We start from the raw sequence: 56,263 nt of genomic DNA, 5'->3' as shown, positions 1-56,263 counted from the left end.
TCGGCGACCGCCTGCCGGAGATGTGGCTCGACCAGGACAAGATCGACCAGATTCTGGGTAATCTGGTGGAGAACGCGGTGCGCCACGGGCGTGGCACCGTGACGATCGAGATCGAATCCGTCGGATGGGGAGTGGCCGTGTCGGTGCGCGACGAGGGCGAGGGCATCGAGCCCGAGCTGGCTCCGCGCGTCTTCCGGCAGTTCTGGCGGGGCGGCAACAGCCGCAGGCGCGGCGGCACCGGGCTCGGCCTGTTCATCGTGAAGGGCCTGGTCGAGGCACACGGCGGCACGATCACCGTGCAGCGCGCGCCCGAGGGCGGCGCGGAGTTCCGATTTACCGTGCCCACCGGCACACCCGACTTCGCCACGGTCTGAAGCCCCGAGCGGCTCGACAGCCGTCGAAGTCGGTCCGGTGGGCGGGCCCCACTAGACTCATTTCCGCTCAAGCCCTGGATACGGAGCTCACTCTTGTCTGACTACGACCCCGTCGAGGTGACGCCGTTGCATGCCGACGAGCTGTCCCGCATGGAGGCCGACGCCCTCACGGCGATCAAGGCGGCCGACAGCCTCGACGCACTCAAGCAGGCCAGGCTGGCGCACGCGGGCGACCGCTCGCCCATCGCCCTGGCCAACCGCGAGATCGGCGCCCTGCCGCCGGCCGCCCGCGCCGAGGCCGGCAAGCGCGTCGGCGGCGCCCGCAGAGCGATCGGCGAGGCGCTGGCCGCCCGCCAGGCCGAGCTGGAGGCCGAGCGCGACGCCCGGGTGCTCGTCGAGGAGACCGTCGACGTCACCCTGCCCTGGGACCGGCGGCCGCGCGGCGCCCGTCACCCGCTGACCACGCTGCAGGAGCGCATCGCCGACGCGTTCGTCGCCATGGGCTACGAGGTCGCCGAGGGCCCCGAGCTCGAAGGCGAGTGGTTCAACTTCGACGCGCTCAACATCGCCCCCGACCACCCCGCCCGCTCCGAGCACGACACGTTCTTCGTGGACTCCACCGAGTCGGGCATGGTGCTGCGCACCCAGACCTCGCCGGTGCAGATCCGCGCGCTGCTCCAGCGCGAGCTGCCGGTCTACGTCATCTCGCCGGGCAAGACGTTCCGCACCGACGAGCTCGACGCCACCCACACCCCGGTCTTCCACCAGACCGAGGGGCTGGCCGTCGACGAGGGCCTGACCATGGCCCACCTCAAGGGCACGCTCGACAGGTTCGCCGAGGTCATGTTCGGCGAGGGCATCACCACCCGGTTCCGGCCGAACTACTTCCCCTTCACCGAGCCGTCCGCCGAGATGGACCTGAAGTGCTTCGTCTGCCGCGGCGCCTCGGCGATCCCCGGCAACCCGCCGTGCCGCACCTGCAAGTCCGAGGGCTGGATCGAGTGGGGCGGCTGCGGCATGGTCAACCCGCGGGTGCTCATCGCCTGCGGCGTCGACCCCTCGCGCTACTCCGGGTTCGCGTTCGGCATGGGGATCGAGCGCACGCTGATGTTCCGCCACAACGCCGAAGACATGCGAGACATGATCGAGGGGGACGTGCGCTTCACGCTCCCGTTCGGAATGGAGATCTGATGAAGGTCCCGCTCTCCTGGCTGCGGGAGTACGTCGATCTCCCGGTGGCCACCGCGCACGAGGTGGCCGACAGGCTCACCATGGCCGGGCTCAAGCTGGAATCCATCACCTCCTACGGCCACGACGTCAAGAACGTCGTCGTCGGCGAGGTGCTGGAGATCGAGGAGCTCACCGGCTTCAAGAAGCCGATCAGGCACTGCAAGGTCGAGGTGGGCGAGGCGACGCCGCGCGAGATCGTCTGCGGCGCCACGAACTTCGTCGCCGGCGACCGCGTCCCCGTCGTGCTGCCCGGCGGCGTGCTGCCGGGCGGGTTCGAGGTGGGGGCGCGCAAGACGTACGGGCGCATGTCCGAGGGCATGATCTGCTCCGAGCGCGAGCTGGGCCTCGGCGACGACCACAACGGCATCATGGTGCTGCCCGCCGGCACGCCCATCGGCACCGACGTGGTCGAGCTGCTCGGCCTGCGCGACGACGTGATCGAGCTGGAGATCACGCCCGACATCGGCTACGCGCTGTCCGTCCGCGGCGTGGCCCGCGAGGTGGCCACCGCGTTCGGCGTGGCCTTCCGCGACCCGGCCGACGTCGAGGTGCCCGCCGAGAGCGAGCCGTCCTGGCCGGCTTCCATCGGCGACCCGACGGCCTGCGACCGGTTCGTGCTGCGCGAGGTGCGCGGCTTCGACCCGACCGCCCAGAGCCCGCTGTGGATGCGGGTGCGGCTGAGCCGGTCCGGCATGCGCCCGGTGTCGCTGGCCGTCGACATCACCAACTACCTGATGCTGGAGCTGGGCCAGCCGCTGCACGCCTTCGACCGGTCGAAGCTGACCGGCGAGATCGTCGTGCGGCGGGCCCGGGAGGGCGAGCGGCTGGAGACGCTCGACCACGTCGTGCGCGAGCTCGACCCCGACGACATCCTCATCACCGACCAGTCGGGCCCGATCTCCATGGCGGGCACGATGGGCGGCCTGGAGACCGAGATCTCCGACGGCTCGACCGACATCGTCATCGAGGCCGCCCACTTCTCGGCCACCGGCATCTCGCGCGAGTCGCGCCGGCACGGGCTGGTCTCGGAGGCGTCCAAGCGGTTCGAGCGCGGCGTCGACCGCGAGCTGCCGCTGGTCGCCTCGTGGCGGGCGGTGCGCATGCTGGCCGAGCTGGGCGGCGCGACCGTGCAGCCCGGCGTGACGCACGCCGAGGTCGACGTCACGCCGGCGCGCATCGCGATCCCGGCCGGTCATCCGTCGGCCGTGGCGGGCGTCCCGTACTCCAAGGAGGTCGTCGTCGGCCGCCTGGAGCAGGTGGGCTGCCTGGTGACCGACGGCGACGACCCGGCCGTGCGCGAGGGCGGCGTCGACCCGACCGGCGTCGTGACCGGCGGCGAGCTGGCCGCCAGGCTGGCCGTCACCGGCCCCGACATGATCACGGTCACCCCGCCGTCGTGGCGGCCCGACCTCACCGACCCCAACGATCTGGCCGAAGAGGTCATCCGGCTCGAAGGCTACGACCGGCTGCCGTCGGTGCTGCCCAGCGCCCCGGCGGGCGCCGGGCTGACCGAGGGGCAGCGGCTGCGCCGGCGGGTCGGCCGGGCGCTGGCCGAGGGCGGCTACGTCGAGGTGCTCAGCTACCCGTTCATCGGGGCCGACGACTTCGACCGGCTGCAGCTGCCCGCCGACGACGCGCGACGCCGGGCCATGCGCCTGGCCAACCCGCTGTCGGAGGACGAGCCGCTGATGCGCACGACGCTGCTGCCCGGCCTGCTCAAGACGCTGGTCCGCAACGTCGGGCGCGGCTTCGGCGACGTGGCGCTGTTCGAGACGGGCGCGGTCTACCGGCCCCGGGAGAACGCCCCCGCCGCCGCTCCGGTGCTCGGCGTCTCGCGCCGTCCCACCGAGGAGGAGCTGGCCTCGATCGAGGCGGCGCTGCCCGACCAGCCGCTGCGGGTCGCGGTCGTGCTGGCCGGGGAGTTCGAGCGGTCCGGCTGGTGGGGCTCGGGCCGGCAGGCCTCGTGGGCCGACGCCGTGCAGGCCGCCCGGCTGGTCGCCGCCGAGTCGCGGGTCGAGCTGTCCATCAGCGCCGACCAGCACGAGCCCTGGCACCCGGGCCGGTGCGCCGCCCTCTACGTGGGCGACACGCTGGTGGGGCACGCCGGTGAGCTGCACCCGCGGGTCATCGAGGCGTACGGGCTGCCGCCGCGCACCGCCGCCATGGAGCTGGAGCTGTCGCGGCTGGAGTCGGGCATGCCCGGGCCGGTGCAGGCGCCGCCGGTGTCGCCGTACCCGGTGGCGACGCAGGACGTGGCGCTCGTCGTGCCCGACTTCACGCCGGTGGCCGACGTGGAGGCGGCGTTGCGCGACGGGGCCGGCGAGCTGCTGGAGTCGGTGCGGCTGTTCGACGTCTACGCGGGTGAGCAGGTGGGCGAGGGGAACAAGTCGCTCGCCTACACGATGCGGTTCCGGGCGGCGGGCCGTACGTTGACGGTCGAGGAGACGACGGCGGCCAGGGACGCGGCGGTGGCGATGGCGGCCGACCGCGTGGGCGCCCAGCTCCGCAGCGCCTGAGCCGATCACAGGGGGCCGGTACGGATCGCCGTACCGGCCCTTTCTACTTGCGGCGCCGGCCGAGGGCGGTGAGGTCGATGTCGATGTCGAACGGCACGGTCAGCTTGAGCCGGTGATGGTGGACACCGGTGCCGATGTAGGCACCGGTGGCGGGGTCGAGCTCGTAGACGTAGACCACCGGCAGCGCGCCGGCCTTCTCGATGCGCCAGAAATGGGGGATGCCCGCCTCGGCGTAGAGGGTGGGCTTGCGCTTCCTGTCGCGCACCTCGGAGGCGGGCGAGACCACCTCGGCGGCGAGGACGACATCCTTGGCCTGCTAGCAGGTCATCGTTTCGTCGGAAGGCGCTTGTGGCCCAAGGACGATCAGGTCGGGCTCGGGCCGCTGTTCGGGGGTCAGCTTCACGGCCATCGCCTGGCAGACCTGGAGGCGGTCGGGGGCGGCCTCGGCGAGCGCTCGGTGCATCCCGAAGATCATGTCGTGGTGGAAGCGTTGGCGGGGGCCCGCGAAGACCAGGCTTCCGTCGATCAGCTCGGTGTGCGGAGGCAGATCCGGAATGCGGTCGAGGTCCTCGGCGACAAAGCCCTGCGGCGGAGGGAAGGCCCAGTCGGGGAGGACCGCTTCGGCAGTCATCCTCCAACGCTAGTCACTGCACTCCGCTCACGCTCGGTGAACGAACGTACACGCGTGCAACTCGCGGGAGAATGTGGGGCATGAGGCAGTTGCTGGTGTTCGGCGAGCGTGGGGATGCCGAGGAGGTCGCCGAGACGCTGGGGGAGTGGTTCCCGGGGCTCGGCGTGCCCCGGGTGGTACGGGAGACGCTCGCCGGTGAGGACGACGCCGAGGACGCCCAGTGGCTCGTCGTCGTGGAGGGGCTCGACGAGCAGGCCCTCGGCCAGGTGGATGAGCTGGTGGAGCGGTACGACGGCTGGCGGGAGCCGGAGTAGGGCCCCGCGCCGGCCGGTGGGGTGGCCGGCCGGTCAGGCCGGGGTGGGCTGGTCGGACGACTGTTCGAGGCGGCGGGCGCGTTCGGCGATCGCGTGTTCGTCGGTTCTGGCGTCGTAGCGGCGGAACCCGGGCAGGGCGGCGGCCAGGCCGAGGACGGCGCCCACGCACAGCAGGCCGCCCGCGCCCAGCGAGAAGCGGGTGCCGCCGAAGTTGGCCATCAGGCTCGCGCGGGCGTTGCCCAGCATCGGGCCGCTGGCGTACGACAGCAGCTCGATGCCCGCCAGCCGCCCGCGCAGCTCCTGCGGGATGGTCTGGTTCCACATCGTGGTGCGGAAGATGCCGCTGATCATGTCGGCCGCGCCGGCCAGCGCGATGCACAGGAAGACCAGCCACACGCTCGGGGCCAGCGCGGTCAGCGTCATCGCCACCCCCCACAGCGCCGCCGCGACGATCACGCCGAGGCCCTGCCGCTGGACGCGGGCCGTCCAGCGGCCGGTCACCGAGGCGGCCAGCGCGCCCACGGCGGCGGCCGAGTACAGCAGGCCGAGCGACTCGGGCGAGCGCAGCTCGTCGGCCAGGAACGGGAACAGCGCGTTGGACATGGCGAACACCATGGCCGCGATGTCCACCAGGTACGTGCCCATGAGGTCGCCGCGGCCGGTGGCGTACCGCACGCCCTCGACCAGCGACCTGAGCGAGGCGGGCGCGGCGTCCTCGACGGGCGGCAGCGAGCTGATGCGCCACAGCAGCGCCAGGGACAGCACGAAGGTCGCCGTGTCGATGGCGTAGGCGACGTGCGTGCCGAGGTGCACCAGCAGCAGGCCGCCCAGCGCCGGGGCGACGATCGCGCCGACGTTCCAGCGCAGGCTGTTCAGCACCGCCGCCGCGGCCTGCTGGTCGTGCCGGACCACCTGCTGCATCACCGCCTCCAGGCTCGGACGCTGCAGGCAGGCGATGCCGGTGGACAGGGCGCCCATCACGTACAGGACCCAGACCTGCGGGTGGGGGAGCATCGCGTTGACCACGAGGGCGGCGGTGGTGACCAGCAGGCCCAGCTCGCTCAGCACGATGATCCGGCGGCGGTCGAGCGCGTCGGCGATCGCGCCGCCCCACAACCCGCACACCACCATCGGCACGAACTCCGCCAGGCTCATCAGCCCGACCGCGACGTAGGAACCGGTCAGTTCCTTCATCTGGTACGGCAACGCCACCATGGTGATCATCGTGCCGAACATGGTGACGACACCGGCGCCGAACAGCAGCCGGTAGTCGCGGGAGTCGCGCAGCGGGCTCAGGTCGGGGGAGAGCTGACGGAGCAGGCGCATGAGTGACACGAAGTCTGATTGTCGGACCACGTCCGCGATGAGGGCAAATCATTTAGGAACGGCGAAGGCCCCCGGGGGGACCGGGGGCCTTCGCGGGAGGGATGTCAGGCGGCGGGCACCTTGTCGAGGAAGCCGAGGACCTTGCGGATGCGGCCGTCCTCGGCCAGCTCGATCACGTCGAAGCCGACGGCCAGGGGCTCCTCGCCGGCGGGGCCGAGGTGCCAGGTGAAGCGGGCGATGTGGTGGTGGGCGTCGAACACCTCGCCCGGCGTGAACACCAGGCCCGGGAACATGCCCTGCGCGCCCTCGATCACGGCGGCGATCCCGGCGTGCCCGGCCACGTCGGCCATGGGGTCGGTGTAGGTCGCGTCCTCGGTCCACAGCTCGGCGACGGCCTTGGCGCGGGCGTCGGCGTCGGTCTCGTTCCAGGCGGCGACGTAGCGCTCGACGAGTTCGGTGGTCATGACGATCTCACTTTCTGCCAGGAGTTCTTTCGACGGTTCTCAGGAGAGGTGCTAGCGGCGGGTCCGGCGCAGGCCGGTGATCTGCAGCTCGGCGAACAGCCCCACGACCAGGGCCTGGGCGATGGCCCAGACGGCGCCGAGCGTGCTGAGTTCGAGCGCGCCGGTCACGACGGCGGCCACACTGCCCAGGGTCCAGGCGATGTTCAGGCCGATGACGGCCTTGACGGCCGCCGGGTTGATCGCGGGGCGGGAGGCCAGCAGGCCGACGGCGGCGCCGTACACGAGCAGGAAGATCCCGATCTCGCGCAGCAGGCCCGCGCCCGGGCCGAGCAGGTCGCTCGCCGGGCCGGCCAGGGCCAGGTAGACCAGCCCGTTGCCGCCGGTGACGACGGCGTCCGCGGCGAGTGCGAGGCGCAGGAACCTGGTCCGGTCGGCGGTGACGGTGAGGGCGGTCATCTTGGCTCCTTCAAGTGCTGGTTGCGACACTTGAACGATGTCAGCCGGGGCGTAGGGGCCGCGATTACGCACCAGGTAATGAAGTCCGCGAACCGCTCTCTGACCTGCGGGTTCTTCGGGGAAAAAGAACGGGGCGCCTCCTTGCGGAGGCGCCCCGGAGGGGTTTCAGGAGGGTGCGGGTCCCGGAAGCTGGGTCCGGAGAGGTACGGCGTCCCGGGAGGGGACGGTCAGGAGCCGAGGACCTCGCGGCGCAGGTGGGTCTTGAGGATCTTGCCGCCGGGGTTGCGGGGGAGCTCGCCCTCGCGGAACCACACGTGCGCCGGGATCTTGAACTTGGCGATCCGGTCCGCCAGGAACGAGCGCAGCTCCTCGGGCGTGACCGACCGGCCCGGCGCCGGCCGGATCACCGCGCCGACCTCCTCGCCCAGCTCGTCGTGCGGGACGCCGATCACCGCCACGTCGTCCACCGCCGGGTGCTCGAACAGGGCGGCCTCGACCTCGGCGCAGTAGACGTTCTCGCCGCCCCTGATCACCATGTCCTTGGCGCGGTCCACGATGTAGACGAAGCCCTCCTCGTCGATCCTGGCCAGGTCGCCGGTGTGCAGCCAGCCGTCCACGAACGTCTGCGCCGTGGCCTCGGGCTGGTTCCAGTAGCCCATGATCACGTTCGGGCCGCGTACGCACAGCTCGCCCACCTCGCCGGCGGGCAGCTCGGCGCCCATGGGGTCCACCACGCGCACGTCCACGACGGCCGAGGGCATGCCGATGCTGTCGGGCCTGGCGTGGTACTCGGCGCCGCCGTTGCCGATGGCCAGGGCGGTCGTCTCGGTCATGCCGTAGCCGTTGGAGGGGGCGCGGTCGGGCAGGTTCGTGGTGATGCGCTCCAGCAGCTTGGGCGGGGCGGGGGCGCCGCCGTAGCCGAGGGTGGTCAGCGACGACAGGTCGTACTTGCCGAAGTCGGGGTGCGACATGAGCTGCCAGGCGTTGGTCGGCACGCCGATCATCGTGGTGACGCGCTCGCGCTCGATCAGCCGCAGCGCCTGCTCGGGGTCCCACTTGTACATGAGCACCACGCCGCCGCCGGTGAACATCGAGGTGATCATGGCGGAGAAGCAGCCGGTGACGTGGAACAGCGGCACGGTCAGCAACGTCACCCGGCGCACGCTCGCCGCCGCGCCCGCGTCCTTGCCGGCCATGGTGACCGAGCGGACGAGGCCGTAGGCCACGGTCATGGGGGACTGGCCGAGGTTGCGGTGGCTGCCCAGCGCGCCCTTGGGCCGGCCGGTGGTGCCGGAGGTGTAGAAGATCGTCGCCGGATCCTCGGGGGACAGCTCGACGTCGGGCAGCCGCACGTCGGCGGTGACCTCGCCCAGCACGTCGTCGAACGACCGCGCGCCCTCGGGCGCCTCGCCCCTGGTCACGATCATCGGCACGCCCGTGGAGGCCAGCCTGACCGCCCGCTCGCCGTCGGCGATCAGCACCTTGGCCCCCGAGTCGCGCACGCCGTAGGCCAGCTCGGCCTCCGTCCACCAGGCGTTCAGCGGGACGGCGATGGCTCCGGCGGCCAGCGCGGCCGAGAACGAGACCACCCATTCCGGGTAGTTGCGCATGGCGATGGCGACGCGGTCGCCCTTGGTGACGCCGTACTCCTCGACCAGGCGGCCGGCCAGGGTGGCGGCGCGGCGGAAGTGCTCCTCGAACGTGATGTGCTCGTCCTCGTAGACCAGGAAGACCTGCTCGCCGTGGAACCTGCTGGTCTCCAGCAGGGCGCGGAAGTGTGCCGGCGCGTGCTTCCACGTGCGTACCCCGGTGTCGCCGATCTCCTCGGTCTCGAAAAGCTGGCCGGGGCCGGTGAGCTGGGCTTGGACCTGGGCGTGCGAAAGGGACATGCGCAGAACTCCCGCATCAGACGATTATTCCGGACTTTCACAGTACCGACCGGTAGGTACGTCGCGCTAGAGCAGCCAAAACCCCGGGGGCGGGCAGCCGTGAAAGTTTCATGTGAAAGCCGATATTTTTCGCTCGCCAACTGCTCTTTTGGGGGCTGGGTGGGATCGGCATTGATCGTTCTCTCGCATGTCAATACCGTCTGCGGTGCGATCCGCCGCGGATCGAAAGGTTTCGGAATCGAGTGCCTGCCTCCGGAGGTAGATGCCCGTGCTCTCGTCCCTGTCCGTCAGAGTCCTCGCCCTGCTGGGGATTCTCGCAGCCTTCCTCCTCCCCGCCACCTCCGCCGACGCCTCGGCGCCGCTGCGCACGCACGCGTCCGCCAAGGGCAAGTTCATCGGCACGGCGCTCGCCACCGGCCCGCTGTCCGGCGAGACGTCCTACCGCACCATCGCGGCGACCGAGTTCAGCCAGGTCACCGCCGAGAACGCGATGAAGTGGGACGCCACCGAGCCCAGCCAGGGCCAGTTCAACTACTCCGGCGCCGACGCGATCGTCGCCTTCGCCGCCCAGAACGACCAGCAGGTGCACGGCCACACCCTCGTCTGGCACAACCAGACGCCGGGCTGGGTGCAGGGCCTGAGCGCGACCGCGATGCGCGCGGCCATGCAGAACCACATCGCCAACGTCGTCGGCCACTTCGCCGACAACCCGGCCGTGGTCTCGTGGGACGTGGTCAACGAGGTCTTCGAGGACAACGGTAACCTGCGCACGTCGTTCTGGTACAACACGCTGGGCTCGGGCTACATCGCCGACGCCTTCCGCGCCGCCCGCGCCGCCGACCCCGACGCCAAGCTGTGCATCAACGACTACAACACCGAGGGCATCAACGCCAAGAGCACGGCGATCTACAACCTGGTCTCCTCGCTGCGCCAGCAGGGCGTGCCCATCGACTGCGTCGGCTTCCAGTCCCACCTGGCCATCCAGTACGGCTTCCCCAGCGACTTCCAGCAGAACCTGCAGCGCTTCGCCGCGCTCGGCGTCCAGGTCCGGATCACCGAGCTGGACGTGCGCATGCAGACCCCCAGGGACGCCACCAAGGACGCCACCCAGGCCACCTACTACCGCAACGTCGTCAACGCCTGCCTCGCGGTGACCGCCTGCCAGGGCGTGACGATCTGGGGCTTCACCGACAAGTACTCCTGGGTGCCCGACACCTTCCCCGGCCAGGGCGCCGCGCTGATCTACAACGAGAGCTACCAGCAGAAGCCGTCGTACACCGCCGTGCACGACGCCCTGGCCGGCGGCGCCTCCACCGACACCACCCCGCCCAGCACGCCGGGCGCCCCCACCGCGGGCAACGTCACCGCGAACTCGGCCACCCTCACCTGGGCCGCCTCCACCGACACCGGCGGCAGCGGCCTGGCCGGCTACAACGTCTACCGCGAGCAGGGCGGCACCGACACCCAGCTCGGCCAGTCCACCGGCAACAGCATCAACCTGACCGGCCTGACCGCGGCCACCCAGTACCAGGTCTACGTGCGGGCGCGCGACGGCGCGGGCAACCTGTCCGGCGAGTCCCCGGCGGTCACCTTCACCACCCTGACCGGGGGCGGCGGAGGCGACTGCACGGCAGCGGGCACCGTGCAGACCCAGTGGAGCGGCGGGTACGTCATCCAGCCCGTGACCGTCACCAACACCCGCACGTCCCCGATCAACGGCTGGACGGTCACCTTCACCCTGCCCGCAGGGCACACCCTGACCGGCTCCTGGAACGCCGCCGTCACCGTCAGCGGGCAGAACGTCACCGCCAGGAACGCCGGGTACAACGGCACGCTCGCGCCCGGCGCGAGCACCAGTTTCGGGTTCCAGGTCAGCAGGTCGGGCGGCGACACCGCGACGCCGTCCGCCTACACCTGCTCCTGACCCGCGCGACCCCCCGGGCGGACATGGCCGCCGCCCGGGGACCCGCACGCCGGCGCGGCGGGGCACGGGAGGGTGCCCGAACGGGGCCCTTGGTGGGGCCTGCGCGCGGTGGTACACAGTGCACATGGCAGAGATCATCCTGTTGCACTCCGCACAGGGCCTGCGACCGGGGGTAATGGGGGCCGCGGAGGCGCTTCGCGCGGGCGGGCACGTCGTGCGCACGCCCGACTACTACGACGGCGAGGTCTTCGACGACCTCGAATCCGGGCTGCGCAAACGGGACGCGATCGGCTTCGACGAGCTCGCGCGCCGCTGGCGGGAGATCGCCGCGCAGGTGCGCGGGCCGGTGGTGTTCGCCGGGTTCTCGCTGGGCGGGTTCGGGGCCCAGCTCCTGGCGGCCACGCACCCGCTGGCCCGGGGGCTGCTGCTCTACCACGGCTGTGCGGCCGTGGCCGAGGTGAGCGCGCAGGGGTGGCCGGTCTCGGTGCCGGTGCAGCTCCACTACGCGGAGGGCGACCCGTGGGTGGACGCCGGTGACGTCCGCAGTCTGCGGACGGAGTTGGGGCCGTTATTCGAGTGCTTCATTTATCCGGGAAATGTGCACTTGTTCGCCGATCCCGATCTTCCCGGATACTCGGAAGAGTCGGCGGCGCTTATGTGGAAACGTTCCCGCGACTTTATTGCGCGGATATAAGACGATTTCACGGATATTTCGTACTTGGGTCTATCAAAAGGGGCGATCTTTACTTTATGATCTCATCGGCCCATCAAGATCGACGGAAGGATCGCTCATGACGATCGAGATCAAGAAGGTCGAAGAAGTCGAGACCACCGGTAACAGCAACAGCTGCTGACCACTTCGGGCCTCCCGCGACGCGGCCCGACCCCGCGGGAGGCCCTCACTCGCCCGGGAGCCGCCTTCATGCCCAGGATTCAGGTGAATCCGGTCTTCCCCCTGTTCATCGACGACGCCCGCGGGCGCGTCCGGCTCGGCGACTTCCCCCCGACCGGCCAGATCCTCGACCCGGCGCCGCCGCCCCTGCGCCGCCTGCTGCGCCTGTGCGCCGAGACCCCCGTCGAGCAGTCCGACCTGTACGACCTCCTCGACGACCTCACCCCCGCCGAGATCGACTCGGCCGTCGAACAGCTGCGCGCGGCCCGCTTCCTGGTCACCGACGCCGAGCTCGGCACGCTCGCCGCCGACGCCCGGCTGTCCAGGTTCGCGCTGTTCATGGCCATGTTCCAGCCGGCCGACCGGGCCGTGGCCGCGCTCGGCGACCTCGCCGCCCGGCACGTGGCGGTGCTCGGCGCCGGCGCGATCGGCGGCCAGGTCGCCCTGCACCTCGCCACCTCCGGCGTCGGCCGCCTGACCCTGCTCGACGACGACCGCGTCGAGATCGGCAACCTGCACCGCCAGCACCTCTACACCGTCCGCGACCTCGGCGAGCCCAAGACGGCCGCGGCCGCCCGCAGGCTGCGCGAGCACTGCCCGGACGTCCGCGTCACCCGCGTCGAGCGGCGCATCACCGGCCCCTCCGACGTCGTCACCGACGCCGACCTCGTGGTCAACACCGTCGACACCCCGCAGCCGCACATCCGCCGCTGGGTCAACGAGGCCTGCGTGCGGGCCGGCACGCCGTTCGTCACCGGCGGCTTCAACCAGCACGTCGGCCTGCTCGGGCCGCTGGTCGTGCCCGGCAAGACCGGCTGCCTGGCCTGCCAGGAGGCCGCCCTGGCCGCGCGGTACGGCTCCACCGTCCTGCCCGCCAACGACAATCCCGGACGGGCCATCCCGTCGTTCGGGCCGCTGTGCGGGATCGTGTCGGGCATGCTCGCGTCCGAGGTGATCCGCTTCCTGACCGGCATCGGAGCTCCCGCCGTCGAGGGCCGCAGCCTCTGGCTCGACCTGCTCACGCTGACCACCACGGCCTACGACTTCGACCGCCGCGACGGCTGCGAGGTGTGCGGGTGAAGGCCGAGCCGCTGACGGACCTGTCGTTCCTCAGCGTGGTGGCCGACGGCCCCGACGACTACGTGATCGGCAACGGCGAGACGTTCGTCAACGTGCCCGGCGTGGCGGCGGCCGTGGTGGAGGCGCTCGACGGCACCAGGACGGCCGCCGAAGCCCGCGCCCTGGTCCTGGCCGAACGCGGCCTGGACGTGGACGTCGCCGAGTTCGTGACCGGGCTCGGCGCGGCCGGGCTGCTCGGGCCGCCGCGGCGTCCGCCCAACGTGTGGGACCGGATCAGGCCCGGCCACGTGGCCTGGCTGTTCTCCCGCCCGGCGCACACCGTGCTGGCCGCGCTGACCGTGTGCGCCCTGGCCGCGGCGGTCGCCAGGCCCGGCGTGCTGCCCTCGTTCTCCTCGCTGGTCTGGTCGGACAGCCTCACCTTCACCGTCGCCTTCGCCGTGGGCTCCTGGCTGCTGGTGCTGGTGCACGAGCTCGGTCACATCGCCGCGGCCCGGTCGCTCGGCGTGCGGGCCGAGCTGTCGCTCGGCACCCGCCTGCAGTTCCTCGTCGTGCAGACCAGGATCACCGGCATCTGGGGCGTGCCCAGGCGCGCCCGCTACCGCGCCCACCTGGCGGGCATGCGGGTGGACTGGTTCCTCGCCTGCGCCGGGACCTGCGTGCTGTACGCCGCCGACCTGCCCGTGGTGCGGCTGGTCGTCGTCATCTGCCTGTCGCAGATCGCCTGGCAGTTCCTGTTCTTCATGCGCACCGACGTCTACTACGCCATCGCCAACGCCGGCGGCAACAAGAACCTCATGGCCGACGCGCAGGCGTACCTGCGGGCGCGGCGCACCCGTACGGCGCCGCGCGGCGTGCGGGTGTACGCCTGGTTCCTCGTGGCAGGACGGGTGCTCGGGCTGGCCTTCTTCGCGCTCTACACGATCCCGGTGACGGTCGCCGTGTGCCGGCGGGCCGTCGAGGAGCTGCCGGGCTGGCAGCCGGTCGCCGCCCTGGCCGTCGTCGGCGCCGGCTGGGCGCTCTACCTCGCCGTACTCGCCCGCCGCCTGCTCGCCTCGGCCCGCCGCCCGTCCCCCTGAAGACCGGCGCAGGCCGCACAGCCCCGGCCTCCTGGGACGACCGGCGCAGGCCGGCGCGGTCCCGGCCGCCCCCTCCACGGCCGGGACCGTGGCGATCAGGCGCCCCCGCGGCTCCTGGCGACGACCTCCTCCGTGGTGAGCGGCGCCTTCGGGTGGTGCGTCAGGCACATGGGCACGCGTGCCTTGGCGAACCCGCCGCCCTCGCCGGCCACGTAGAACTCGCCCGCGCCCAGCCGGGAGATGTCCGGCACGTCGCCGCCGCCCTTGGACTGGGCCATCTCCCTGGCCGCGCTGATCTGGATCGGCGCGTTCAGCAGGCCGAAGAACTGCGTGGCGCAGTTGCCCGGGATCTGGTTGTGCAGCCCCTTGGGCGCCTGCGTGGCGAAGACCAGGCCCAGGCCGTACTTGCGGGCCTGGGAGGCGAGCAGCACCGTGCTGCGGGTGGAGACCGACGCGCCTCCCGCCGCGGGGGCGAACGTCTGCGCCTCGTCCATGACGAACAGCGCGCCCAGCGGACGGTCCTGGGCGGGGTGCCGCTTGAACCAGACGAACAGCTCCATCTGCAGCCGGCTGACGAAGCTCTGCCGCTGCTCCAGGCCCGGCAGCCCGGCCAGGCTGAGCACCGAGACGCGGGCCCGCCTGCCCGGCGGCGGCGTCACCAGCAGCCCGGGATCGACCGGCTCCCCGGCCCCGCCGAACAGCGGGTCGTTGTCCATGGCCGCGGTCAGCGACTGGGACAGGTCGGCCGCGATGCGCCGGGCGCTGGCCAGCTCGCTCACCCCGTCCGGCAGGTCGGCCAGGTACGCCGCGAACCCTCTCAGGCTGGTCGCGCCGCCGCCTCCGTAGGCGGCCAGCGCCCGCCTGAGCACGGCCTGCCCGCGCAGCGCCTTGTCGGTGTTGGCGTCCAGCCTGACCCGCGGCACGATGAACGCGACCGCGGCCTCGACCGCCTCGGCGAACTCGTCGGGGTCGCCGGCCAGGCTCGCCAGGTCGGGCAGCGGCTGGAAGCTCAGCGGCCGTCCGCCGGTCCGTCCCGGCGTCCAGACGGTCACGTCGGTGGCCGCCAGGTACTCCGCGGCGCGGCGGGCGTCGCCCTCGGCCCACGTGCGCGGCGGGTCGGGCCACGGCTCGCCCAGCCGGGCCAGGTCGTTGTTCGGGTCCAGCACGATCGATGAGACGCCGCGCAGGGCGCACTCCTCGACCAGCCGCCTGATCAGCACGGTCTTGCCCGAGCCGGAACCGGCGAAGATCGCGGTGTGCTTGCGCAGCGCCTCCAGCGCGATCCGCACCGGCTCGCCGTCCGAGACGCGCCGCCCGATCGTCAGGGAGTGCTCCTCGTCGCCGCCGCCCCGGCTCCTCGCCGCCACAGGGGCCTCGGGGGCCGGTACGGCCGGAACGCTCCACGCGTCGGCCAGTGCCTCGGTGAGGAAGCCGATCCCGGACGTCGGCCGCCGCGCGGCGAGCCAGGCGGCCAGCTCCGGCGGGTTCTCCGCGATCAGGGCCCGCAGCGCGGCGAGGACCTGCAGGTCCTGGCGGCTCATCCGCAGCGTCCTGCCGCCCGCCCGCTCGAACGCCGCGATCGCCTCCCGCGTCGCCGGCCCCGGTGACCAGGGGGTGTCGCGCAGCAGGAACAACCGCCGCTTGGGCACCTCCGCGTCCAGCCCGGCCGCCACGCACGCCTTGCGGAGGCGGTTCAGCGCCGCGTTGCCGTGCGTCGCGCTGATCGCGCGGAAGGCCCAGTGGACCTCGTCCTCCCTGCTCTCGTCGAGCGTGCGGCGCAGCCGGGCGTGCAGCGGGGGCTTGGCGCTCGGCGGCGGGTCCATGCCGAAGGCCCGGCCGGCCGCACCCTGCTCGGCGATCCACGCGTGCAGCCCGGCGGCCAGCAGCGCGGGCATCGCGGTGTCCTCACTGGCCTGGTCGATCACCGGAGCTTGCGCGGCGGCCAGCAGCTCGGCGAAGCGGCCGTCGAGCGCGGCGAGATCGCCGGGGACGGCGGGGTGGGCGTGCTCGGCAGGGCGCGCGGTCGGCTGCGCATGTGCCGCCGCCTCCGCCGCGAACCCGGTCAGCTCCCTGACCTCGCCGTCCAGCAGGCAGGCGCGGACGTGCCGGTCGATCCGGATGAGCAGATCCCGCGGAGTGATCCCGGGCGCCTGCTCGAACGCCTCCGGCCGGACCGGCCACGTCGGGTACGGCGGCTTGACGCCCGCCTCGCCGTACTGCACCTCGAAGCGCGTGGCGACCATGGTGCGGGCGGTGGCCGCGTCGGGGATGGTCTTGAGCGGCACCGCCTGGCGGAAGCGGTCGCGCACGGTGTCGACCGCGACCCGCTCGATGAGCGCCCACGTGGCGGGGATGCAGGTCACGACCGTCAACGTCCGGCGGGTGACCTCGCGCAGCGCCATCAGGCCGCCCGCGATGCGCTCGATCATGAGCTGCTCGGCCGGGTCGTGCTCGGCGCTGCCGGAGGTGGTGACCCGTGACTGGGCGACGAGCGGGTCGATCTGGTCCACCGCGACGATCGTCGGGCCGGTGAGCGCCATCAGCCGCGAAAGATCCCTGACGATCTCCTGCGGCGTGCGGCCGAGCTGCCGGATGCCCCAGCGGGCCCGCTCGCCCGGCTCGCCCTCGGGCGCCGACGACAGGTACGACTCCCCGAGGTCCTGCAGCCCCGGATCCTCGCCGGCCAGCAGGACCAGGGCGCGCGCGGCGTCCTGGCTGTCGCGGCCGACCTGGCCCCCGACGCGGCGGAACGCGGTGACGAAGGCGTCCAGCTCGTCCCTGGTGAGGCCGCGCTTGCCGGTGATCGAGCGGCGGGCCATGCGGGACAGCCCCGCCATGATGGCCAGCCGGTCCAGGAGCACGGTGAGCTGCGTCTGCCCGTCGTGGCGGGGCCGGGAGAGGCTGTCCAGCAGGGAGACCACGATGCTCTCCCAGAACCCCTTGGCGTCCAGCAGGCCGACCAGGACGAAGTAGCCGTCCTCGCGCTGGGCGCGTTCGCGCAGCCAGCCGAGCAGGTGGGTCTTTCCGGTGCCGCGCTGGCCCTGCACGACCACGCCGATGGGGCTGCTCTCGGGGCGGTGGGCGGCCTCGGCCAGCCCGTCGAGGAGGATCTTCGTCGACGCGCCGTGCAGGCCATCGACGTGGAAGGGAGAGCGGCGCCACACGTCGTCGGCGCCCTCGGTGTAGTTGAACGTCAGCGCGGCCAGGTCCGCGATGCCGCCGCCGCTCACAGCTCGCCGATCCACAGCAGATGCTTGTCCTGCCCGCCTATGATCACCGCCGCTTCGCGGTCCTCGGGCGTGAGCGTCTTCTGGTTCGACTCCGGGACCAGGTTCACGTCCGGGAGGCGTTCCATCACGACGAGCGCCTCGTCCACCTCCTGCTTCGGGACGGCGGGGAGCAGCCGCCGGAGCGGGGCCAGGCTCACCCACGAACCGGGCGCGGCGGCCAGCTCGGCGTACGCGGCCCGGATCTGCGACTCCAGACCGGCGGGGGGCACGTCCGGCTCCGGCTGGAAGATCTCCGACAGCCGCTGGTCGGTGCGCCGCATGAACCGGGGCAGCCATTCGAGCAGGGCCCGCGCGATGGCCCCAGACGAGCCGGTCTGCGGCGGGATCGCCCCGGCCCGCAGGTCCTCGGCCAGCCTGGCCCACCCGGAGTCGGTGAGCACGTGCACGAAGGCGCGTCCGCGTTTGGGCTGCCGGCTCTCGACCAGCTTCAGGTCGTTGAGCTTCAGTCGCCGCGGGCGGTCGATGATCAGCTTGTAGTGCTCCTTGAGCTCGCTGCTGGAGACCTCGCGGGCTTCGACGGCCAGCACCAGCAGGGCAGTGAACTCGGGCAGGGTCAGCCCTTTGTCCGGCATATCTCATCCTTCCGCTCTGCGGCGGTTCCGCAGAAACTGGCCGATCTGACGGACGACGGTGTCCATGTCAGTCATCACCTGAGCATCGGGAAAGCGCAGCACGGCGTAACCGTCGAGTTGGAGGAGAACGTCCCGCCGCCGGTCCGCGGCGAACTTGGCCGGAGCCCGGTGGTCGGGGCCGTCGATCTCCACGACGCAGCGCTCCCGCTCCCAGACCAGGTCCACCCGGATCGGGACGTCCAGCGGCCCCGGCCGGTACGTCTGGTTCCAGGCCCGGCCCTCGGCCCACGCCCGCGCGGACAGGGCGGCCTCCAGCGCCCGCTCGCTCGCGCTGCCCGGATGCGGCCTGCCCGCCACCGGCGGATACGCGACGGCGGGCGCCCGATCGGCGGTCGCGGGAAGCGGGACGGCTTCGCGAGCGTCAGGTACGGCTGCGGGAAGCGGGCCCGCGGGGAGCGGGTTCAGGGTGAGCGGGCCCGTGGGGGGCGGGTGCGCGGGGAGCGGGTTCAGGGTGAGCGGGCCCGTGAGGAGCGGGTGCGCGGGGAGCGGGGTGGCGATCGTCCGTACGCGGTCGTCGTGCAGGGGCGCGCCCGCCAGCCAGACGCCGGCCCCGCCCCGGTGCGCCAGCCACTCGCACCCGGCGACCAGCACTTCCAGCGCCGCCGCGCCCAGCCCGTCCGGCACCCGCACCAGGACCGCCAGCCGGGCCCGGCCGAAGCTGTCGGCCAGCACCCTGACCAGCCCCGCCGCCCGGACCTCCGGCGCCAGCCCGCTGGGCCCGCCGCTCAGCGCCCGCCGGGCCAGCTCGGCGAGGAACGGCCCGAAGTGGCCGGTCACCGAGGCCCTGCGCAGGGCCAGCGCCTGGACCGCGGCCACGTTCACCCCGGACGGCTCCCGCATGCCCTCGGCGCCCGGTAACCAGGCCGGGAACAGCGCGATGGCCGCCTTGTCCAGCTCACGCAGGACGGAGGCGGCCAGGCCGGCGACGGAACGTTCCTCGGCGGCGAAGTAGGTGACGACGGCCGGGGCGTCGTCCGGCAGGGGATCGAGGGCCAGTGCCAGGGCGTCGGGGTCGGCGTCGAGCCGTACCACCTGGCCGATCGGCAGCTCTGCCCACGACGGCACGGCTTCCCTGCCCTCACAAGATCGGAAACTTCGGCACCTGGGAGGGTAACCCCGTCCCTATCGGGCTGTCACCCAGACCGGGGACACGCCCTCCACGGACGGGACGTGGGCGCGGGTCAGCAGGGCCTGGGACACGCTCGCCTTCACCAGGGCCGCCGTCCGCACCACCGGGACGAGCGTGAGCGCGAACAGCAGGCCCACCGCCGTGTTGAACACCACGAACGGCACGGTCCCGGTGCCGAGGCCGAGCAGGGCGGGCAGGCCGCCGTCCACGCCGGGGATCGCGGCGATCGCCCAGCCGTAGATCGGGAAGGTCAGGCCGAGCACCGCGCCCGCCCACCACACCGCGCTCACGACGGCGGCGGCCAGCGAGACCGGGAAGGTGATGATCGCGTGCAGCAGGTCCAGCGCCGCCTGGCCGGAGACCAGCGGGTTCATCATGCGGCGGAAGGAACCCGCCCCCGCGGGGGTCTGCGCGTAGCGGGGGCGGGCGATCGGGTGGCCGAGCACTCCGGGGAGCGCGGCGCGCTCCAGGTCGGCGAAGTGGCGGGCCATGGCGGCGGTGGCGGCCAGGACGGGCAGCCCGGCGAACACGACCGCCGAGCCGAGACCGGCCGAGACGCCGGCGACGGTGAGGGTGAAGGAGGCGGCGGCCATGGGGAGGCCGAGCAGGGTGTAACGGGTGTCGGTGGCGACGCGGTGCCGGAGGGTTGTCATGGCCACGACGCTACGGGCCCGGCGGGGCAGCGATCGATCCTGGCGGCGGGCCCTTGCATGGTAGGGCAGGCCCTACCATGACCTCCGGCGGGCCCCTGGAAAACCGGTCCCCGCTACTGCGGCTGGTCCACCCGGATCACGGTCAGCTCCTGCGGGCGCACCGGCTCCCGGCAGTGCGCGCACACCGTGAGCGGCTCCAGGGGCTCGCCGCACGAGTGGCGCCACACGGTGGGCGGCTCGCCCTCGGTGACGTACCGGTCGCCCCAGTCCATGAGGGCGAGCAGGACCGTGTGCAGGGCCTGGCCCGCCTCGGTGAGGACGTACTCGTGGCGCGGCGGGTGCCGCTCGTACGGCACCCGCTCCAGCAGGCCCACCTCGACCAGCTTGCGCAGCCGGGCGGTGAGGATGTCGCGGCTGGCGCCGGTGTTGCGGGCGATCTGGTCGAAACGGCGCACCCCGAGCATGATCTCGCGCATCGCCAGCAGGCTCCACCGCTCGCCCACGACGGCCAGCGCGTTGGCGATCGAGCACTCTCTCGGGCGCGACAAGGCCCCTCCGCTCAGGTAGGTCCGGATTTCCAACTTACCATCAGGCGGCCCGTCCAGGGATGGCGGCGAGCAACTCGCGGGTGTAGTCGGCGCGCGGCGAGCCGAAGATCTCGGCCGCCGTGCCGCTCTCCACGATCCGGCCCGCCTGCATCACGTGCACCCGGTGCGAGATCATCCGGACGACGGCCAGGTCGTGGCTGATGAACAGGTAACTGAGCCCGAGGTCGCGCTGCAGGTCGGCGAGCAGCTCCAGGATCTGGGCCTGGACCAGCACGTCCAGCGCGGAGACGGCCTCGTCGAGCACGACCAGCTCGGGGGAGAGCGCCAGCGCCCGCGCGATGGCCACCCGCTGCCGCTGGCCGCCGGACAGCTCGTGCGGCAGCCGCCCGGCCACCGACGCCGGCAGCGACACCTTCTCCAGCAGCTCGGCGACGGTCCGCGCGCGCTCGGCCGGGGTGCCCACGCGGTGCACGCGCAGCGGCTCGGCGATCGACTTCTCCACCGTGTAGCGGGGGTCGAGCGAGGCGTACGGGTTCTGGAAGACCGGCTGCACCCGGCGGCGGAAGGCGAACAGCTCCCGGCGGCCGAGCGAGGTCAGGTCGGTGCCGTCGAACAGGATCCGGCCGGAGGTGATGCCGTCCAGGCCGAGCAGCAGGTTGGCGGTGGTCGACTTGCCCGAGCCGGACTCGCCCACGACCGAGACGGTACGGCCGCGCGGGATCGTGAAGGAGACCCCGTCCACCGCCGTGAACTCCCCGCCGCCGCCCCGCAGCGGGAACACCTTGCGCAGGTCCTCCACCACGACCAGGTCCTCGGCGCTCTCCTCCGGGCCGGGCTCGGCCACCCGCACCGACGACAGGCTCGGCACGGCCTTCAGCAGCCGCCGGGTGTACTCGTGCCGCGGGTCGGCCAGCAGCTCGGCCGCCGGGCCGGTCTCCACGATCTCGCCCCGGTACATGACGGCCACCACGTCGGCCCGCTCGGCGGCCAGCGCCAGGTCGTGCGTGATGAGGAAGACGGCCGTGCCCATCTCGGCGGTCAGCTGCCCGAGCTGGTCCAGGATGCGCCGCTGCACGGTCACGTCCAGGGCCGAGGTCGGCTCGTCGGCGATGAGCAGCTTGGGCCGGCACGCCAGGCCCATGGCGATGAGCGCCCGCTGCCGCATGCCGCCGGAGAACTCGTGCGGGTACTGCCCGGCCCGCCGCTCCGGCTCGGGGATGCCGACCATCTCCAGCAGCTCGGTCACGCGCCCGCGCGCCGCCCGGCCCGCGGCCAGGCCGTGCACCTCCAGGGCCTCGGCGATCTGGTCGCCGATGCGCATCAGCGGGTTGAGGTTGGACATCGGGTCCTGGGGCACCAGGCCGATGCCCGCCCCCCGGACGGCGGTCATCTCGCGCTCGCTCACCCCGGCCAGGTCGCGGCCGTCGAACAGCACCTGGCCGGTCGTGATGCGGCCGCCCGCGGGCAGCAGCCGGTTGACCGCGGCGGCCGTGGTGGACTTGCCCGAACCCGACTCGCCGACCACGGCCACGGTCTGTCCCGGCAGGATCTCCATCGAGACGTTCCTGACGACGGTGACGTCCTGCTTGCGGGTGCGGAAGGCGACGGAGAGGTCGCGGATCTCCAGGAGCGGGGTCATGCGGTCCTCGATCGGTGGGTGATGGCCTGCAGCAGGCCGGTCCAGAGGGCGTCGGTGGGCGTCGGCGCGGCCGTCGTCAGCAGGCGGTTGCTCGCCAGCGCGATCGCGACGTCCCGGCCGGGGACGAACCCGACGGCGCAGCCGACGTAGCCGGGGTGGCCGAGCACGGTGACGGTCTCCCCCCGCAGGTCGAGCCGGTAGGTGCGGAAGCCGAGCGCCTGGCCGGGGTCGGGGCCGGGGGTGAAGAACTCGCGGGCGACCTCGGGCCGCCACAGCCGGTCGTGCTCCTCGTAGCGGGACAGCGCGGCGGCGTACCGCAGCAGGTCCGGGACGGTGGAGAACAGCCCGGCGTGGCCCGCCACGCCGCCGAAGGCGTGGCAGGCGTTGCCGTCGGCGACCCGGCCCAGCACGGGCTCGCGCCGCCAGCCGGCGAAGTCCGTGCTGCGGAAGGGCACCGGGTACGGCTTGGAGGTGTCGAGCATGCGCATCTCGACCCGGTCGTCCAGGGCGCTCATGGCCACCTCGGGGCCCGCCGGCCGGGCGTACGTGGTGCCGGCCAGCCCGAGCGGGCCGGTGACCAGCTCGGCCACCGCCCGCTCCAGCGACGTGCCGGTGACGGTCTCGACCACCCGGCCGAGCAGGATGAAGCCCAGGTCGGAGTAGTGCCGTTCGCGGCCGGGCGCGTAGCGCGGTGCGGGCATCCGCGGGTCGAGGTACAGCGGCCACCACTCCCACAGCCCGGCCCGGTGCAGCAGCAGGTCCCGCACGGTCACCTGGTCGGGGCAGCCCTCCGGCAGGTACGCGGCCGCCCGCTCGTCCAGGTCCACCAGGCGGTCGGAGACCAGGCGGAGGAGGGCCGTGGTGGTGGCGACGACCTTGGTGACCGAGGCCAGGTCGTGGTACGTGCCGAGGGTCATGGGGGCCTCGCCGGCCAGCGCGCCGCCGTCCGTCCGGCGCACGGTGCGGTGGCCGGTGCACTCGGTCAGGTCGAACCACGGCGTCCGGGCCGCCCGGACCAGGCCCGCGGGCGGGCCTGGTTCGACGCTCGCCGGTCCCTCCGGCCGGCTCGAAGGTCCGGACGGCGCGGCGGGGGCCGGGGTCATCGGCGCAGCACCAGCGAGCGCGGCGGCGTGGGCAGCGGGGCGGGCAGGACGAGCGGGCCCGCGCCCGGCGTCAGCGTGCCGAGCACCCGGGCGGCCTTCGCGCCCGTGCCGCCGGGGACGGTGCCCGGCAGGCCGTGGGCGGTCAGCCAGCCGATGAGGGCGAAGGCGATGGCCTCCTTGTCGTCGGCCGGGGCGCCGAGCTCGTCCGACAGCGACACCCGCACGCCGGGCAGGGCGGCGCGCAGGCCGTCCATGATGACCGGGTTGCGGCAGCCGCCGCCGGAGACGACGAGCACGTCCACGCCGGCCGCGGCGACGTCGGCCGCCACCGTGCGGACCGTCAGCTCGGTCAGCGTCGCCACCAGGTCAGGCCCGGACGGCTCGCGGCCCGCCCTGGCGATCGCCGCCTCGACGTAGGCCAGGTGGAACAGCTCCTTGCCGGTGCTCTTCGGCGCGGCCAGCCGGTAGTACGGCTCGTCGAGCAGCACGTCGAGCAGGCGTTCGTCCACCCGGCCTGAGGCGGCGAGGCGGCCGTCCTCGTCGTAGCCGCGCGGGTTCAGGCCGCGGCCGGCCACCACGGCGTCGACGAGGGCGTTGGCCGGGCCGATGTCGTAGGCGCTCAGGACGCCGTCGCGCACGACGGTCATGTTGGCGATGCCGCCCAGGTTGAGCGCCGCCGCGCCACCCGCGCCACCCCTGCCTGCCGTGCCGCCCGTGCCACCCGTGCCTGCCGTGTCGCCCGTGCGCCCGTCCGTCAGCAGGCCGCCGAGCAGCAGGTCGTCCAGTACGGAGACCAGCGGGGCGCCGTGCCCGCCCGCGGTGATGTCGCGGATGCGCACGTCCGACAACACGGGCGCGCCGGTGCGCTCGGCGATCCAGGCGGGCTGGCCGATCTGCAGGGTGCCGCGCGCGTGTGCGCCCTCCACCCAGTGGAAGACCGTCTGGCCGTGGGAGACGATCAGGTCGGCCGGACCGGCCTGCTCGGCCGCGGCCGCGGCGGCCGCGGCGAAGCACTGGCCGATGAGCGTGTCGAGCACGCACACCTCGGCCAGCGTGACCGGCGCGGGCGGCAGCGCGGCCACCAGCCGGGCGCGCAGCTCGCCGGGGTAGGGGGTGCTCGCGGTGTGCAGCACGCGGCCGGTCAGCACGTCGCCGTCGAGGGCGAAGTCGACCAGGGCCACGTCGATGCCGTCGTGCGAGGTGCCGGAGATCATGCCGAGGATCTTCACGCCGGCTCTCCCAGCGCCACGCGCAGCCGTCCCTCGCTGCGGTCCAGCAGCGCCGCCGCCTCCTGCGGCCCGAGCCCGAGCCGGGCGCCGAGCACCGCCTGCTTGACGTTGAAACCGTGCTGGTCGAGCACTCGTTCCGCCTCCTCGCGGTCCACGCCGGCGATCGTGCGCACGATCCTGATCGCCCGTTCCCGTAGCTTGCCGTTGCTGGCCTTGACGTCGACCATCAGGCTCCCGTACGTCTTGCCGAGCCGGACCATGACGATGGTCGAGAACATGTTGAGCACGAGCTTCTGCGCCGTGCCCGCCTTGAGCCGGGTCGAGCCGCTGACCACCTCGGGCCCGACCAGCACCTCGATCGCGTGCTCGGCCGCCGCGCTGAGCGGGGTGCCCGGGTTGCAGGACAGCCCGACGGTCAGCGCGCCGCGCTCGCGGGCCCGCCGCACCGCGCCCAGCACGTACGGCGTGCGCCCGCTGGAGGCGATGCCCACCACCGTGTCCAGCGGCCCGACGCCGGCCGCGTCGATCGCCGCCGCGCCGGCCCCCGCGTCGTCCTCGGCGCCCTCGCACGGGTGCACGATCGCCCGCTCGCCGCCGGCGATGACGGCGAAGACCTGCTCGGGCGGGGTGCTGAAGGTGGGCGGGCACTCGGAGGCGTCCAGGACGCCGAGCCGGCCCGGCGTGCCCGCGCCCACGTAGACCAGCCGGCCGCCGGCCCGTACCAGCTCGGCGGCGGCCTCGATGGCCGGGGTGATCTGCGGCAGCGCCGCGGCGACCGCGGCGGGGACGGTGGCGTCGGCCGCGTTCATGGTCGCGGCGAGCTCGGCCACGCTCATGGTGTCGATGCCCGCGAAGCGCGGGTCGGCCGATTCCGTGGTCAGTTCTGAGAGGTTCACCGCTTGCCTCGGGTTCTGGGGTCGAGAGTGTCACGCAGGCCGTCGCCGAGCAGGTTCAGGCCCACCACCAGCAGCACGACGACCGCGCCCGGCGCGATCAGCGTCCAGGGGGCGACGAACACCAGGCTGCGCGCCTCGAAGATCATCGAGCCCAGCGAGGGGGCGGGCGGCGGCGTGCCCAGGCCGAGGAAGCTCAGCGACGCCTCGGTCAGCACCGCCCACGACAACGACAGCGCCACCTGGATGACGATGATCGAGGTGATGTTGGGCAGCACGTGCCTGAGCATGATCTGCCAGCGGCTCTGGCCGGTGGAGACCGCGGCCTTGACGTACTCGATCTCCCGGAGGGAGAGCACCGGGCCGCGCGTGACACGGATGAAGATGGGGACGTACACGATCGCGATGGCGACGGCGACCGTGAACCAGTTGCGGTCCAGCACCGAGGCCAGCGAGAGGGCGAGCAGCAGCGGCGGGAACGCGAACAGCACGTTCGTCACACCGCCGATGGCGCCGTCGGCGAAGCCGCGGTAGAAACCGGACACCAGGCCGCCCAGCGTGCCGACCACGGTGGCGAAGGCCACCGCGACCACCGCGATGAGCGCCGAGTTGCCGACCCCGGCCGCCACCCGGGAGAAGACGTCCCGGCCGAACTGGTCGGTGCCGAACAGGTGCGTCCCGGACGGCGACAGGAACCGCTCGGGCGGGTTCTGGGCGATCGGGTCGTAGGGGAGCAGCCCGGGGTACGACAGCGCCGCCACCAGGGCCAGCACCAGCAGCACGATCGTGCCCGCCAGCATGGCGGGGCTCCTGCGCAGCGCGGTCACGACGCCCTCACCCGCGGGTCGATGATCCGGTACAGCCCGTCGGTCAGCAGGTTGACCAGCACGAACGCCAGCGCGATGACCAGGACCGTGCTCTGCACGACCGCGTACTCCTTCTGCTGGATGCCGAGCAGCACCTGCCGGCCCACGCCGGGCACCGAGAAGATCTGCTCGACCACGACCGCGCCGCCGAGCAGGTAGCCGAACTGCAGCCCGGTCATCGTCACGATCGGCACCAGCGCGTTGCCCAGCACGTGCCGGACCTGCAGGCGGCGCGGCGGCACGCCCTTGGCGCGGGCGGTGCGCACGAAGTCCTCCGAGCGCACCTCCAGCACCGCCGTACGGGTGGTGCGCAGGATCGGCGCGGCGATGCCGAAGCCGAGCACGAGCGCGGGCAGGAACATCTGCTGCAGGTTGAGCAGCGGGTCCTCGGCGAGTGTGGCGAAGCCCTGGCCGTTGGGGTTGAAGCCGAACGACGCCGCGAAGATCGACAGCAGCGTGGTGGCCAGCAGGAACGCCGGGACCGACAACCCGGCCAGGCTCACGACCTGGCCGAAGGCGTCCCGCGGCGAGTTCGTCCTGGACGCCGACAACATGCCGAGCGGCACGCCCAGCAGCAGCGCCAGCACGATCGAGAACACCGCGAGCTCGAACGTCACCGGCAGCGAGTGCAGCGTCATCTCCAGCACGCCCTGCTGCGAGCGGGCCGAGTAGCCGAAGTTGCCGGTGAGCATGTTGCCCAGCCAGGAGAAGAACTGCGTGATCGGCGACTGGTCCAGCCCGTAGTACTGCTCCAGGGCCGCGCGCTGCGCCGGGGTGAGGGCAGCCGCCTCCGTGCCGAGCCCCGCGGTGATCTGGTCGCCGGGGATCGCCCGGAGCATGACGAAGACGAACACGGCCACCCCGAACAGGGTGCCGATCGTCGAGGCCACGCGCCGGACGGCCCGGCTGGCGAGGATCCGGCGCATCAGGCGACGGACGTCGTGCGCAGGTACTGCAGCGACCCGCTGACCATCGGTACGAACCCGGACACGTTGGAGGTGGTGCCGGTGTAGGTGTAGCTGGTGAACAGCCAGATCCAGGGCGCGTTGGCCTCCAGCTCGGCCGAGACCTTCTCGTAGATCGCCTTGCGGGCGGCCGGGTCGGTCGTGGCCTTGCCCTCGGCGAACAGCTTGTCCAGCTCCGGCGAGCTGTACCCGGCGACCTTGTTCAGGTTGCCCTTGCTGGTGAAGTAGCGGCCGTAGGAGCCGTCGGGGTCCGGGCGCCCGCCGTTGAGCGCGACGGCGGCGTCGAAGTCGGCCGCCACCCAGCGGTCCACGAACGCGCCGGACTCCAGCACCTCCAGGTCCAGGGTGATCTTCGCCTCGGCGAGCTGCGCCTTGAGGTTCTGGGCCTCGTTCACGGAGGTGGCGTACTCGCCCTGGGAGACGATGGCCTTGACCGTCACGCCGCCGGACTTGCCCGCCTTGCCGAGGTACTCGGCGGCCTTGGCCAGGTCGCGGCTCGGGCAGGGACGCTTGGCCGGGTCGGACTTGAAGGCCGGGGCGGTGATCGGCCCGGTCACCTCGCCCTCGCCGAGCGCGGCGGTGTCGAGCACCTGCTTGCGGTCGATCGCGCACTGGATCGCCAGGCGCACGTTGACGTCCTTGAGGTCGCCGCGCTGGGCGTTGAGCTGGAGGGCGTGGTAGCTGAGCTGCGGCGTCTTGGTGACGGTGATCGTGCCGCCCCCCTGCGCGGTCTGCGCGACCAGCGGGTCGTTGAAGACCGCCAGCTGCACGTTGCCCGACTGCATGGCCGAGACGATGGACGACTCGTCCGGGATCACCCGGAACTCGACGCTGCCCACCTTCGGCTTCTCGGCGCCCCAGTACTTGTCGTTCCTGGCCAGCGTCAGCGACTGGCTCGGGACGCGCTTGCCCAGCGTGAACGGGCCGGTGCCGTTGGGGGTGGCGTTGAGCTTCTCCTCGGTGTCGTCGGAGGAGAGCATCGCCATGTTGACGGTGGCCAGGTTCGCCGGGAGCGCGGCGTCGGGGCCGGTCAGCTCCAGCACCACCGTGCTCTCGTCGGGGGCCTCGACCGACTTCACCGACGCCAGCGACGCCCGCGCCACGGCCGCGGTCTTCTCGTCCATGATCTTCTCCAGGGACGCCTTGACGTCCTTGGAGTCGAAGGCGCTGCCGTCGGCGAAGGTCACGCCCTTGCGCAGGGTGAGGGTCAGCTTCTTGCCGTCCTCGGCGGCCTGCCACGACTCGGCCAGGCCCGGCACGACGTTCAGGTCCTTGTCGAACTCGGTGAGGGTGCCGTAGATGTTCTGCAACACGTTCACGGCTGTGAACTGGGTGGCCTTCCAGGGGAAGAGCGTGTCGGGGTCGGAGGTCACGCCGACGACCAGGGCGCCGCCGGACTTGCCCGTGGCGCCGGTGCTGGTCGCGGGCCCGGAAGACGATGAACAGGAGGTCAGGGCGATGGACAGCACTGCGGCGGCGCCGATCGCGGAGAGCGCGCCACGGGGCATGTGGTCTCCTCAGGGGCAGTAGGTCATAAAATTACGCAGACCCTACCACTGGTGTACTAAATTTCCTCAACACGGATGGATGACGAATGGTCGAGGACGACGGAAGCCTGCTGATCCGCATCCGTGCCGCCATGCCCGCATTACGGCCATCGGAGCGGCGCATCGCCGAGACGTTCACCGGTGACCCGGCCGCCGCCGCGAACCTGTCCATCGCCGAGCTGGCCGCCCGCTGCGCCACCTCGACGACCTCGGTCGTGCGCTTCTACCAGCGCATGGGATACGCCCACTTCAAGGACTTCCGGATCGACCTGACCAGGGCCGCCGCCCGGGAGGAGCTGACCACGTCGAGCCTGCCGGAGGTGTCGGGCGACATCGACCGCCACGACAGCCTGGAGGGCATCGTCTCCAAGGTCGCCACCAACGAGACGCTGTCCATCGCCGACACGGCCCGCTCCCTCGACATGCAGGCCCTGGGCCGGGCGGTCTCCCTGCTGCTGGCCGCGCGCCGGATCGACACCTTCGGCGTGGGCGCGAGCGCGCTGGTCGGCCTGGACCTGCAGCAGAAGCTCTCGCGCATCGGGCGTACCGCGATCAACTGGCACGACGCCCACTCGGCCTGGACGTCGGCGGCCACGCTCGACGCCGGCTGCGTGGCCGTCGCGGTCTCGCACACCGGCGCGACCGTGGACACGGTCGAGTTCCTGGCCATCGCCCGCCGGTCGGGCGCGGCCACGGTGGCGATCACCAACTTCCGCGACTCGCCGCTGGCCGCCACCGCCGACGTGACGCTGACGACGGCCGCCCGCGAGACCGAGTTCCGCTCCGGCGCGCTCGGCAGCCGCATCGCCCAGCTCATGGTCGTCGACTGCCTGTTCACCGGCGTGGCCGCGGCCAGTTACGACGAGTCGATGGCGGCCCTGCGCAACACGTACGCGGTCGTCCACGACCGGACGGTGTACAAGCGGGGGTGAACCGGCCTGACCAGCATGGAAGTGTTTCTTTGGCGGCACGTGAATCTAGTGACAAAAAGTGATGACACAACTACTTTAAGTTGACATTCTGGTGGCGAGGCATCGTCTACCAGGAGAGACACCACATGCAGCTGATCACCCGTGCCGACTGGCACGCCAAGAAGCCCACCACCAGTTACACCCGGCTGGCCGGCACCAGAGGCGTCAAGATCCACTACACCGGCGGGAAGGTGCCCTCCGACCTGCCGGACGCCGACAACCACGACAAGTGCGCCGACCTGGTCCGGGACATCCAGCGCATGCACATGTCCGGCGGGCGCGGCGAGACCTACATCGACCTCGGCTACAACATGGTGTGCTGCCCGCACCGGCGCACCTTCATGGGCCGCGGTCCGCACGTCCTGCCCGCCGCCAACGGCCCGGGGCTCAACTCCGGCCACTACGCCGTGCTCGCCCTGCTCGGCAACACCGGGTTCACCGAACCGAACGACGACCTGCTCAACGCCCTCGTCGACGCCATCGAGTACCTGCGCGAGCACGGCGACGCCGGCGACGAGGTCAAGGGCCACCGGGACGGCTACGACACCGACTGCCCCGGCGACCCGCTCTACCACTGGGTGCGAAGGGGCGCCGAACGCCCCTGAGACGGTTCGGGCAGGCGCTCGCCGCGGCCCGGCTCGCGGAGACGAAGCCCGGCATGGGTGACGGCTCCCCGCCCGGTGAGGCGGCGCACAGGGAGACGGCCGGGCCGACGCCGGAGGCCGCCATGGACGTCCATGGCGGCCTTCAGAGCTGGGTCAGGTCGCTACAGCGGCCCGATCGCGGGGAAGGTGGTCACCACTTCTCCCACTCGCCCGTCCTGAAGCACTTCATCGCCCAGTAGGCGAGCTTGGACGGCCCCGTCCAGCCCACGTAGGGCGCGTGTCCCTGCACGCAGCGCATCTTCTTGATCGTGACCGGCTCCCACTTGCCGTGCGAGCACGCCGGGACCAGCTTCTTGATGACCGGCTTGCCGCACAACCACCGGACGCTGGGGCGCGGGCCGGCGGCCTGCGTCCACGTGGCCGTGACGGCCTGCGCGGAGACCGGGACGGCGGAGACGGCGGCACTCGCCGCCGAAGTGGCCGAAGTGGCCGCCGTGGCCGCCGTGGCGGGCGTCCCGGCGGACAGCGCCAGCGCGAACGCCCCCGCCGCAGCCGCCGTCCCGAGCTTGGTGATCGTCCTCATGACGTCTTCCTCCCTTGTCGTGCCGGATGTCGTACGGGCACGGTAGGGCGGCGGACGTTGAGCTCCCGTTGAGGATCCGTGCAGGACCGGGCACCCAGGGATGGGCCGTCTCCAGGAGCCGGCGACCGGCGCGACGAGTGTGCAGGCGGCCGGCCACCCGGCGGCGCCGCGTCAGACCAGCCGGCCCACGTGGGCCAGCGCCTGCTTGAGCAGCACCCCCTGGCCGCCGGTCATCTCCTGCTGCACGGCCGGCGAGGACGCCTCCTCCGGGGTGAACCAGACCAGGTCCAGCGCGTCCTGCCGGGGCCGGCAGTCACCGGCCACGGGCACGATGTAGGCCAGCGACACCGCGTGCTGGCGCGGGTCGTGGTACGGCGTGACGCCCGGCGTCGGGAAGTACTCCGCGACGGTGAAAGGCTGCGGCGAGACGGGGATGCGCGGCAGGGCCACCGGCCCGAGGTCCTTCTCCAGGTGGCGCAGCAGCGCGTCGCGGATGCGCTCGTGGTGCAGCACCCGCCCCGAGACCAGCGCCCGGCTGACCGTGCCGTCCGCCGCGATCCGCAGCAGCAGGCCCACGCGGGTCACCACGCCGGTCTCGTCGACGCGTACCGGCACGGCGTCGATGTAGAGGATCGGCAACTGGCCGCGCACCGACTCGAGCTCTTCGGGGGCCAGCCATCCAGGCGCGGTTTCGGTCTTTTCGGTCATCTGTCGATCGTATGCCCCGCGCCGCCACTGAGGGCGTAAGCCCCACCGACCGATCCCCGGGCGGGGTCAGGCCCGCCTGGCCGGCCTGCCCCTGCCCGCCAGCCACGACGCCGTGCAGACGACCAGCACGATACCCATGAACGGCAGGTACTCGGCGACTCTTCTCATGACAGATCACGCTCCGCTCTCGACTTGGCGAGCCGCCGGCGTTGCGGCTCGACGGTGTACCGGGGGTCGCACGCCGAGGCCGTCCCGGCGTGGAAGATCCCGAACCGGGTGCACACCGACCCGGCCAGCAGGGCCGCCCCCGCGGCTGCCGCCGCGACCCTGCTGCGAGCGCCCAGCCCCTGACCGAGCAGGGCGCCCGCGACCGACAGCGCCTGACCCGCCCTGAGCAGACGGCTGCGCCGCAGCGGCTCGGCGGTCAGGCCCATCCGGCGTTCCATGCGGACGGCCGCCGCGCACTCCAGGGCCGCCCCCATCACCGCCGCCCGCCGGGCCGGGGCCGCCTGCGCGACCGGCGCGGCCAGCATGCCGAGCCCGCCCGCCGACGCGGCGGCCGAGCCCGCGAACAGGAACGGCATCTCCCTGAACCCGTCGTGCCAGGCCGGGACGGCGGTGTCGCAGATCAGCACGGCGGTGTAGGTGGCCAGCGCCGGCCCGGTCAGCCCGGCCCCCACCGTGGCCGCCCGGCCCAGCCGGGGGAACCGCCCGGTCACCCCGGTGAGCGCGGCCAGCCCGGCCTGCGGCCCGTACGCGGTCAGGATCCAGGTGCCGACGCTCATCGGCGAGGTCACCTTGAACACCCGCAACATGTTCAGGAAGCGCGACGGCTTGCCCAGGTCGTGGATCAGCGCGTACAGCGAGCCGCCGACCGCGCCCAGGGCGGCCAGCTTGGCGGCGCGGGCCAGCGCCGGGCGTCCGGTCAGCTCGGCGGCGGCGGCCAGCGTGGAGGAGGCGCCGGCCAGGCCGCCGAGGAACAGGTAACCGGCGATGTCGTGGTCGCTCCAGGGCGTGCCGTTCAGGACCGGCAGACCGTAGTAGGAGTCCGCCGCCGGCTCGGGCGGCCGCAGGGAGCGGCTGCCGCGGCCCGCCGAGCCGGGCGTGGCCTCGCGCTCGGTGCGCAGGCCGGGCGCGTCGTCCAGGCGCACGTCGGTCTGGTTGCTCATCGGCCCCTCCTCCAGGCCGCCGCGGCGGCCATCCCGGCCAGCAGGACCAGCGCCGCCGCGCCGGCGTGCCGCCACATCGACGGCAGGTCCGCGGTGGTCACCACGGGGTCCGGCGGCAGGCCGTACACCTGGGGCTCGTCCAGCAGCAGGAAGAAGGCGCCGGTGCCGCCCACGCCGTCGGCCGGGTCGTGGCCGTACAGGCGGGCCGAGGACACGCCCGCCGCGCGCACCTGCTCCAGACGGCGGTCGGCGCGCTCGCGCAGCTCGTCCAGCTCGCCGAACTGGATCGAGTCCGTCGGGCACGTCTTGGCACAGGCCGGCTCCTGGCCGACCTCCAGCCGGTCGTAGCACATCGTGCACTTGGCGGCCGTGCCGCTCGCCGCGCGCCGGCCGATCACCCCGAACGGGCAGGCGGGCACGCAGTAGCCGCAGCCGTTGCAGACGTCCTCCTGGACGACGACCGTGCCGTACTCGGTGCGGAACAGCGAACCGGTCGGGCAGACGTCCAGGCAGGCCGCGTGCGTGCAGTGCTTGCACACGTCGGAGGCCATCAGCCAGCGGAAGTCCAGGTCACGGGCGCCGGTCTCCTGATGGCCCAGCGGCTTGCGCTGCTCGACGAACGCCACGTGCCGCCAGGTGTCGGCGCCGAGCCCGACGGAGTTGTCGTAGGACATGCCGGTGAACAGCAGGCCGTCCTCCGGCACCTGGTTCCACTCCTTGCAGGCCACCTCGCACGCCTTGCACCCGATGCAGACGCTGGTGTCGGTGAAGAAGCCCATGCGCCTGGGCGGGTCGTCGTAGCCGGCGTCGAGCGGCGCCCGGTCGAGGTCGAAGGCCACGGCTCACACCTCCGTTCCGGTGTCCTCGGTCACGCCCGCCCGCCGCCGGTAGGCCAGCACCAGCTCAGGCAGGGCCGGGCCGCGCGGCCTGCGCCCGGGGCGGATGTCCGCCGACAGGGCCTTGACCTCCTGGATGTGGGAGTTGGGGTCGAGCGAGATGGCCGCCAGCTCGTTGGCCGCGTCGCCGGTGGCCAGGCCGTTGGGGCCGAAGTGGAAGGGCAGCCCGATCTGGTGCAGGACCTTGCCGTCCAGGTGCAGCGGCGCCATCCGGTCGGTGACCAGCACGCGGGCCTCGATGGCGCTGCGCGCGGTGACGACCGTGGCCCACTCGCCGTGCACGAGCCCGCGCTCGGCGGCCAGCTCGGGCGAGACCTCGCAGAACATCTCCGGCTGCAGCTCGGCCAGGTACGGCGTGTGCCGGCTCATGCCCCCCGCCGTGAAGTGCTCGGTCAGCCGGTACGTGGTCACCACGTACGGGTAGACCGACGCGCCCGGCTCGGCACCGCTCGGCTGGTAACGGTTGGCCTCGTGCCGGTAGAGCTTGCGGGCCGGGTTGCGCTGCCGCCCGTAGAGCGGGTTGGCGACCGGCGAGTCCTGGGGCTCGTAGTGGGTGGGCAGCGGGCCGTCCACCACGCCCGAGGGGGCGAACAGCCAGCCCTTGCCGTCGGCCTGCATGATGAACGGGTCGATGCCCGACAACGCCGCCGGTCCCTGCGCCCCCGGCTCGGGCCGGTAGGACGGCGGTTTGCCCTCCTCGAAGTCCGGCACGTCCAGGCCGGTCCAGCGGCCGGCGTCCGCGTCCCACCAGACGAGCTTCTTGCGCTCGCTCCACGGACGGCCGTCCGGCGCGGCCGAGGCCCGGTTGTAGAGCACCCGCCGGTTGTCCGGCCACGCCCACGCCCACTCGGCGGCCACCCAGTCCTGCTCGGCGGCCGGTTTGCGGCGGGCGGCCCGGTTGACGCCGCCGGCGTACACGCCGCAGTAGATCCAGCAGCCGCACACCGTCGAGCCGTCGTCCTTGAGCTGGCTGTAGCCGTCGAGCGGCCGGCCCTCGGCGTCCCAGCCGTTGATCTCGGCGAGCACCGCCTCGGCGACCGGCTCGGCCGTCTCGCCCTCCACGGGGTAGTCCCAGGTGAGGTCGAGCAGGGGCCGGTCCATCGGGTCGGCGGAGCCGGCCAGCTTCTGCCGGATCATGCGCCCGAGGTGGTACATGAACCACAGGTCGCTGCGCGCGTCGCCGGCCGGCTCGACGGCCCGGTGGTGCCACTGCAGCCAGCGGTTGGTGTTGGTGAAGCTGCCGCTCTTCTCGGTGTGGGCCGCAGCGGGGAAGAAGAACACCTCGGTGCCGATCCCGGACGTGGTCAGCTCGCCCGTCTCGATCTCGGGGCCGTCCTTCCACCAGGTGGCGCTCTCGATCAGGTTGAGGTCGCGCACCACCAGCCAGTCGAGCCGGGCCATGCCCAGGCGTTGCATCCGGGAGTTGGCCGAGCCCACGGCCGGGTTCTCGCCGAGCAGCAGGTAGCCCTTGCAGGTGCCGTCGAGCTGCGCCAGGACCGTGTCGTACGTGCTGTGCGAGCCGGTCAGGCGCGGCAGGTAGTCGAAGCGGAAGTCGTTGTCGGGCGTCGCGGCCGGCCCCCACCACGCCTTGAGCAGGCTCACCAGGTAGGCGGGCATGTTCGCCCAGAAGCCGCGGCAGGCGGCGTCGGCGCGCAGGAAGTCGCGCATCTTCTCGTGCTCGTGGGCGTGCGGCATCGGGATGTAGCCGGGCAGCAGGTTGAACAGCGTCGGGATGTCGCTGGAGCCCTGGATGCTGGCGTGCCCGCGCAGCGACTGGATGCCGCCGCCGGGGCGGCCGATGTTGCCCAGCAGGAGCTGAAGGATGCTGGCGGTGCGGATGAACTGGGCGCCGTCGCTGTGCTGCGTCCAGCCCACCGCGTAGACGAACTCGGCGGTCCGCTCCGGCCCCGAGTTCTCCGTCAGGTGGCGGCAGACCTGGGCGAACAGCTCCGGCGGCACCCCGCACACCTGCTGGACCATCTCCGGCGTGTAGCGGGCGAAGTGGCGGCGCAGCACCTGCAGCACGCAGCGCGGGTGCCGCAGCGTCTCGTCCCGCCGCGGCTCGCCGCCCAGCGGCACGCCGGTGCCGCCCTGCACCTCGGCGCGGCCGGCCGGGAGGCTGCCCGCCGGCCGGTCGTAGTCCTCGTCCCGCTCGCCGGAGGCCGCGACGGTGTGCATGCCCTCGTACTGCCAGGTGTCGTCCTCGTAGCAGCGGTTGTCGGCGTCGAAGCCGGAGAACAGGCCGTCGAGGTCCTCGGCGTCGCGGTAGTCCTCGCGCAGGATGGTCGCCGCGTTGGTGTAGTGCAGGACGTAGTCGCGGAAGAACAGCTCGTTCTCCAGCACGTGGTTGACGATCGCGCCGAGGAAGGCCACGTCCGAGCCCGCCCTGATCGGCACGTGCAGGTCGGCCAGCGCGCTGGTACGGGTGAACCGCGGGTCCACGTGGATGACCACCGCGCCGCGGGCCTTGGCCTCCATCACCCACTGGAACCCGACCGGATGCGCCTCGGCGAAGTTCGACCCCTGGATCAGCACGCAGTCGGAGTGCTGCAGGTCCTGCAGGAACGTCGTGGCCCCGCCGCGCCCGAACGACGTGCCGAGCCCCACCACGGTCGAGCTGTGGCACACCCGCGCCTGGTTCTCGATCTGCACCACGCCGAGCGCGGTGAGCAGCTTCTTGATGAGGTAGTTCTCCTCGTTGTCCAGCGTCGCGCCGCCCAGGCTGGCGATGCCCATCGTGCGGGCCACCCGGCGGCCCTTGTTCTCCCACTCCCAGGTCGCCCGGCGGGTGGCGATGATCCGGTCGGCCACCATGTCCATGGCGGTCTCCAGGTCGAGCTCCTGCCAGTCGGCGGCGTACGGCGGGCGGTACAGGACCTTGCTCAGCCGTCCTGAGCCGGTGGTGAGCTGGAGGCTGGAGGCGCCCTTCGGGCACAGCCGGCCCCGGCTGATCGGGGAGTCGGGGTCGCCCTCGATGTGCACCACCTTCTCGTCACGGACGTAGACGTTCTGGGCGCAGCCCACCGCGCAGTACGGGCACACCGACTTGACCACGCGGTCGGCGGCGGCCGTCCGGGCCGGGTGCGCGCCCGTGCGCGGCGACTTCACCGCGGCGGCCCGGCCGAGCTTGTCCTTGCCGGTGAGCTGCCGCAGCAGCGGCCAGGAGAACCCCATGCCGCTCACGCGTCCGTCCGGCGCATGCGCCGGTCGCTCCAGGCCCGCTCGCGCATCCAGGCGCGCACGTCGCCGCGCTCGACCGGCCCGACCTCGCGCGGGTTGACCAGCTGCTGGGTACGTCCGGCCAGCAGGCCGGGCCGCCCCCGCCGGCGTGCCACCGCGTCGCTCCCGTCGGCCGGCACGCCCGTCGCGATCAGGTACGCGCGCCCCGCGGGCACGCCCAGCAACCTGCCGATCTCGGCGTAGTCCAGCCCCTGCGACAGCAGCCGCAGCACCCGCTCCTTGCTCGGCATCGTTCCCCCCGGCGCCCGTGCCCCCCCGGTCCCGGTCCTCCCCTTCGCCGGCAGGAGGAAACCCGAAGTCCCACGTCAAAGGCGTATTTGGGGGACAGTTGGCGTCAGGCCAGGCGGGCGGCGGCCTCCGCCCAGGCGGCGGCGTCGCCGGACGGCTCGTACCGGCGCAGCTCCTGCGTGGCGGCCACCAGCGCGCGCATCCCGGCCAGGTCGGCGACCAGCCCGGCCGCCCGCGCCTGCACCAGGACGTTGCCGAGCGCGGTCGCCTCGGCCGGCCCGGCCACGACCGGCAGCCCGCAGGCGTCGGCGGTGAACCGGCACAGCAGCTCGTTGCGCGACCCGCCGCCCACCAGGTGCACGACCTCCACCTCGCGGCCGGACAGCTCCATGGCCTGCCGGATCGCGTTGCGGTGGCCGAGCGCCAGGCTCTCCAGCACGCAGCGCACGAAGCCCGCCGGCGTCGAGGGCGGCCGCTGCCCGGTGCGGCGGCATTCGGCGGCGATCCGCGCGGGCATGTCGCCCGGCGGCAGGAACACCGGCAGATCGGGGTCCACCACGGCGGCGAACGGACGTTCGCGCGCCGCCGCCGCCAGCAGGTCGTCCAGCGAGCAGCCGGGCCAGGCCCGCAGGCACTCCTGCAACAGCCACAGCCCCATGACGTTGCGCAGGTAGCGGACCGTGCCGTCGATCCCGGCCTCGTTGGTGAAGTTGGCCGCCCGGCCCGCCTCGGTGAGCACGGGGGCGGCCAGCTCCACCCCGGCCAGCGACCAGGTGCCGCACGAGACGTAGGCGAAGGCGGGCCCGGCGGCCGGCACCGCGGCCACGGCCGAGGCGGTGTCGTGCGAGGCCACCGCCCGCACCGGCGCCGAGAAGCCGATCTCCGCCGCGACGTCGCGGCGGACGCCGCCGATCGGCTCGCCGGGCTGCCGCAGCCGGGGGAAGATCCCCTCGGGCAGGCCCAGCCGGTCGATCAGCGGCACCGCCCAGGACCGGGTGCGCACGTCGAGCAGGCCGGTGGTCGAGGCGTTGGTCACCTCCGCGCCGATCTCGCCGGTCAGCCAGTAGCCGATCAGGTCGGGGACGAGCAACATCGTCGCGGCCCCGTCGAGCCGGTCGGCCAGAAGCTGGTAGATGGTGTTGAACGGGAGCACCTGCAGCCCGGACACCGCGTACAGCGCCTCGGCCCCGATCAGCTCGGCGACCTGCCCGGCCACCCCCCGCGTACGGTCGTCGCGGTAGTGCACCGGGTTGCCGAGCAGCGCGCCGCTCTCGTCGAGCAGGCCGTAGTCGACGGCCCACGAGTCGACCCCGATCGAGGTGACCGGCCCGGCCGCGCGCAGACCGGCCAGGATCTCGCGGTAGAGGCCCAGGACGTCCCAGTGCAGGCGGCCGGCCAGGCGGACCGGGCCGTTGGGGAAGCGGTGGACCACGGACGTGGCCAGCCCGTCCGACAGGTCGGCGACCAGCACCCGGCCGCTGGAGGCGCCCAGGTCCACGGCGGCGAATCGGCTCATTGGGTGGACTCCCTCGCGACCAGTTCGGGCTGGAACATGATGTGCTGGTGGGCGTGCTCGGCCGGGTTGTCGCACTCGTCCAGCAGCAGCTCGGTGGCGATGCGGCCGAGCTGGTACGTCGGCTGCCGCATCGAGCTGAGCGACACGGCCGAGGCGGCGGCGAACTCGATGTCGTCGTAGCCCATCAGCGCCACGTCGTCGGGCACCCGCACCCCGGCGCGCAGCAGGGCCCGCAGCACGCCCAGCGCGAGCAGGTCGTTGGCGCAGAACACGGCCTCGGGCAGGCCGCCCGCCATCAGGTCGGCGGCGGCCTGCTCGCCCGCGCGGGCGGTCATCGCGGCCGCCCCGACCACCCGCAGCGAGGCGGGGTCGAGCCCGGCCGCGGCCAGCGCCTCGGCTGCGCCCCGCCGCCGCTCGGCGCACTGCCGGATGGTCAGCGGGCCGGTCACGTACGCGAGGCCGTGCCCGCCCCTGGCCAGCAGATGCCGCACCGCGGCCCGGCCGCCGGCGACGTCGTCCACCGCGACCGCGCACTGGTCGGGCCGGTGGGCCGGATGGTCGACGAGCACGACGCTGATGCCGCGCTCGCGCAGCCGGTCCAGCCGGGCCGGGTCCTCGCCGGACGGGGTGATCAGCACGCCGCGCACCCGCTGCTCGGCCAGCACGCCCAGGTTGCGCTCCTCCTTGTCCGGGGAGCCGGCCGAGTTGCCGAGGATCACCGCGTAGCCCAGCTCGCTGGCGACGTCCTCGACCCCGGCGGCGACCTCGGTGAAGAACGGGTTGCCGATGTCGATGACGCTCAGGCCGATCGTCCTGCTGTGGCCGGCGCGCAGGGTGGAGGCCGAGCCGTGCCGGACGAAGCCGAGCTCCCGGATCGCGGCCTCCACCCGTTCGCGGGTCGCCGGGGCGACCTTCGCCGGTCTGTTCAGGACGTTGGAGACCGTCCCGGGGGAGACGCCGGCGCGGGCGGCGACGTCCTTGATGCTGACCATGGCCATGGCGCCACATTAAAACGTACCAACGGTGAGGTTGGCCAGTGCCGCCGATCTGACCGTGGAGACGCATTGACAGCGCCCCCGTGTGATCGTAGTTTCCTCCGCGATGGATTAAAACGTTTTGAAGAGGGGTGACCGTGCGACGACGGCCTGCTGGCCGGCTACCTGGAGACCGCCGGCTTCGCGGCCGCCAGGAAGGCGATGGAGGCCACCGAGGTCAACGCCCGCCGGCAGGCCGAGATGGCGCCCTTCTTCGAAGACCTCGACGGCCGCCCCGACGAGGGCATGCGGCCGCCGGACGAAGTGTTCCACCTGGACTGATCGGGAAGTCATGACCACTGACATCAAGGCCGCCCTGCGCGCGCTGCACATCGAGACGCCGTCGTGGGCGTACGGCAACAGCGGCACCCGGTTCAAGGTGTTCGCGCAGCGGGGCGTGCCGCGCGACCCGTACGAGAAACTGGCCGACGCCGCTCAGGTGCACGCCCACACCGGCGTCGCGCCCACGGTCGCCCTGCACATCCCCTGGGACAAGGTGGCCGACTACGCCCACCTGGCCGCCCACGCCCGCGAGCTCGGCGTCGGCATCGGCGCGATCAACTCCAACGTCTTCCAGGACGACGCCTACATGCTCGGCAGCGTCACCAACCCCGACCCGGTGGTGCGCCGCAAGGCGCTGGCGCACCTGCTGGAGTGCGTCGACATCATGGACGCCACCGGCTCGGACACCCTCAAGCTCTGGTTCTCCGACGGCACCAACTACCCCGGCCAGGACGACATCCGCGCCCGCCAGGACCGCCTGGCCGAGGCCCTGTCCGCGGTGTACGCCCGGCTCGGCGAGGGCCGGCGCTTCCTGCTGGAGTACAAGCTGTTCGAGCCCGCCTTCTACACCACCGACGTGCCCGACTGGGGCACCGCCTACGCCCACTGCCTCAGGCTCGGCCCCAAGGCGCAGGTCGTCGTGGACACCGGCCACCACGCGCCGGGCGTCAACATCGAGTTCATCGTGGCGTTCCTGCTGCGCGAGGGGAAGCTCGGCGGCTTCGACTTCAACTCCCGCTTCTACGCCGACGACGACCTCATGGTGGGCGCGGCCGACCCGTTCCAGCTCTTCCGCATCATGTACGAGGTCGTGCGCGGCGGCGGGCTGACGGCGGGCGTGGCCTTCATGCTCGACCAGTGCCACAACATCGAGCCCAAGATCCCCGGCCAGATCCGCTCGGTCATGAACGTCCAGGAGGCCACGGCCAAGGCGCTGCTCGTCGACCGGGACGCGCTGGCCGCCGCCCAGGCCGGGGGAGACGTGCTGGGCGCGAACGCCGTGCTGATGGACGCCTACAACACCGACGTGCGGCCGCTGCTCGCCGAACTGCGCGAGGAGACGGGCCTCGCGCCCGACCCGATGGCTGCGTACGCCAAGTCCGGATATTTCGAGAAAATCGCTGCCGAGCGCGTCGGCGGCACGCAGGCCGGCTGGGGGGCCTGACCACCATGGACGTCATCAACGAGCTCCTGGACCGCTCCCACCGCCTGGGCGCCGACCCGCGCAACACCAACTTCGCCGGCGGCAACACCTCCGCCAAGGGCCGCGCCGCCGACCCGGTCACCGGCCAGGACGTCGACCTGCTCTGGGTCAAGGGCTCCGGCGGCGACCTCGGCACGCTCAGGGAGGCGGGCCTGGCCGTCCTGCGCCTGGACCGCCTGCGCGCGCTGGCCGCCGTCTACCCCGGCGTCGAGCGCGAGGACGAGATGGTCGCCGCCTTCGACTACTGCCTGCACGGCAGGGGCGGCGCCGCCCCCTCGATCGACACCGCCATGCACGGCCTGGTCGAGGCCGCCCACGTGGACCACCTGCACCCCGACGCCGGCATCGCCCTGGCCACCGCGCGCGACGGCGAGGAGCTGACCCGGCGGGTCTTCGGCGACCGCGTGGTGTGGGTGCCGTGGCGGCGGCCCGGCTTCCAGCTCGGCCTGGACATCGCCGCCGTCAAGGAGGCCAACCCGCAGGCCGTCGGCTGCGTGCTCGGCGGCCACGGCATCACCGCCTGGGGCGCCACCTCGCAGGAGTGCGAGGCCCGCTCCCTGGAGATCATCCGCACCGCGGAGGAGTACCTGGCCGCCAACGGCCGCCCCGACCCGTTCGGGCCGGTGCTCCACGAGCCGCTGCCCGAGGACGAACGGCACGCGCGGGCCGCCGCGCTGTTCCCGGTCGTGCGCGGGCTGGCCTCCACCGACGCGCGGCAGGTCGGCCACTACACCGGCACCCCGGAGGTGCTGGACTTCCTCTCCCGCGCCGAGCACCCGCGCCTGGCCGCGCTCGGCACGTCCTGCCCCGACCACTTCCTGCGCACCAAGGTCGCCCCGCTGGTGCTGGACCTGCCGCCGGACGCGTCCCTGGACCAGGCGGTCGCCCGGCTGCGCGAGCTGCACGCCGCCTACCGCGCCGACTACACCGCCTACTACGAGCGCCACGCCACCCCGGACTCGCCGCCGATGCGCGGCGCGGACCCGGCGATCGTGCTGGTGCCCGGCGTCGGCATGTTCTCCTTCGGCAAGGACAAGCAGACCGCCCGCGTGGCCGGCGAGTTCTACGTCAACGCGATCAACGTCATGCGCGGCGCCGAGTCCGTCTCCGCCTACGCGCCCATCCCGGAGTCGGAGAAGTTCCGGATCGAGTACTGGGAGCTGGAGGAGGCCAAGCTGCGCCGGATGCCGAAGCCCAAGCCGCTGGCCGGGCGGGTGGCGCTGGTCACCGGGGCGGGCTCGGGCATCGGCGCGGCGACCGCGCGGCGGCTGGCCGCCGAGGGCGCGTGCGTGGTGCTCGCCGACCGCGACCGGGCCGCCGCGGGGAAGGTCGCCGCCGAGATCGGGGCCTCGGCCTACCGGGCGTCCGACGTCGCGGTTGCCGTGGAGGTGGACGTCACGTCCGAGGATCAGGTCGTGGCCGCCGTACGGGCCGTCGTGCTCGCCTTCGGCGGCGTGGACCTGGTGGTGAACAACGCCGGCCTGTCGTTGTCGCGCTCCCTGCTGGAGACCAGCCTGGACGACTGGGACCTGCAGCACGACGTGATGGCCCGCGGCTCGTTCCTGGTCTCCCGCGAATGCGCCCGGGTGCTGATCGATCAGGCGATGGGCGGGGACATCGTCTACATCTCCTCCAAGAACGCCGTCTTCGCCGGGCCGAACAACGTCGCCTACGGCGCGGCCAAGGCCGACCAGGCCCACCAGGTCCGCCTGCTGGCCGCCGAGCTGGGCGAGCACGGCGTCCGCGTCAACGGAGTGAACCCCGACGGCGTGGTGCGCGGCTCGGGCATCTTCGCCTCCGGCTGGGGCGCCAACCGCGCGGCGGTGTACGGCGTGGAGGAGGAGCGCCTGGGCGAGTTCTACGCCCGGCGCACCCTGCTCAAGCGCGAGGTCCTGCCCGAGCACGTGGCCGCCGCGGTCTACGCGCTCGCCGGCTCCGACCTGACCCACACCACGGGCCTGCACGTCCCGGTGGACGCGGGCGTCGCCGCCGCCTTCCTCAGGTGAGCCCGGGTGGCGGCCTCACGAGTAGGCCGCCACCACCCCCACGACCATCAGCAGCGCCCCGGCGGCGGTGACCACGCTTCCCGCCGCCACGGCCGCCCGCCTGGCCCGCCGCCCCGCCCCGGCCCAGTAGAGCAGCACGTAGGGCAGGAACCCGATCCCGCCCAGCCCCACCGCGGGCAGCGCCATCGCGGCCAGCACGCCCCTGGTCCCGGCCGGCGCCGCCCGGTCGCCCTCGGGCGTGAGCTGCGCCCGCGTCACGTCGCCCGCCGTGGAGTCGGGGGAGGCGTCCACCGGGACGGACGGGCCCCCGGAGTCGGGCGTGAACCGCCCCTTGCAGTCGTAACGCCCCTGGCCCAGGTCGGCGCAGGAGAGCACGGTCAGCGTCCCGGGCGTGCCGGTCCGCCCGGTGGCCAGCCGGAAGTCCTGGACCGACAGCACCGCCGGCAGCACGCAGATCCCCACCCACAGCAGCACGATGACGGCGCGCCCGAACGGCCCGGGACCGGGCCCGCGCGACGGGGTGACGAAGGTGAGATCGGGCAGGAAGTCGCTCATGCCCGCAGCATCCCGCCCGCCACTTGGGATTGGCCTGGAAAGGACTGGGACATGGACCTGTCACCGGCGCGGGCCGTCCCGGCTTGCATAATCATCCTCTTGAGTGCATCATCTTCACAAGCAAGGTCATGAGACAGGGTGCATAATTATGCAGGAGGGTCGGGATGAGAGCAGCGATCGCGGGAGCCAGCGGCTACGCCGGAGGTGAGCTGCTCCGCCTCCTGCTCGGCCATCCCGAGTTCGAGATCGGCGCGCTCACCGCGGCCTCCAACGCCGGCAGCCCGCTCGGCGCCCACCAGCCGCACCTGCCGCAGCTCGCCGACCGCGTCCTGGAGGAGACCACGCCGGGCGTGCTCGCCGGGCACGACGTGGTCTTCCTCGCGCTGCCGCACGGCCACTCCGCCGCCGTCGCCGCCGAGCTCGGCGAGGACACGATCGTGGTCGACTGCGGCGCCGACCACCGGCTCGCCGACCCCGCGGCCTGGCAGGAGTTCTACGGTGGCGACCACGCCGGCACCTGGCCCTACGGCCTGCCCGAGCTGCCCGGCCAGCGCGAGGTGCTGAAGGCGGCCCGGCGCGTCGCCGTCCCCGGCTGCTACCCGACCTCGGTGCTGCTGGCCCTGTGGCCCGCCTTCGCCGCGGGCCTGGCCGGCCCCGACGTCGTCGTGGTGGCCGCCAGCGGCACCAGCGGCGCGGGCAAGGCGGTCAAGGCCCACCTGCTGGGCAGCGAGGTCATCGGCTCGGTCAGCGCGTACGGCGTGGGCGGCGTCCACCGCCACACCCCCGAGATGGAGCAGGGGCTGTCCGCCGTCGCCGGCGCCCCCGTACGCGTCTCCTTCACCCCCACGCTGGCCCCCATGAGCCGCGGCATCCTGGCCACCTGCACCGCCCCCGCCGCCCCCGGCCTCACCCGCGAGTCGCTGCGCACCGCCTACGAGGTCGCGCTGAAGGCCGAGCCGTTCGTCCGGCTCCTGCCCGAGGGCGTCTGGCCGGCCACCTCCATGACCTACGGCGCCAACACCGCCGCCCTCCAGGTGACGCTCGACGAGCGCGCCGGCCGCGTGGTCGCCGTCATCGCCATCGACAACCTCACCAAGGGCACGGCCGGAGGCGCGGTCCAGAGCGTCAACCTCGCCCTCGGCCTGCCGGAAGAGCTCGGCCTTCCCCTGACAGGAGTTGCTCCATGAGTGTCACCGCCCCACTGGGCTTCCGGGCCGCGGGCATCGCCGCGGGCATCAAGTCCGGCGACGCCCGCGACCTGGCCCTCGTCGTCAACGACGGGCCCAGCCGCGCCGCCGCGGGCGTCTTCACCGCCAACCGCGTCAAGGCCGCCCCCGTGCTCTGGTCGCAGCAGGTCCTGGCGGGCGGGCGGCTGCGCGCGGTGGTGCTCAACTCCGGCGGCGCCAACGCCTGCACCGGCCCCGAGGGCTTCCAGGACACCCACGCCACCGCCGAGAAGGTCGCCGAGGTCATCGGCGACAGCGCCGGCGAGATCGCGGTCTGCTCCACCGGGCTGATCGGCGAGCGGCTGCCGATGGAGGCCCTGCTGACCGGCGTCCAGACCGCCGCGGGCCAGCTCTCCCGCGACGGCGGCCTGGCCGCGGCCGACGCCATCCGCACCACCGACACCGTCTCCAAGATCTCCTTCAAGCGGGCCGACGGCTACATGGTCGGCGGCATGGCCAAGGGCGCCGGCATGCTCGCCCCCGCCCTGGCCACCATGCTCTGCGTGATCACCACCGACGCCGACCTGACCAGCGAGGAGCTCGACACGGCGTTGCGCGCCGCCACGGCGACCACCTTCGACCGGCTCGACTCCGACGGCTGCATGTCCACCAACGACACCGTGCTGCTGCTGGCCAGCGGCGCCGCCGGGGTCCGGCCCGACCTGGCCGAGTTCGGGCAGAAGGTGCAGGAGGTCTGCGCCGACCTGGCCAGGCAGCTCCTCGTGGACGCCGAGGGCGCCTCCAAGGCGATCGCCGTCGAGGTCGTCGGCGCCGCCTCCGAGGGCGACGCCGTCGAGGTGGGCCGCACCGTCGCCCGCTCCAACCTGCTCAAGTGCGCCATCCACGGCGAGGACCCCAACTGGGGCCGCGTCCTGGCCGCCGTCGGCACGACGAAGGCCGCCTTCGAGCCCGACCGCGTCAACGTCGCCATCAACGGCATCTGGATCTGCCGCGACGGCTCCGTCGGCGACGACCGCTCAAAGGTCGACATGCGCCCCCGGGACGTCACGATCACCATCGACCTGTCGGCCGGCCGCCACAGCGCCACGATCCACACCACCGACCTGACCGCCGAGTACGTCCACGAGAACTCGGCGTACTCCTCGTGAGGGCCGTCACCGCGGCCACCAAGGCCGAGGCCCTGATCGAGGCCCTGCCCTGGCTCACCCGCTTCCACGGCGCGACCGTCGTCATCAAGTACGGCGGCAACGCCATGACCGACGAGTCCCTCAAGGAGGGCTTCGCCGAGGACGTCGTGTTCCTGCACCACGCCGGCCTGCGCCCGGTCGTCGTCCACGGCGGCGGCCCGCAGATCAGCAGCGCCCTCGACAGGCACGGCATCGAGTCCACCTTCACCGCCGGCCTGCGCGTCACCACGCCCGAGGCCATGCAGGTCGTCAGGATGGTCCTGGTCGGGCAGGTGGGCCGCGACATCGTCGGCCTGGTCAACCGGCACGGCCCGTTCGCCGTCGGCATGTCCGGCGAGGACGCCTGCCTGTTCACCGCCGAGCGCAAGCCCGCGCTGGTCGACGGCCTGCCGGTGGACATCGGCCAGGTCGGCGAGATCGTCAAGGTCGATCCCGGCGCGGTGCGCGCGCTGATCGACGACGGCCGCATCCCGGTCGTCTCCAGCGTCGCCGTCGGCGCCGACGGAGAGATCTACAACGTGAACGCGGACACCGCGGCCGCCGCGCTGGCCGTGGCGCTCGGCGCGCAGAAGCTGATCGTCCTCACCGACGTCGAGGGCCTGTACGCCAACTGGCCCGACGACACCGACGTGATCGACCAGCTCGACGCCGACGAGCTGGAGAAGCTGCTGCCCACGCTGTCCAGCGGCATGGTGCCCAAGATGGAGGCGTGCCTGACCGCCGTGCGCGGGGGAGTGCCCCAGGCGCACGTCCTCGACGGCCGCGTGCCCCACTCGATGCTGCTGGAAATCTTCACCAACGAAGGAATCGGAACCATGGTGATGCCCTCATGAGCCTCCACGAGCGGTTCGAGCAGGCGTTCATGCCCAACTACGGCGTCCCCCCGATCGCCCTGGCCCGCGGCGAGGGCACCCGCGTCTGGGACGTCGACGGCAAGGAGTATCTCGACTTCATCGGCGGCATCGCGGTCAGCTCGCTCGGCCACGCCCACCCCGCCCTGGTCCAGGCCGTCTCCACGCAGGTCGCCACGCTCGCCCACACCAGCAACCTGTTCCTGCACGAGCCCGAGGTGCTGCTCGCCGAGCGGCTGCTCGGCCTGCTCAACGCGCCCGCCCGGATCTTCTTCGCCAACTCCGGCACCGAGGCCAACGAGGCCGCCTACAAGCTCGCGCTCAAGTACGGCCGGCGCGAGGGCCGCTCCTACTTCGTGGCCGCCGAGAACGGCTTCCACGGCCGGACGATCGGCGCCCTGTCGCTGACCGGCAAGAAGGCCATCCGCGACCAGTTCGGCCCGTTCCCCGTCGACGTGCGCTTCGTCCCGTACGGCGACGCCGACGCGCTCAAGGAGGCGGTGACCGGCGACTGCATCGCGGTGTTCCTGGAGCCGACGCAGGGCGAGGCCGGCGTCGTCCCGCCGCCCGAGGGCTACTTCGAGGCCGCCCGCGAGATCTGCGACGCCACCGGCGCGCTGCTGGTGGCCGACGAGATCCAGTCGGCGATCGGCCGTACCGGCCACTGGTTCGCCCACCATGCCGACGGCGTCACCCCCGACATCCTGACCCTGGCCAAGGGCCTCGGCGGCGGCCTGCCGATCGGCGCGTGCGTCGGGTTCGGCGAGGTCGGCAGGCTGTTCGACAAGGGCGACCACGGCTCGACGTTCGGCGGCAACCCGGTCTCGTGCGCGGCGGCGCTGGCCGTGCTGGACAATCTCGACCTCGACCACGTCAAGTCGGTCGCCGCCGGGCTGCGCGGCGGCCTGGAGGCGGTCCGCCACCCGCTGCTGAAGGGCGTGCGCGGGCGCGGGCTGTGGCTGGCCGCGGTCCTCTCGGAGGAGCGGTCCGCGCGGGTGCAGCAGGCCGCCGCCGAGGCGGGCTTCCTGGTCAACGCCCTCCAGCCGGACGCCGTCCGCCTCGCGCCGCCGCTCGTGGTCACCCACGAGGAGGTGAACGCCTTCGTCGAGGCGTTCCCCGCGATCCTTGAGGAGGCGTCGGCGTGACCCGGCACCGCGCGGACTCGGCGCAGGTCAGACACTTCCTGAGGGATGACGACCTGACGCCGGAGGAGCAGGCGGAGGTGCTCGACCTGGCCGCCGCGATGAAGAAGGACCGGTTCGGCTACCGGCCGTTCGAGGGCCCGAAGACCGTCGCCGTCCTGTTCGACAAACCCTCGGCCCGCACCCGCGTCTCCTTCCACACCGGCATCGGCGAGCTCGGTGGCCTGCCACTCGTCGTGGACAACGTCGCGGTGCTGATGGGCAGGGGCGAGCCGACCGCCGACATCGCCCGCGTGCTCGACCGCCAGGTGGCCGCCATCGTGTGGCGCACCACCGGGCAGCACCTGGTGGAGGAGATGGCCGCCGCCTCGGCGGTGCCCGTCGTCAACGCCCTCACCGACGACTTCCACCCCTGCCAGATCCTCGCCGACCTGCAGACCGTCCGCGAGCGGCTGGGCGGCACGGCCGGGCTGACGCTGACCTACGTCGGCGACGGCGCCAACAACATGGCCCACTCCTACCTGCTCGGCGGCGCCACGGCCGGCATGCACGTACGGATCGCCGCCCCGGCCGGCTACCAGCCCGACGCGGTGATCCTCGGCCAGGCCGCCGCCGTCGCGGCCAGGACCGGCGGATCGGTGGTGGCGATGACCGACCCGGCCGCGGCCGTCCAGGGGGCGCACGTGATCGCCACCGACACGTGGGTGTCGATGGGGCAGAGCGGCGAGCAGGAGCGGGCGGCGGCGTTCGCGCCGTACCAGGTGAACGCGGGGCTGCTGGAGCACGCCGCGCCCGAGGCGATCGTCCTGCACTGCCTGCCCGCCTACCGCGGCAAGGAGATCACCGCCGACGTCCTCGACGGGCCGGCCAGCGTCGTGTGGGACCAGGCGGAGAACCGGCTGCACGCCCAGAAGGCCCTGCTCCACTGGCTGGTGACCCGGGGATGACCATCCCGATGACCAAGGCCGCGCGGCAGGCGAAGATCACCGACCTGCTGCAGCGCAAGGCGGTGCGCTCCCAGCCCGAGCTGGCCAAGCTGCTGGCCGAGAGCGGCGTCGAGGTCACCCAGGCCACCCTCTCCCGCGACCTGGACGAGCTCGGCGCGCTCAAGCTGCGCGCCGACGACGGCTCCCTGGTGTACGCGCTGCCCGGCGAGGGCGGCGACCGCATCCCGCTCACCAGGACGGGCGGCGGCGGCGAGACCCCGGCGGCGCGGCTGCACCGCATCGCCGAGGAGCTGCTGGTGGCCGCCGAGGCCTCGGCCAACCTGGTCATGGTCCGCACCCCGCCGGGCGCCGCGCAGTTCCTCGCCTCCGCCATCGACCACGCCGACTGGGAGTCGATCCTCGGCACGGTGGCGGGCGACGACACGATCCTCGTCATCAGCCGGGATCCGGCGGGCGGCCAGGCCGTCGCCGAGGCGCTGCTGCGCGTGGCGGACCGGCGTGGCTGAACCGGTCGCCGGGATCGCGGCCGCCCCTGACGCAAAGAAGGGCTGAGTTGCACTATGGTCGCGTGGGAAATGGAGGAGATGACGGTGAGTGATGGCAAGCCGATGCGGCTGTGGGGCGGGCGCTTCGAGAGCGGTCCGTCCGACGCGCTGGCCCGGCTGTCGGTGAGCGTGCACTTCGACTGGCGGCTGGTGCCGTACGACCTGGCGGCGTCCAGGGCGCACGCCCGCGTGCTGCACAGGGCGGGGCTGCTGAGCGACGAGGAGCTCGAGCGCATGATCGGCGCGCTCGACGACCTGGAGGCCGCCTGCAAGGCGGGCGAGTTCCGCCCGACCGTGGCCGACGAGGACGTGCACACCGCGCTGGAGCGCGGCCTGCTGGAGCGGCTCGGCTCGCTCGGCGGCAAGCTGCGCGCGGGCCGCAGCCGCAACGACCAGATCGCCACCGACCTGCGCCTCTACCTCCGCGACCACGTGCGCAGCATCGTCTCCCGCCTGGTCGAGCTGGAGACCGCGCTGATGGCCCAGGCCGAGCAGCACGCCGAGACCGCCGCGCCGGGCATGACGCACCTGCAGCACGCCCAGCCCGTCTCCTTCGGCCACCAGCTCCTGGCCCACGTCCACGCCTTCACCCGCGACATCGACCGCCTCACCGACTGGGACAAGCGCGCCGCGGTCTCCCCGCTCGGCTCCGGCGCCCTGGCGGGCTCCTCGCTGCCGCTCGACCCGCAGGCCGTGGCCGAGGAGCTCGGCTTCTCCGCCGCCGCGCCCAACTCGATGGACGCCGTCGCCGACCGCGACTTCGCCGCCGAGTTCCTGTTCGACGCGGCGATGATCGGCGTGCACCTGTCGCGGCTGGGCGAGGAGATCGTCCTGTGGGCCTCGCAGGAGTTCCGCTGGATCGAGATGGACGACGCCTACTCCACCGGCTCGTCGATCATGCCCCAGAAGAAGAACCCCGACGTCGCCGAGCTGGCCCGCGGCAAGTCCGGCCGCCTGATCGGCAACCTCATGTCGATGCTCACCACGCTCAAGGGCCTGCCGCTGACCTACAACCGCGACCTGCAGGAGGACAAGGAGCCGGTGTTCGACTCGGTCGACACGCTGCTGCTCGTCCTGCCCGCGATGGCCGGGCTGGTCGCGACCATGCGCGTCAACACCGCCCGCATGGAGGCCTCGGCCCCCGACGGCTTCGCCCTGGCCACCGACCTGGCCGAGCTGCTGGTGCGGCGCGGCGTGCCGTTCCGCGACGCGCACGAGGCCGTCGGCCACCTGGTGGTCTGGTGCCAGGTCAACGACAAGGACCTCGGCGACCTGACCGACGACGAGCTGGCCAAGGTCTCGCCGCACCTGACGCCCGACGTCCGCGACGTGCTCAACGTGCCCGGCGCGCTGGCGGCCCGCAAGGCCCACGGCGGCACCGCGCCCGACCGCGTACGCGACCAGCTCGTCGCCCTGCGCGAGGCGGTCGACGCGCAGGCGGCATGGGCCTCGGGCAACTGAGCGCCGCGCCGCTGCCGCGGAGTTTCTTCGACCGGCCCTCGCACGAGGTCGCGCCCGACCTGCTCGGCCGCGTCCTCGTGCACGGCCCGGTCGCCGTCCGCCTGACCGAGGTCGAGGCGTACGGCGGCCCCGGCGAGGACCCGGCGGCCCACACCTACCGCGGCAGGACACCCCGCAACGCCGTCATGTTCGGCCCGCCCGGCCACCTGTACGTGTACTTCACCTACGGCATGCACTTCTGCGCGAACCTCGTCTGCCTGCCCGAGGGTCACGGCTCGGCCGTGCTGGTCCGCGCCGGCGAGATCGTCGCCGGCCTGGACGACGCCCGCGCCCGCCGCACCCCGGCCGCCGGCCGGCGCGCACGGCTGCCGGACCGTGATCTCGCCCGCGGGCCCGCCCGGCTGGCCGTCGCGCTGGGCCTGCTGCGCGAGCACAACGGCCTCGACGCGATCTGGGAAGGCTCGCCCGCCGCCCTGCGCCCCCTCACCGGGAACCTCGGGAATCCCGGCGACCCGGGGCGTTCCGGCCACGGGCCGGAGCACGCGACCTGGCTCACCGGCCAGGGGCCGCAGCACGCCACCTGGCTCACCGGCCTGCCCCACGGGTCGGCCGCCGTGCTCGAAGGCCGCCCGGCCGACCCGGACACGATCCGGTCAGGCCCGCGCACCGGCGTCTCGACCGCCAAGGAGACCCCGTGGCGGTTCTGGATCGACGGCGACCCGACCGTCTCGCCGTACCGCGCTCACGTGCCGCGCCGGCGCAGCTCCGCGGCCACCTCCGTGGGGGAGACACCCAGCTCGTGAGCGCTGAAGACGTGCAGGTGGTCGCCGGTGTCGATCTCCAGCATCTCGCTGCGCAACCCGAACCGCCTGCGCACGTCCACCGTGACGTCCTCGATCGCCGCCCACGGCACGTGCCGCCGGCCGGCGAACCCGTGCACCACCGTGATCCCGTCGGCGTCGGCCGACAGCCGCACCGGCACCAGCACGTCGCGCAGCCCCATCCCGCCCACCAGCACGGCCGCCGGCACCGCGAGGATCACCCCGCGCACGTCCCCGGCCACCCACCAGAAGACGGCGAGCCCGGCGCACGCCAGAGCCCCTAAGATCTTGAAAACGGCCAGCTCGCGACGGACCCTCCACATGGACACCGAGCGTATCCAAGTGGCGCGCCGGCACACCGATCGGGCAGGCTAAAGGCACCGACTCCGACTCAGGGAAGCCACATCACCGTGACCGACATCATCGACGACCTCGCGTGGCGAGGATTGATCGCCCAGTCCACCGACCTCGACGCCCTGCGCGCGTCCATGGCCAAGGCACCGATCACGGTCTATTCCGGTTTCGACCCCACAGCGCCGTCCCTGCACATCGGCCACTTCGTGCCGTTGCTCACGCTGCGCCGCCTGCAGCTCGCCGGGCACAACCCGATCGGCCTGGTCGGCGGGGCCACCGGCCTGATCGGCGACCCGAGCGGCCGCAACACCGAGCGCTCCCTCAACTCCAGCGAGATCGTCGCCGAGTGGGTGGAGCGCCTGCGCGGCCAGGTCGGCAAGTTCCTCGACTTCGACGCCGAGTCCAACCCGGCCCGCCTGGTCAGCAACCTCGACTGGACCGGTGAGCTCAGCGCCATCGACTTCCTGCGCGACATCGGCAAGCACTTCCCGGTCAACCGCATGCTCGCCAGGGAGTCGGTCTCCGCCAGGCTCGCGGGCGAGGGGCTCAGCTACACCGAGTTCAGCTACCAGATCCTGCAGTCCAACGACTACCTGGAGCTGTTCCGCCGCTACAACTGCACCCTGCAGATCGGCGGCAGCGACCAGTGGGGCAACATCACGGCGGGCGCCGACCTGATCCGCCGCATCGAGGGCGGCCACGTGCACGTCCTGACCCAGCCGCTGATCACCAAGGCCGACGGCACCAAGTTCGGCAAGACGGCGGGCGGCGCGCTCTGGCTCGACCCCGAGATGACCTCCCCGTACGCCTTCTACCAGTACTTCCTCAACTCCGACGACCGCGACGTGATCCACTACCTGAAGGTGTTCACGTTCCGCAGCCGCGAGGAGATCGAAGAGCTGGAGAAGGCGGTCGCCGAGCGCCCCTTCGCCCGCGAGGCCCAGCGCACGCTGGCCGAAGACCTCACCGAGCTGCTCCACGGCCGCGCCGAGCTGGAAGCGGTCATGGCCGCGTCGAAGGCGCTGTTCGGACAGGGTTCGCTGGAGGACCTGCCCGCCGCCACCCTGGAGGCCGCCCTGGCGGAGGTCCCCAAGGCCACCGTCGCCGAACTCGGCGCGTCCTTCGTCGACCTGCTGGCCGACAGCGGGCTGGTCGAGTCGAAGTCGGCGGCCAGGCGCGCGGTCAAGGAGGGCGGCGCCTACCTGAACAACGTCAAGATCACTGACGAGGCGTACGTGCCCGAGGCGTCCGACCTGCTGGCGGGCCGGTTCATGGTCCTGCGCCGCGGCAAGAAGTCGATCGGCGGTGTCGAGGTCGCCTGATCCCGACCGACGAGGCGGGCCCTCCGGGGCCCGCCTTCCGTATGCCTGGACGAGCCCTGCGCGGTTCACTTGTCGTATGGCGAGGCGGGTCCTCCGGGGCCCGCCTTCCGTATATCTGGACGAACCCTGCGGGGTCCACTTGTCGTATGGCGAGGCGAGCCCTGCGAGGCCCACTGCCGCATGGCGAAGCGGGCCGCCGGGATGCCCCGCCCGTCCTACTTTCGGGCTGATGTCCGCGTCGGGGTCCGCGCTGGTTTCCGTTCCGGTTTCCGTTCTGGTTTCCGTTCGAACAGGGCCACCGTCAGCCCCGGCAGATCCGCCGAATGCTTGACCGACACGGGCTCGAACCCCGCCTGCCTCACCTGCGCCACCCGCGGCACGGAGTCGCCCTGCAACCCCGCCTGCTTGGTGCCCCGCCACACCACCCAGACCCGATCGCGCCCCTTCAACGCCGCCGCGACCTCCGACCTTTCGGGGTAGCCGAACCCGTCGGCGTCCGGCACGTCACCCGTCTTCAGCACGTCGTCCGGCATCGCCGCGTCCGCGTAGTACTCGAACCCGGCCCGGAGCTGGCTCTGCCCGTACACGATCGCGTCCTCGGGCTCCGCCTTGACCACCCGCAACGCCCACGGGATGTTCTCGAACCGCCCGTTCTCCTCGCGTACCGTCACCTGGTTGGATGCCGCGAGCAGGCCCCCCCCCAGCACGAGGGCCACCCCCGCCGGCACCGGGAACCGCGGCACCCCCGCCACGGCCACCCCCGCCAGCAACGCCAGCGCCGGCGCCGTCACGAACAGGTACCGGTCCACGTACGCCGGTGTCACCAGCTGCGAGACCGCGAGCAGCAGCAGCGGCGGCAACACCAGCCACCCCACCCCCGCGACCGCCCACCGCCGACCTTCTCCGGCCCCCAGATCCCGCCCCGCCGAACCACCACCATCCCCCCGCACTCCGCCAGACGCCGCAGAACCGTCCCCCCACGCCTGGCCAGAGGCTGCGGAACCGTCCCCCCACGCCTGGCCAGAGGCTGCGGAACCGTCACCATGCCCCCACACCTGATCAGGCAGTGCCGACCCGCTGCCGCCGTCCCGCATCCGATCACGGCCCGCCGTCGACTTCCACAGCACCACCGCGCCGGCCAGCGCGACCACGAACAGCAGCACCCCGGCCCCGGTCGAGCCCGCCGCCATCTTCGGGAACTTGAGCCACACCTCCGGCCCCCGCTGCGGGATCCAGCTGATCGCGTGCCGCTCCCCGAACCCGACCAGTCCCAGCACGACCGCGGGCAGACCTCCGATCCCCAGCGCCACCGCCATCCGCACCAGCACCCCACGCCGCACCAGGGCGAGGTGCGCGGGCAGCGCCAGCACCGCGAACAGATGCGTGCAGCACACCAGCGCCACCGCCACCCCGTACGTCACCCACCGCCCCCCGCCCGGACGTACCACCGCCCGGTGCAGCGCCCAGAACGAGAACACCACCGCGGCCGCCGCGAACGCGTAGGACCTGGCGAAAGCCCCGTAATAGGAGACGGACGGCAGGATCGCGAACAGCGCCGCCCCGATCACCCCCGCCCGCACACTGTGCAGGCGCCTTCCGAGGTTCGCGAGGAACCAGGCCGCCACCCCGATCGCCACCGCCGACGGCAGCCGCAGCCACAGCTCAGCCGTGCCGGCCTTAACCCAGAAGTGCATGAACAGGTAGTACGGCAGGAAGTGCCCGTCGATGTTCCTGGCCAGCTCCCACAACCCCGCCAGCGAACGGGAAGCCGCGCTGATGGTGGCCAACTCGTCACCGTTCAGGGTGGCCGCCCCCGTCCCGGAGAACGCCACCGCCCCCGCGACCAAAGCCATCCACCAAGAGGCAGAGGAACGCAGACGGGTCGCAGGTCGGACTGAGGGGGCAAGTGTGGCGGCAGTGGTCACCGGGGCAGAATACGCGTCCCTCAGAACCCCCGCCCTGCACTCTGAACCCTGCAGCCGTCCGAACAACCAGGTCGGCGTCCCGGCCTCCCCACCGCCTCCACACGCCGGTCACCGCCTTCGTAACGAACGCGCTGAAGCCCAGCCGCCGAACACAACCCCGCACCTCAGAGCGGCAAGCGGCGCAGACCGTCCCGCTCCCCGCCCCCAGAGCGTCCGAACGACCCACCCCACCCCGCCGGCTCCGCCATCCGAGCTGGCCTGACTCTCACCCCTAACCGCGCTTCCCCAGCCCCGTCCCCGAACTCGCCGATCACTCCCTCCCACAGCCAGTCGCCATCCGCCCCGGCTGCGGGCGAGCCTTCGTCGACGACGGCTCGCGCAGCACGGGTGACGAGCACCGCCATCCCGCGTTCCGCCATGCTTGCCGTACGGCGATTTGACGTGTCGCGGATCGCGACCTAATCTTTCACTTCGTCCCCGGGAGCGAGCCGGACGCCGATCAGGCGGACGGGCCCCAGGACAAGCCCCTTGAGATGACAAGCCACCTCGGTCGAGGCGCTTCTACGCGCTTTGGCATGGGTTGTCCTCTGGTGCCTGAAGCACGCCGAATAATCGGTTGATTCGACAGGTTCCGGATGACACGGTAAGTTACGAGGGTTGCCTCGGAAACGAGGCGTCCAATCCTAGGCAGGTTTGGTCCGGTTTGTTCAAGTCTCCGGATTTGACACGAAATCGGCGGGCCTGCTAAGATTAAGAAGACGAGATGAACGCCTCCGAGCGGGGATCCGGGAACGGGTTCTGGTGAGGAAGTACGCGTCCGTTTCTTGAGAACTCAACAGTGTGTTAAAAGCCAGTGCA

49 protein-coding genes and 2 pseudogenes (1 of these 51 cut by a window edge) are annotated in these 56,263 nt (G+C 72.7%); 22 read left to right on the top strand and 29 right to left on the bottom strand.

The features are described 5' to 3' along the window. The 3 genes from AB0J76_RS48515 to AB0J76_RS48505 all read left to right on the top strand — a co-directional run. A protein-coding gene (locus AB0J76_RS48515; RefSeq protein ID WP_352327921.1) for an ATP-binding protein crosses the window boundary here: on the top strand, nt 1-374 show its 3' portion. 718 nt of this gene lie to the left of the window's left edge; only the last 374 of its 1,092 coding nucleotides appear in the window; its start codon lies beyond the left edge, outside the window; its stop codon occupies nt 372-374. A 150-nt stretch (nt 375-524) separates the two neighbouring features. Continuing rightward, nucleotides 525-1,565, top strand: a complete 1,041-nt coding sequence (gene pheS / locus AB0J76_RS48510; RefSeq protein WP_352327928.1) for a phenylalanine--tRNA ligase subunit alpha — start codon at nt 525-527, stop codon at nt 1,563-1,565. Next, complete coding sequence (locus tag AB0J76_RS48505; protein ID WP_352327922.1) at nt 1,565-4,120, top strand: phenylalanine--tRNA ligase subunit beta; 2,556 nt, start codon at nt 1,565-1,567, stop codon at nt 4,118-4,120. Before pheS ends, AB0J76_RS48505 begins: the two co-directional genes overlap by 1 nt. Before the next feature lie 43 nt (nt 4,121-4,163). Here the strand turns inward: AB0J76_RS48505 and AB0J76_RS48500 are convergent. Together AB0J76_RS48500 and AB0J76_RS48495 are read right to left on the bottom strand one after the other, a co-directional pair. Next, nucleotides 4,164-4,418: pseudogene (locus AB0J76_RS48500) on the bottom strand (Uma2 family endonuclease); the annotation flags it as partial. 18 nt (nt 4,419-4,436) lie between these two features. Further along, entirely contained in the window at nt 4,437-4,751 is a 315-nt protein-coding gene (locus AB0J76_RS48495) for a hypothetical protein (protein ID WP_352327923.1), read from the bottom strand. 80 nt (nt 4,752-4,831) lie between these two features. Between AB0J76_RS48495 and AB0J76_RS48490 the strand changes: the two genes are divergently transcribed. Beyond that, entirely contained in the window at nt 4,832-5,065 is a 234-nt protein-coding gene (locus AB0J76_RS48490; protein WP_352327924.1) for a hypothetical protein, read from the top strand. Between the two features lie 33 nt (nt 5,066-5,098). On the opposite strand, the gene AB0J76_RS48485 is transcribed toward AB0J76_RS48490, so the two are convergent. The 4 genes from AB0J76_RS48485 to AB0J76_RS48470 all read right to left on the bottom strand — a co-directional run bounded on the left by AB0J76_RS48485 (nt 5,099) and on the right by AB0J76_RS48470 (nt 9,200). Then, complete coding sequence (locus tag AB0J76_RS48485) at nt 5,099-6,391, bottom strand: MFS transporter (RefSeq protein ID WP_352327925.1); 1,293 nt, start codon at nt 6,389-6,391, stop codon at nt 5,099-5,101. Between the two features lie 104 nt (nt 6,392-6,495). Next, nucleotides 6,496-6,855 (bottom strand): nuclear transport factor 2 family protein, encoded by a 360-nt coding sequence (locus AB0J76_RS48480; protein WP_352327926.1) that lies wholly within the window; start codon nt 6,853-6,855, stop codon nt 6,496-6,498. 51 nt (nt 6,856-6,906) lie between these two features. Next, on the bottom strand, nt 6,907-7,311 hold the full coding sequence (locus AB0J76_RS48475) for a hypothetical protein (RefSeq protein ID WP_352327927.1): 405 nt from the start codon (nt 7,309-7,311) through the stop codon (nt 6,907-6,909). Between the two features lie 227 nt (nt 7,312-7,538). Next, a complete protein-coding gene (locus AB0J76_RS48470; RefSeq protein ID WP_352324389.1) occupies nt 7,539-9,200 on the bottom strand; it encodes a class I adenylate-forming enzyme family protein in 1,662 nt (553 codons plus the stop codon). Nucleotides 9,201-9,462: 262 nt separating this feature from the next. Here AB0J76_RS48470 and AB0J76_RS48465 point away from each other — a divergent pair, with 262 nt between their 5' ends. From AB0J76_RS48465 to AB0J76_RS48450, 4 genes are all read left to right on the top strand, one after another. Beyond that, nucleotides 9,463-11,124, top strand: coding sequence for an endo-1,4-beta-xylanase (locus AB0J76_RS48465; protein ID WP_352324390.1), 1,662 nt, complete (start codon nt 9,463-9,465; stop codon nt 11,122-11,124). A gap of 124 nt (nt 11,125-11,248) precedes the next feature. Next, nucleotides 11,249-11,818: a dienelactone hydrolase family protein gene (locus tag AB0J76_RS48460; RefSeq protein WP_352324392.1), complete on the top strand. Its 570-nt coding sequence runs from the start codon at nt 11,249-11,251 to the stop codon at nt 11,816-11,818. A gap of 228 nt (nt 11,819-12,046) precedes the next feature. Continuing rightward, nucleotides 12,047-13,096, top strand: coding sequence for a TOMM precursor leader peptide-binding protein (locus AB0J76_RS48455; protein ID WP_352324393.1), 1,050 nt, complete (start codon nt 12,047-12,049; stop codon nt 13,094-13,096). Next, nucleotides 13,093-14,172, top strand: a complete 1,080-nt coding sequence (locus tag AB0J76_RS48450) for a hypothetical protein (RefSeq protein WP_352324394.1) — start codon at nt 13,093-13,095, stop codon at nt 14,170-14,172. Before AB0J76_RS48455 ends, AB0J76_RS48450 begins: the two co-directional genes overlap by 4 nt. 95 nt (nt 14,173-14,267) lie before the next feature. Here the strand turns inward: AB0J76_RS48450 and AB0J76_RS48445 are convergent, their stop codons facing one another. The 12 genes from AB0J76_RS48445 to AB0J76_RS48390 form a co-directional block, all read right to left on the bottom strand. Then, nucleotides 14,268-17,417 carry a DUF87 domain-containing protein gene (locus AB0J76_RS48445; protein WP_352324395.1) on the bottom strand — a complete coding sequence of 1,050 codons (3,150 nt, stop codon included), beginning with the start codon at nt 17,415-17,417 and terminating at the stop codon, nt 14,268-14,270. Further along, nucleotides 17,399-18,034, bottom strand: coding sequence for a hypothetical protein (locus AB0J76_RS48440; RefSeq protein ID WP_352324396.1), 636 nt, complete (start codon nt 18,032-18,034; stop codon nt 17,399-17,401). The genes AB0J76_RS48445 and AB0J76_RS48440 overlap by 19 nt, the downstream gene beginning before the upstream one ends. Before the next feature lie 3 nt (nt 18,035-18,037). After that, a complete protein-coding gene (locus AB0J76_RS48435; protein ID WP_352324397.1) occupies nt 18,038-19,159 on the bottom strand; it encodes a DUF559 domain-containing protein in 1,122 nt (373 codons plus the stop codon). A gap of 57 nt (nt 19,160-19,216) precedes the next feature. Then, entirely contained in the window at nt 19,217-19,876 is a 660-nt protein-coding gene (locus AB0J76_RS48430) for a sensor domain-containing protein (RefSeq protein ID WP_352324398.1), read from the bottom strand. Nucleotides 19,877-19,989: 113 nt separating this feature from the next. Further along, nucleotides 19,990-20,424 (bottom strand): helix-turn-helix domain-containing protein, encoded by a 435-nt coding sequence (locus AB0J76_RS48425; RefSeq protein WP_352324399.1) that lies wholly within the window; start codon nt 20,422-20,424, stop codon nt 19,990-19,992. 40 nt (nt 20,425-20,464) lie between these two features. Further along, nucleotides 20,465-22,063: an ABC transporter ATP-binding protein gene (locus AB0J76_RS48420; RefSeq protein ID WP_352324400.1), complete on the bottom strand. Its 1,599-nt coding sequence runs from the start codon at nt 22,061-22,063 to the stop codon at nt 20,465-20,467. Next, nucleotides 22,060-23,166: a serine hydrolase domain-containing protein gene (locus AB0J76_RS48415; protein ID WP_352324402.1), complete on the bottom strand. Its 1,107-nt coding sequence runs from the start codon at nt 23,164-23,166 to the stop codon at nt 22,060-22,062. Before AB0J76_RS48415 ends, AB0J76_RS48420 begins: the two co-directional genes overlap by 4 nt. Continuing rightward, on the bottom strand, nt 23,163-24,395 hold the full coding sequence (locus tag AB0J76_RS48410; protein ID WP_352324404.1) for an anhydro-N-acetylmuramic acid kinase: 1,233 nt from the start codon (nt 24,393-24,395) through the stop codon (nt 23,163-23,165). Before AB0J76_RS48410 ends, AB0J76_RS48415 begins: the two co-directional genes overlap by 4 nt. Further along, nucleotides 24,392-25,291: an N-acetylmuramic acid 6-phosphate etherase gene (gene murQ / locus AB0J76_RS48405; protein ID WP_352324405.1), complete on the bottom strand. Its 900-nt coding sequence runs from the start codon at nt 25,289-25,291 to the stop codon at nt 24,392-24,394. Before murQ ends, AB0J76_RS48410 begins: the two co-directional genes overlap by 4 nt. Continuing rightward, nucleotides 25,288-26,115, bottom strand: a complete 828-nt coding sequence (locus AB0J76_RS48400) for an ABC transporter permease (RefSeq protein WP_352324406.1) — start codon at nt 26,113-26,115, stop codon at nt 25,288-25,290. Before AB0J76_RS48400 ends, murQ begins: the two co-directional genes overlap by 4 nt. Continuing rightward, nucleotides 26,112-27,080 (bottom strand): ABC transporter permease, encoded by a 969-nt coding sequence (locus tag AB0J76_RS48395; RefSeq protein WP_352324407.1) that lies wholly within the window; start codon nt 27,078-27,080, stop codon nt 26,112-26,114. The genes AB0J76_RS48400 and AB0J76_RS48395 overlap by 4 nt, the downstream gene beginning before the upstream one ends. Beyond that, the gene (locus tag AB0J76_RS48390) at nt 27,080-28,627 is read right to left on the bottom strand and encodes an ABC transporter substrate-binding protein (RefSeq protein ID WP_352324408.1); all 1,548 of its coding nucleotides are present in this window, start codon (nt 28,625-28,627) and stop codon (nt 27,080-27,082) included. The genes AB0J76_RS48395 and AB0J76_RS48390 overlap by 1 nt, the downstream gene beginning before the upstream one ends. A gap of 86 nt (nt 28,628-28,713) precedes the next feature. Here AB0J76_RS48390 and AB0J76_RS48385 point away from each other — a divergent pair, with 86 nt between their 5' ends. Together AB0J76_RS48385 and AB0J76_RS48380 are read left to right on the top strand one after the other, a co-directional pair. Continuing rightward, nucleotides 28,714-29,598, top strand: coding sequence for a MurR/RpiR family transcriptional regulator (locus AB0J76_RS48385; protein WP_352324409.1), 885 nt, complete (start codon nt 28,714-28,716; stop codon nt 29,596-29,598). A gap of 125 nt (nt 29,599-29,723) precedes the next feature. Continuing rightward, nucleotides 29,724-30,242 carry a peptidoglycan recognition family protein gene (locus AB0J76_RS48380; RefSeq protein WP_352324410.1) on the top strand — a complete coding sequence of 173 codons (519 nt, stop codon included), beginning with the start codon at nt 29,724-29,726 and terminating at the stop codon, nt 30,240-30,242. A gap of 190 nt (nt 30,243-30,432) precedes the next feature. Here the strand turns inward: AB0J76_RS48380 and AB0J76_RS48375 are convergent, their stop codons facing one another. The 8 genes from AB0J76_RS48375 to AB0J76_RS48340 all read right to left on the bottom strand — a co-directional run bounded on the left by AB0J76_RS48375 (nt 30,433) and on the right by AB0J76_RS48340 (nt 39,580). Then, a complete protein-coding gene (locus tag AB0J76_RS48375; protein WP_352324411.1) occupies nt 30,433-30,825 on the bottom strand; it encodes a hypothetical protein in 393 nt (130 codons plus the stop codon). Nucleotides 30,826-30,996: 171 nt separating this feature from the next. Beyond that, entirely contained in the window at nt 30,997-31,533 is a 537-nt protein-coding gene (locus AB0J76_RS48370) for an NUDIX hydrolase family protein (RefSeq protein WP_352324412.1), read from the bottom strand. Nucleotides 31,534-31,697: 164 nt separating this feature from the next. Continuing rightward, entirely contained in the window at nt 31,698-32,702 is a 1,005-nt protein-coding gene (nrfD, locus tag AB0J76_RS48365) for an NrfD/PsrC family molybdoenzyme membrane anchor subunit (protein WP_364394162.1), read from the bottom strand. After that, nucleotides 32,699-33,481, bottom strand: a complete 783-nt coding sequence (locus AB0J76_RS48360) for a 4Fe-4S dicluster domain-containing protein (protein WP_352326926.1) — start codon at nt 33,479-33,481, stop codon at nt 32,699-32,701. Before AB0J76_RS48360 ends, nrfD begins: the two co-directional genes overlap by 4 nt. 63 nt (nt 33,482-33,544) lie before the next feature. Further along, a complete protein-coding gene (gene fdh, locus AB0J76_RS48355; protein WP_352326927.1) occupies nt 33,545-36,772 on the bottom strand; it encodes a formate dehydrogenase in 3,228 nt (1,075 codons plus the stop codon). A gap of 5 nt (nt 36,773-36,777) precedes the next feature. Continuing rightward, nucleotides 36,778-37,068 carry a hypothetical protein gene (locus AB0J76_RS48350; RefSeq protein ID WP_352326917.1) on the bottom strand — a complete coding sequence of 97 codons (291 nt, stop codon included), beginning with the start codon at nt 37,066-37,068 and terminating at the stop codon, nt 36,778-36,780. Nucleotides 37,069-37,172: 104 nt separating this feature from the next. Continuing rightward, complete coding sequence (locus AB0J76_RS48345; RefSeq protein WP_352326918.1) at nt 37,173-38,582, bottom strand: rhamnulokinase family protein; 1,410 nt, start codon at nt 38,580-38,582, stop codon at nt 37,173-37,175. Then, nucleotides 38,579-39,580, bottom strand: a complete 1,002-nt coding sequence (locus AB0J76_RS48340) for a substrate-binding domain-containing protein (RefSeq protein WP_352326919.1) — start codon at nt 39,578-39,580, stop codon at nt 38,579-38,581. Before AB0J76_RS48340 ends, AB0J76_RS48345 begins: the two co-directional genes overlap by 4 nt. A 135-nt stretch (nt 39,581-39,715) precedes the next feature. Between AB0J76_RS48340 and AB0J76_RS48335 the strand changes: the two are divergent. From AB0J76_RS48335 to AB0J76_RS48325, 3 genes and pseudogenes are all read left to right on the top strand, one after another. Then, nucleotides 39,716-39,898 (top strand): annotated as a pseudogene (locus AB0J76_RS48335) (L-rhamnose mutarotase); the annotation flags it as partial. Between the two features lie 10 nt (nt 39,899-39,908). After that, a complete protein-coding gene (rhaI, locus tag AB0J76_RS48330) occupies nt 39,909-41,063 on the top strand; it encodes an L-rhamnose isomerase (protein WP_352326920.1) in 1,155 nt (384 codons plus the stop codon). 5 nt (nt 41,064-41,068) lie between these two features. Then, nucleotides 41,069-43,108: a bifunctional aldolase/short-chain dehydrogenase gene (locus AB0J76_RS48325; RefSeq protein ID WP_352326921.1), complete on the top strand. Its 2,040-nt coding sequence runs from the start codon at nt 41,069-41,071 to the stop codon at nt 43,106-43,108. 15 nt (nt 43,109-43,123) lie between these two features. Here AB0J76_RS48325 and AB0J76_RS48320 read toward each other — a convergent pair whose 3' ends face one another. Then, nucleotides 43,124-43,663: a hypothetical protein gene (locus AB0J76_RS48320; protein ID WP_352326922.1), complete on the bottom strand. Its 540-nt coding sequence runs from the start codon at nt 43,661-43,663 to the stop codon at nt 43,124-43,126. 164 nt (nt 43,664-43,827) lie between these two features. Here AB0J76_RS48320 and argC point away from each other — a divergent pair, with 164 nt between their 5' ends. From argC to AB0J76_RS48280, 8 genes are all read left to right on the top strand, one after another. Then, nucleotides 43,828-44,850, top strand: a complete 1,023-nt coding sequence (argC, locus tag AB0J76_RS48315; RefSeq protein WP_352326923.1) for an N-acetyl-gamma-glutamyl-phosphate reductase — start codon at nt 43,828-43,830, stop codon at nt 44,848-44,850. Further along, on the top strand, nt 44,847-45,998 hold the full coding sequence (argJ, locus tag AB0J76_RS48310; protein ID WP_352326924.1) for a bifunctional glutamate N-acetyltransferase/amino-acid acetyltransferase ArgJ: 1,152 nt from the start codon (nt 44,847-44,849) through the stop codon (nt 45,996-45,998). The genes argC and argJ overlap by 4 nt, the downstream gene beginning before the upstream one ends. After that, on the top strand, nt 45,995-46,870 hold the full coding sequence (gene argB, locus AB0J76_RS48305; protein WP_364394154.1) for an acetylglutamate kinase: 876 nt from the start codon (nt 45,995-45,997) through the stop codon (nt 46,868-46,870). Before argJ ends, argB begins: the two co-directional genes overlap by 4 nt. Next, nucleotides 46,867-48,033, top strand: coding sequence for an acetylornithine transaminase (locus AB0J76_RS48300; protein ID WP_352330314.1), 1,167 nt, complete (start codon nt 46,867-46,869; stop codon nt 48,031-48,033). Before argB ends, AB0J76_RS48300 begins: the two co-directional genes overlap by 4 nt. After that, complete coding sequence (gene argF / locus AB0J76_RS48295) at nt 48,030-48,977, top strand: ornithine carbamoyltransferase (RefSeq protein WP_352330312.1); 948 nt, start codon at nt 48,030-48,032, stop codon at nt 48,975-48,977. Before AB0J76_RS48300 ends, argF begins: the two co-directional genes overlap by 4 nt. After that, complete coding sequence (locus AB0J76_RS48290) at nt 48,974-49,483, top strand: arginine repressor (RefSeq protein ID WP_352330310.1); 510 nt, start codon at nt 48,974-48,976, stop codon at nt 49,481-49,483. The genes argF and AB0J76_RS48290 overlap by 4 nt, the downstream gene beginning before the upstream one ends. 78 nt (nt 49,484-49,561) lie before the next feature. Next, complete coding sequence (argH, locus tag AB0J76_RS48285; protein ID WP_352330308.1) at nt 49,562-50,983, top strand: argininosuccinate lyase; 1,422 nt, start codon at nt 49,562-49,564, stop codon at nt 50,981-50,983. Continuing rightward, a complete protein-coding gene (locus AB0J76_RS48280; RefSeq protein ID WP_364394149.1) occupies nt 50,965-51,786 on the top strand; it encodes a DNA-3-methyladenine glycosylase in 822 nt (273 codons plus the stop codon). Before argH ends, AB0J76_RS48280 begins: the two co-directional genes overlap by 19 nt. Here the strand turns inward: AB0J76_RS48280 and AB0J76_RS48275 are convergent. Continuing rightward, a complete protein-coding gene (locus tag AB0J76_RS48275) occupies nt 51,726-52,127 on the bottom strand; it encodes a PH domain-containing protein (protein ID WP_352330053.1) in 402 nt (133 codons plus the stop codon). The two genes, AB0J76_RS48280 and AB0J76_RS48275, sit on opposite strands and share 61 nt — an antisense overlap. Before the next feature lie 87 nt (nt 52,128-52,214). Here AB0J76_RS48275 and tyrS point away from each other — a divergent pair, with 87 nt between their 5' ends. Next, nucleotides 52,215-53,480, top strand: a complete 1,266-nt coding sequence (tyrS, locus tag AB0J76_RS48270; RefSeq protein WP_352330051.1) for a tyrosine--tRNA ligase — start codon at nt 52,215-52,217, stop codon at nt 53,478-53,480. A gap of 215 nt (nt 53,481-53,695) precedes the next feature. Here tyrS and AB0J76_RS48265 read toward each other — a convergent pair whose 3' ends face one another. Continuing rightward, complete coding sequence (locus AB0J76_RS48265; RefSeq protein ID WP_352330050.1) at nt 53,696-55,333, bottom strand: glycosyltransferase family 39 protein; 1,638 nt, start codon at nt 55,331-55,333, stop codon at nt 53,696-53,698. Between the last annotated feature and the right edge of the window lie 930 nt (nt 55,334-56,263).

The organism is Nonomuraea sp. NPDC049624, from assembly GCF_040675255.1.
Taxonomy (GTDB): Bacteria; Actinomycetota; Actinomycetes; order Streptosporangiales; family Streptosporangiaceae; genus Nonomuraea.
This window is presented reverse-complemented; position numbering and strand designations above follow the sequence as displayed.

What these genes read in the sequence shown, in the direction of transcription:
- AB0J76_RS48345 (WP_352326918.1), bottom strand. Translation starts at nt 38,582, where the DNA reads ATGAGCCGATTCGCCGCCGTGGACCTGGGCGCCTCCAGCGGCCGGGTG.
- AB0J76_RS48340 (WP_352326919.1), bottom strand. Translation starts at nt 39,580, where the DNA reads ATGGCCATGGTCAGCATCAAGGACGTCGCCGCCCGCGCCGGCGTCTCC.
- AB0J76_RS48475 (WP_352327927.1), bottom strand. Translation starts at nt 7,311, where the DNA reads ATGACCGCCCTCACCGTCACCGCCGACCGGACCAGGTTCCTGCGCCTC.
- argC (WP_352326923.1), top strand. Translation starts at nt 43,828, where the DNA reads ATGAGAGCAGCGATCGCGGGAGCCAGCGGCTACGCCGGAGGTGAGCTG.
- AB0J76_RS48505 (WP_352327922.1), top strand. Translation starts at nt 1,565, where the DNA reads ATGAAGGTCCCGCTCTCCTGGCTGCGGGAGTACGTCGATCTCCCGGTG.
- AB0J76_RS48395 (WP_352324407.1), bottom strand. Translation starts at nt 27,080, where the DNA reads ATGCGCCGGATCCTCGCCAGCCGGGCCGTCCGGCGCGTGGCCTCGACG.
- AB0J76_RS48320 (WP_352326922.1), bottom strand. Translation starts at nt 43,663, where the DNA reads ATGAGCGACTTCCTGCCCGATCTCACCTTCGTCACCCCGTCGCGCGGG.
- AB0J76_RS48495 (WP_352327923.1), bottom strand. Translation starts at nt 4,751, where the DNA reads ATGACTGCCGAAGCGGTCCTCCCCGACTGGGCCTTCCCTCCGCCGCAG.
- AB0J76_RS48465 (WP_352324390.1), top strand. Translation starts at nt 9,463, where the DNA reads ATGCCCGTGCTCTCGTCCCTGTCCGTCAGAGTCCTCGCCCTGCTGGGG.
- nrfD (WP_364394162.1), bottom strand. Translation starts at nt 32,702, where the DNA reads ATGAGCAACCAGACCGACGTGCGCCTGGACGACGCGCCCGGCCTGCGC.
- AB0J76_RS48375 (WP_352324411.1), bottom strand. Translation starts at nt 30,825, where the DNA reads ATGAGGACGATCACCAAGCTCGGGACGGCGGCTGCGGCGGGGGCGTTC.
- AB0J76_RS48385 (WP_352324409.1), top strand. Translation starts at nt 28,714, where the DNA reads ATGGTCGAGGACGACGGAAGCCTGCTGATCCGCATCCGTGCCGCCATG.
- AB0J76_RS48390 (WP_352324408.1), bottom strand. Translation starts at nt 28,627, where the DNA reads ATGCCCCGTGGCGCGCTCTCCGCGATCGGCGCCGCCGCAGTGCTGTCC.
- AB0J76_RS48275 (WP_352330053.1), bottom strand. Translation starts at nt 52,127, where the DNA reads ATGTGGAGGGTCCGTCGCGAGCTGGCCGTTTTCAAGATCTTAGGGGCT.
- AB0J76_RS48360 (WP_352326926.1), bottom strand. Translation starts at nt 33,481, where the DNA reads ATGGGCTTCTTCACCGACACCAGCGTCTGCATCGGGTGCAAGGCGTGC.
- AB0J76_RS48480 (WP_352327926.1), bottom strand. Translation starts at nt 6,855, where the DNA reads ATGACCACCGAACTCGTCGAGCGCTACGTCGCCGCCTGGAACGAGACC.
- AB0J76_RS48430 (WP_352324398.1), bottom strand. Translation starts at nt 19,876, where the DNA reads ATGACAACCCTCCGGCACCGCGTCGCCACCGACACCCGTTACACCCTG.
- AB0J76_RS48485 (WP_352327925.1), bottom strand. Translation starts at nt 6,391, where the DNA reads ATGCGCCTGCTCCGTCAGCTCTCCCCCGACCTGAGCCCGCTGCGCGAC.
- AB0J76_RS48350 (WP_352326917.1), bottom strand. Translation starts at nt 37,068, where the DNA reads ATGCCGAGCAAGGAGCGGGTGCTGCGGCTGCTGTCGCAGGGGCTGGAC.
- argH (WP_352330308.1), top strand. Translation starts at nt 49,562, where the DNA reads ATGACGGTGAGTGATGGCAAGCCGATGCGGCTGTGGGGCGGGCGCTTC.
- pheS (WP_352327928.1), top strand. Translation starts at nt 525, where the DNA reads ATGGAGGCCGACGCCCTCACGGCGATCAAGGCGGCCGACAGCCTCGAC.
- AB0J76_RS48325 (WP_352326921.1), top strand. Translation starts at nt 41,069, where the DNA reads ATGGACGTCATCAACGAGCTCCTGGACCGCTCCCACCGCCTGGGCGCC.
- AB0J76_RS48415 (WP_352324402.1), bottom strand. Translation starts at nt 23,166, where the DNA reads ATGACCCCGGCCCCCGCCGCGCCGTCCGGACCTTCGAGCCGGCCGGAG.
- AB0J76_RS48370 (WP_352324412.1), bottom strand. Translation starts at nt 31,533, where the DNA reads ATGACCGAAAAGACCGAAACCGCGCCTGGATGGCTGGCCCCCGAAGAG.
- AB0J76_RS48290 (WP_352330310.1), top strand. Translation starts at nt 48,974, where the DNA reads ATGACCATCCCGATGACCAAGGCCGCGCGGCAGGCGAAGATCACCGAC.
- AB0J76_RS48420 (WP_352324400.1), bottom strand. Translation starts at nt 22,063, where the DNA reads ATGACCCCGCTCCTGGAGATCCGCGACCTCTCCGTCGCCTTCCGCACC.
- AB0J76_RS48490 (WP_352327924.1), top strand. Translation starts at nt 4,832, where the DNA reads ATGAGGCAGTTGCTGGTGTTCGGCGAGCGTGGGGATGCCGAGGAGGTC.
- AB0J76_RS48265 (WP_352330050.1), bottom strand. Translation starts at nt 55,333, where the DNA reads ATGGCTTTGGTCGCGGGGGCGGTGGCGTTCTCCGGGACGGGGGCGGCC.
- AB0J76_RS48440 (WP_352324396.1), bottom strand. Translation starts at nt 18,034, where the DNA reads ATGCCGGACAAAGGGCTGACCCTGCCCGAGTTCACTGCCCTGCTGGTG.
- AB0J76_RS48380 (WP_352324410.1), top strand. Translation starts at nt 29,724, where the DNA reads ATGCAGCTGATCACCCGTGCCGACTGGCACGCCAAGAAGCCCACCACC.
- AB0J76_RS48460 (WP_352324392.1), top strand. Translation starts at nt 11,249, where the DNA reads ATGGCAGAGATCATCCTGTTGCACTCCGCACAGGGCCTGCGACCGGGG.
- rhaI (WP_352326920.1), top strand. Translation starts at nt 39,909, where the DNA reads ATGACCACTGACATCAAGGCCGCCCTGCGCGCGCTGCACATCGAGACG.
- argJ (WP_352326924.1), top strand. Translation starts at nt 44,847, where the DNA reads ATGAGTGTCACCGCCCCACTGGGCTTCCGGGCCGCGGGCATCGCCGCG.
- AB0J76_RS48470 (WP_352324389.1), bottom strand. Translation starts at nt 9,200, where the DNA reads ATGTCCCTTTCGCACGCCCAGGTCCAAGCCCAGCTCACCGGCCCCGGC.
- fdh (WP_352326927.1), bottom strand. Translation starts at nt 36,772, where the DNA reads ATGGGGTTCTCCTGGCCGCTGCTGCGGCAGCTCACCGGCAAGGACAAG.
- AB0J76_RS48455 (WP_352324393.1), top strand. Translation starts at nt 12,047, where the DNA reads ATGCCCAGGATTCAGGTGAATCCGGTCTTCCCCCTGTTCATCGACGAC.
- AB0J76_RS48280 (WP_364394149.1), top strand. Translation starts at nt 50,965, where the DNA reads ATGGGCCTCGGGCAACTGAGCGCCGCGCCGCTGCCGCGGAGTTTCTTC.
- AB0J76_RS48300 (WP_352330314.1), top strand. Translation starts at nt 46,867, where the DNA reads ATGAGCCTCCACGAGCGGTTCGAGCAGGCGTTCATGCCCAACTACGGC.